This is a genomic window from Pseudoalteromonas sp. 20-MNA-CIBAN-0454, from assembly GCF_040308685.1.
Lineage (GTDB): Bacteria > Pseudomonadota > Gammaproteobacteria > Enterobacterales > Alteromonadaceae > Pseudoalteromonas > Pseudoalteromonas nigrifaciens.
Genome location: NZ_JBEOOB010000029.1, coordinates 1 through 54,397 on the forward strand (window position 1 = coordinate 1; position 54,397 = coordinate 54,397).

Here is a 54,397-nt window from a genome sequence, read left to right on the forward strand (position 1 = left end):
TTCGAGTCAACACTTAGTTTTAAACTTTCTTTTTGGAAGATTTAAAACCGAAGTTTTATTTAACTCTCTGAGTAGTTACTGCCTTGCTATGCTTTGGTGTTTCCCTTCTCAGTGGGGTCGCATTATAGGGATAAACGAGTGAGGGTCAACACTTTATTTCCGCTTTATGATAATTAAATGAATATTGTATAAAAGGCATACAAACAAAGGCTTGCAATGAAGTTTAAGCTTAAAAAAGCACCAAATAAATGGCAGTAATAGGGAAGTTATAGTTACGCTAGGTAGAAGGTAGGTTGTTTAGTTTAAATGTTATGTTTAAATAATTAAATGCGGCTTAGTTATAGTACTTTACTGAGTAGCTCTAAATAAATTAAGAGCCGGTACTTTGCACCTTTTAAGGTTTAGCAAAATACTCAGTTAAATATCTGATGTAGAGTAGGGGGCTCATATTGTTCAGACAATAAAAAAGCGAGTTAATAACTCGCTTCTATCTACTTATACTTTTTAACTAAATATAAGTCGTTATTTTTTAACTGGGCGTTTCCAGCCATCTAAATTACGCTGTTTGCCTCGAGCAATAGCTAGTTGCTCATCTGCTACTGTATTCGTAATAACAGAGCCTGCACCAATTGTTGCCATTGCACCAATATTTACGGGTGCAACAAGCGATGAGTTAGAACCAATAAAGGCATTGTTGCCAATAATGGTTTTTGCTTTATTAACGCCGTCATAGTTACAGGTAATAGTACCCGCGCCAATATTAACCTTTTCGCCAATTTCAGCATCACCTAGGTAACTTAAGTGATTAGCTTTAGAGCCTTTACCTAAACGGGTTTTTTTCATTTCGACGAAGTTGCCAACATGTGAGTCTTCTTCCATAATGGCACCAGGGCGAAGGCGGGCATAGGGACCAAGCGTACATTTAGCAGCAACTGTTGCATCTTCTATGAGTGTATTAGCTTTTATTATAACGTTATCGCCAATGCTGCAGTTTTTGAGCACACAGTTTGGTCCAATTTCAACGTTATGACCTATAGTCACTTTGCCTTCAAAAATCACGTTTATATCTATTAGTACATCTTCACCGGTGGTGACTGTTCCGCGAACATCTATACGGGCAGGATCGGCAAGTGTTGCCCCATTAAGCATTAATTCTTGTGCTTGCCATGCTTGGTACGCACGTTCAAGGCCAGCTAGTTGTATACGATTATTAGCGCCTTCTACTTCCATTGGGTGATCTGGCTGAGCTGATGTAATTTCGACACCTTCGCTATGCGCCATTGCCACTATGTCGGTTAGGTAATATTCGCCTTGTGCATTATTGTTAGATAAGTTGCCTAACCAGCTTTTTAGCAATCGACCATTAACGGCCATAATACCGGTATTTACTTCGCTAATAAGTAATTGCTCTGGGCTGGCATCTTTTTGCTCAACAATACCCACTAACTTGCCATCAACACGTAGCATACGTCCGTAACCATTTGGATTGGCTAAATTTACGGTTAATACCGCTAAACCATGTTTAGGTGTCGCAGCTAATAAACGTTCAAGCGTTGATTGCTTAGTTAAAGGCACGTCACCGTATAAAATCAGCACTGTATCATCGTCATTAACATGAGAGTTGGCTTGCGCTACTGCATGACCCGTACCTAACTGCTCAGCTTGGAGTACCCAATTTACGTTGTTGTTGGCCAGTTGTTGTTGTAATAGTTCGCCACCATGACCGTAAACTAAGTTAGTAGTAGTTGCACCTAGTGCTTTTGCGTTATCAATAACGTGCTGCACCATAGGTTTGCCAGCCACTTTATGAAGAACTTTAGGTAGCGCTGAGCGCATGCGAGTACCTTTACCCGCTGCAAGAATAACCGTTGTTAGAGACATTAAAACAATTTCCTTTTTTCGTTGTTTTAGCTAAATAAGCGCGTACTGGTGCACAGTAGATTATGTAAATCACATCATGTGCAAATACTCAGTAGCTTAATTACTGACTACTGAATCTTGGCTGAAACACTCAGACACTTCAATGGCGTTATTGTAACGGGGATTAGTGATGGATATAAGTAACAAGGGATAAATAGTGAGCACAAAAAGTAAATTTATAATTTTTATAACATTGCTGATTTATATTACAGGCACAAAAAAGCCCACGTTATGTGGGCTTTTAAAAACCAGATAGGCTTACTTTTTACGTAATTGCTGAATAATGCGTAGCTGAGCAATTGCTTCAGCTAGTTGCACTGCGGCTTGATTATAATCAAGTTCAGCAGATGCACCTTTCGCCATTTGAGCTTCAGCGTCACGTTTAGCAGCTTCTGCAGCTTGCTCGTCAAGGTCTTCACCACGAACAGCTGTATCAGCAAGAACAGTCACTAGATTAGGTTGTACTTCTAATGTACCGCCAGCAATGTAGATGAACTCTTCTTCACCAAATTGCTTAACTAAACGTACCATACCAGGTTTAAGGGCAGTAAGTAGTGGAGCGTGACCAGCATTAACGCCTAACTCACCTTCACTACCAGTAACTTGAATCGATTCAACACGGCCAGAGAACAAACTCTGCTCTGCGCTTACTACATCAAGATGTACAGTCATAGCTGCCATACTCCCCTCCTAAGTTACATGCTTTTGGCTTTTTCTTGAGCTTCTTCGATAGAGCCAACCATGTAGAACGCTTGCTCTGGCATGTCATCAAATTCACCGTTTAAGATGCCTTTAAAGCCAGAAATTGTATCTTTTAGTGATACGTATTTACCAGACGCGCCTGTAAACACCTCTGCCACGAAGAATGGCTGAGATAGGAAACGTTGGATTTTACGTGCACGAGATACAAGTTGCTTATCTTCGTCAGAAAGCTCGTCCATACCTAGGATTGCAATGATGTCTTTAAGTTCTTTATAACGCTGAAGAACTGTTTGAACGCCACGTGCTGTATCGTAGTGCTCTTGACCAATTACTTGTGGGTCAAGTTGACGTGAAGATGAATCAAGTGGGTCTACCGCTGGGTAGATACCAAGTGAAGCGATATCACGCGAAAGTACTACCGTTGCGTCTAAGTGAGCAAAGGTAGTTGCTGGAGATGGATCCGTTAAATCATCCGCAGGTACGTATACCGCTTGGATTGAAGTGATTGAACCCGTCTTAGTAGAAGCAATACGCTCTTGTAATACACCCATTTCTTCAGCAAGTGTAGGCTGGTAGCCTACCGCTGATGGCATACGACCAAGAAGTGCAGATACTTCTGTACCAGCAAGTGTGTAACGGTAGATGTTATCTACGAAGAAAAGTACATCGCGACCTTCGTCACGGAACTTTTCAGCCATAGTAAGACCTGTTAACGCTACGCGTAAACGGTTACCTGGAGGCTCGTTCATCTGACCGTATACAAGCGATACTTTATCAAGTACGTTTGAATCGTTCATCTCATGGTAGAAATCGTTACCTTCACGTGTACGCTCACCAACACCGGCGAATACTGAGTAGCCGCTGTGCTCGATTGCGATGTTACGGATAAGTTCCATCATGTTTACGGTTTTACCAACACCGGCACCACCGAATAAACCAACTTTACCACCTTTAGCGAATGGACATACAAGGTCGATAACCTTGATACCAGTTTCTAAAAGCTCAACTGAACTTGATTGCTCTTCGTAAGTAGGCGCTGCACGGTGAATAGACATACGGTCTTCTTCGCCGATTGGGCCAGCTTCATCGATTGGCTCACCAAGTACGTTCATGATACGACCAAGTGTTGCTTTACCAACTGGAACTTGAATCGACTCACCTGTATTCATTACCGAAGCACCACGACGCAAACCGTCTGTAGTACCCATAGCGATAGTACGTACCACACCGCCACCTAACTGTTGTTGAACTTCTAGAGTCAACCCAGTTAAATCGCCATCTGTTACTCTTAGCGCGTCATATACGGCTGGCACGTTGTTTTGTGGAAATTCAATATCCACAACGGCACCGATAATTTGGACGACCTTACCTAAACTCATGTCTATTCCTCTCGTTAATCTTTGCCTGAAGCATTAAACTGCTGCTGAACCAGAACAAATCTCACTAATTTCTTGTGTGATTGCTGCTTGGCGAGCTTTGTTATAAATAAGCTGTAACTCATCCATAAGGTCGCCGGCATTGTCTGTTGCAGCTTTCATTGCAACCATGCGGGCAGCCTGCTCAGATGCAGCATTTTCAACTACACCTTGGTATACTTGAGACTCAACAAACCGTACTAACAACGCTTCTAAAATAGCGTCTGGGTTTGGCTCATACAAGTAATCCCATGTGTGGGCAGATACTTCTTCTTCAGCTTTTGGCAAAGGGAGTAACTGATCTACTGTTGGCTCTTGCTTCATGGTATTTACAAACTTGTTGTATACCAAGAATAAACGGTCAATTTTACCTTCAGAGAATGCATCAAGCATTACTTTTACAGGACCAATTATATCCTGAATTGAAGGTTTATCTCCTAAGCCTGCTTTTTTAGCAAGGACTTGACCACCAAAGCGTTGGAAGAAACCAGCAGCTTTACTGCCTAAAGTTGCAAACTCTGCGCTTACACCTTTTTCTTTCCATGCTTTAATATCTAGTGCAACTTTTTTAAACTCATTTGAGTTTAAACCGCCACACAGACCACGGTCTGTAGAGATAACAATATAACCAACTCGTTTTACTTCACGCTCTTCTAAAAAAGGGTGGGTAAAATCAAGATTTGCCTGAGCAACACGACCAATCACTGTGCGTAATTTTGCAGCGTATGGACGGCTTGTAGCAACGCGTTCTTGCGCCCTTTTCATTTTAGACGCAGCAACCATTTCCATTGCGCTAGTGATCTTTTGAGTATTTTTAATACTACCGATCTTGCTTTTAATCTCTTTTCCGCTGGCCATGACTCTCTCTCCGAATCAAGGTGTGCTTTAGTTTCCTAAAGCGCACCATTAATAACTATATTACCAAGTTTGCGTAGACTTGAACTTCGTTAGAAGTTCTTTAAGTTGCGCTTCGATCTCGGCGTTGTAGTTACCAGTTTCATTGATTTGAGCCACAAGCTCTGCGTATGTGCTATTTGCATACGAAAGTAAAGCCGCTTCAAAATCCATGATCTTAGCGATCTCGATATCTTGAAGGAAACCTTTTTCAGCAGCAAATAACGACAAAGACATTTCAGCAACAGACATTGGCGCGTACTGTTTCTGCTTCATTAGCTCTGTTACACGCTCACCATGCTCAAGTTGAGCACGAGTTGCATCATCAAGGTCAGACGCGAACTGCGAGAACGCAGCTAATTCACGGTACTGAGCTAGGGCTAGACGAATACCGCCACCTAGTTTCTTAACGATTTTAGTTTGTGCAGCACCACCAACACGCGATACCGAAATACCAGCGTTTACTGCCGGACGGATACCTGAGTTGAATAGGTCAGTTTCTAAGAAGATTTGACCATCGGTGATAGAGATAACGTTAGTCGGTACGAACGCAGAAACGTCGCCGCCTTGAGTTTCAATGATTGGCAATGCCGTCAATGAACCAGTTGTACCTTTCACTTCACCATTAGTGAACTTTTCAACGTATTCAGCGTTTACACGCGAAGCACGTTCTAAAAGACGAGAGTGAAGATAGAATACGTCACCTGGGTATGCTTCACGACCTGGTGGGCGCTTAAGTAGTAATGAAATTTGACGATAAGCAACTGCTTGCTTAGACAAATCATCATATACGATTAAAGCGTTTTCACCGCGGTCACGGAAGTATTCACCCATAGTACAGCCCGCGAACGGTGCTAAGTACTGAAGTGCCGCTGATTCAGAAGCAGATGCAACAACTACGATAGTATTTGCTAATGCACCGTGCTCTTCTAATTTGCGAACTACGTTAGCAATAGTAGATGCTTTTTGACCAATCGCAACGTACACACACTTAACGCCTGTGCCTTTTTGATTGATGATTGCATCGATTGCTAGTGCAGTTTTACCTGTTTGGCGGTCACCAATGATAAGTTCACGTTGACCACGACCAACTGGAATCATCGCATCGATAGATTTATAACCAGTTTGTACTGGCTCATCTACAGATTTACGCTCGATTACACCTGGTGCAATTTTTTCTACAGGTTCAAACCCGTCATTATCTAGCGCGCCTTTACCATCGATCGGAGCACCTAGTGTGTTAACAACACGACCAAGTAGACCAGGACCAACAGGCACTTCTAAAATACGACCAGTTGTATATACTTTTACGCCTTCAGTAAGATCCGCGTACGGACCCATTACTACTGCACCAATTGAGTCGCGCTCAAGGTTTAGTGCGATAGCATAACGGTTGCCTGGAAGCTCAATCATCTCACCTTGCATACAGTCAGCTAGACCGTGGATGCGGATGATACCGTCTGTAACAGATACAATAGTACCTTCGTTACGAGCTTCACTTACAACTTCGAACTGCTCAATACGTTGTTTGATCAGATCTGAAATTTCAGTGGAATTAAGTTGCATGCTCTTTTTCCCAATTACGATTGTAGTGTTGTGGCTAAGCGGTTTAATTTACCGCGAATAGAGCCGTCGATTACAGTGTCACCCGCCTTAATAATAAGGCCTCCAACTACTGCTGCGTCTTCACTACAATTCAGCTTAACTTTGCGTGCGAAACGTTTTTCAAGTGCCGCTACCAATGACTCTTGTTGCGCTGCAACAAGAGGGGTTGCCGAAATCACATCAACGTCGATTTCTTTGTCGTATTCTGCTTTAAATTTAGCAAATAACTGTGCAACTGCTGGTAGTGCGATCAAACGTCCATTTTCAGCCATCACCTTAACTAGGTTCTGACCTTGTTCGTTGAGCTGCTCAGCACAAATTTGAATAAATAATTCAGCTTGTGTAGTAGCAGTAGGCATACCCGCTAGAAGCGCAGATGCTTTTTCATTGCTAGCAACGTGGCCAGCAAAAAATAACATCTCGTTCCAACTTTCAATAGTGCCTTTATCAACGGCAAGTTCAAAAGCCGCTTTAGCGTATGGGCGAGCGATAGTAGTCAATTCAGACATGCTCATACCCTCCTAGTTACAGCTCAGCGACAAGTTTTTCAACGATGTCACTATGTGCAGCTTGATTAATTTCACGCTCTAAAATTCTCTGTGCGCCAACCACTGCCAGAGTTGCTACTTGCTTACGTAGCTCTTCTGTCACACGGTTACGCTCTGATTCAATTTCAGAGTGCCCTTGAGCAATGATTTTTTCACGCTCTTGTTGACCACGAACTGTCTCTTCGTCAACAATTAGCACAGCACGCTTTTTAGCTTGGTCTATGATATCAGCCGCTTGAACTTTGGCATCTTTAAGCTGTTCTGCAGCTTTCTTTTGCGCTAGTTCTAAGTCTTTTTCGGCTCTATCAGAGGCAGCTAAACCATCTTCGATTTTTTTCTGGCGAGCTTCAATTGCACCGTTTAGTGGTGGCCATACGAACTTCATACAAAAAAGTACGAACACCGTAAACGCAATCAATTCACCGATAAGAGTGGCGTTTAAATTCACAACCGCTCCTCCTTAAATAGTAAGCTGTTCAAAAAATAAAATTAAAGTACGAACAACAATACCATAGCGATACCAACACCAATCATTGCTACAGCATCGATTAGACCAGCAAGGATAAACATTTTAACTTGTAGCGAAGGTGCAAGCTCAGGTTGACGCGCACATGCTTCAAGGAATTTACCGCCCATGTTACCAAAACCAACTGCTGTACCGATTGCACCGAAGCCAATTAGTAAAGCTACTGCGATGTACTTAAGACCTAATACTAGTTCCATTTTTTTCTCCAAAGTTTCAATTGTAATTAAAGTTAAATATTAAAGGTAAAGATTATAAATTAGTGATTATCTGAACTTGCCATGCTTAGGTAAACAATGGTCAGCATCATAAATAAGAATGCTTGCAGTGTAATAACTAAGATATGGAATACTGCCCATACAAAGTGCAGTGGTAACTGCATAAAACCAATTGCGCCAATCAAGATGAAAATCAATTCACCTGCATACAAGTTACCAAATAAACGTAGTGCTAACGAAAATGGCTTAGAAACCAATGCGATAAGCTCAAGTAACAAGTTGAAAGGAATCAATAAAATTTGCACAAACACGTTATTAGAGCTAAACGGGTGAAGCGTTAGTTCTTTAATAAAGCCGCCAATGCCTTTGATTTTTATTGCAAAACCAACCATTAAAATAAATACACCCAGCGCAAGTGCAGAGGTCATATTAATATCGGTAGTCGGTACAATTTTCATGTACACGTCGTGTGAGTCCATACCGAATGCTGTTTCACCAACGAAACCTGCAAATGATGGTAAAAAGTCAACCGGGATTAAGTCCATTAAGTTCATTAAGAACACCCAAACGAATATCGTTAGGGCTAATGGCGCAATAAGCTTACTTTTACCGTGGAAGGTATCGCGTACGTTGTCGCCAACGAACTCAACGATAATTTCAATAAAACACTGAAATTTTCCTGGTACACCAAGTGTTGATTTTTTTGCGGCACTACGGAAGATCCATAAAAATATTAGACCTAATCCGATAGACCATGCGAGGGTATCCACATGCCATGTCCAGAATCCACTATCCGCACATGCTTTATTGAAGGCTAAACCGGCATCGGTCGAACACATCTTCGCATTGGTCAAGTGGTGCTGAATATGGCTAGATAGAGTAACTTCTTCTGCAGCCATGTTATATCCCAAAGTTAATGTTTAAAAAAAACGGGTGCAAACAATCCAGTAAACAACACCAACACATAAGCACTAAAAAAAGGCAGTAACACTACCGGGTAAAGCTTTAGTATTAGCGCGAACAATATGATTGTTAGCATAAATTTTAGTCCGTTGCCGCGTTTTAACGAGGCATACGCTTGATTTGCTTTACTCGCACCCATATATCTGAATGCGTAGAGGGCAAATACTAAGTGGGGGAGTACTGCTACGGTGCCTCCAGCAAATGCTGATAGCCCGGCATTTATTCCCCAACCTAAAAAAATAATTACTGTAGTAACTAACGCTACTACTCCCTGCAGAAGAATTAATTTCAATGCGGCAAGCCTATATGGTCTTGCTAACTTATTCGTCACGTTTAGTTAACCTTAATGGCGTTCTAATTGTCAGGGTATGAAAACTGGCGAAATTATACTTAATCCTGCCAGTTTTGCAACTTGAGTAGCTGTATTGTGGTGTAAAATAACGACAATTGTCTCATTTTAGACATGTTATTTATTAATGCTGGGAATAGTCTTGGTTGATACGGTTTAAAATGCCATCTAATTCATCAAGGTTTGTGTAAGAAATAACCAACTTACCTTTGCCTTTTTTGTTATAGTTTATTTCTACTTTGGCACCTATGTTTTCAGCGAGTTGTTGCTCTAACTGTTTAACATCTGGATCTTTTTCTGTTGCTTCTTTAGCGGCTACAGGCTCTAAAATTGAACGTACAAGCTTTTCGGTTTCTCGCACTGTAAGTGCTTTAGCCACAGCTAAACGCGCCGCATCAGATTGCGTATCTCCCTCAAGCGCTAATAAACAACGAGCGTGGCCCATTTCAATATCGCCGTGTTCTAACAATGTTTTTACGTCATTATTTAAATTATTTAAACGCAATAAATTAGTCACTGTAGTACGAGATTTACCAACGGCATCGGCTACTTGTTGATGCGTTAATTCAAACTCATTTAGTAAACGGTTTAAAGCAACCGCTTCTTCCATGGCATTTAAATCTTCACGCTGAATATTTTCTATTAAAGCAATAGCAACCGCAGCTTCATCGGGTACATCTTTAATAATACAAGGTACAGTATCAAGCTTAGCAATTTGTGCTGCACGCCAACGACGTTCACCGGCAATAATTTCATAGCTATTTTGAGCAATAGGGCGCACTACAATTGGCTGAATAATGCCTTGCGCACGAATTGAACTAGCTAACTCTTCTAATGCTTCTTCCGACATATCTTTACGCGGTTGATATTTACCCGAGTGTAAAAATTCGATCGGTAATTTTTGTAATTCGCTTTGTTGAGATTGCGTTACATTGTGCATAATGTCAGTTGTATTTGACGAATTTTGCTCATTGCTACTTGTTGGTGCAGGTTTTGATGAACTTAACAGCGCATCGAGTCCTCGGCCTAAACCTCTTTTTTTAGCAGACATATTATTTTTTTACCTCAAAGTTAGGCGACAACTGGCGTTGTTTTTTCTTTTCTGCGTAACATTTCACCAGCCAGTGCTAAATATGCTTTAGCACCACTTGATGCCCGGTCATAATACATCGCTGGTGCACCAAAACTTGGTGCCTCGGCTAAGCGAACATTACGCGGGATCACTGTGCGGTAAACTTTATCGCCAAAATGTTGTTTTAATTGTTCTGATACATCATTAGCTAATCGATTACGCGGATCGTACATAGTACGAAGTATGCCTTCAATTTGTAGCTTAGGATTAACTAACTTGGCAAGTTGCGTAATGGTGTCCATTAATGCGGTTAAACCTTCTAACGCATAATATTCACATTGCATAGGGACTAAAATAGAGTCGGCTGCAGCCATGGCATTTACTGTTAACATATTTAAAGAAGGAGGGCAGTCGATAAAAATGAATTCATATTGGTCTTGAATTTTTTCCAGCGCATTACGCAAACGTACTTCGCGGGCAAATAATTCCATTAATTTTACTTCTGCAGCGGTTACATCACCGTTTGCAGCAATCATATGATATTCACCAGAGGTTTCTTTAATTATAACCTCTTCAATTGGCTTGTTTTCTATCAGCAAATCGTAAATAGTTGGCACGTCGCCATACTTATCTACGCCACTCCCCATAGTGGCATTACCTTGCGGATCGAGATCAATTAACAACACTTTTCGTTTTGTTGCAGCCATAGATGCAGCGAGGTTAACAGCGGTTGTAGTTTTACCTACACCACCTTTTTGATTTGCTAATGCGATGACTTTTGCCACAGTGTCTCTGATCCCTAGTCTTTAGAAAGAATAATTAAATGTCGTTGTGCATCTAAATTAGGTACTTCTAATGCAATTTTTTGCTCAAACTTAACGCCAGTCGGTAATGACTCTAGCTCTTCGCTAGGGAACACACCTTTAAGGGCAATAAATTTTCCTGAATGATCAATTAAGTGTCCACACCAGTCAACCATATCTTGCAATGAAGCAAATGCGCGACTGAGTACACCATCTAATTTAACACTTGGCTGATATTCTTCAACTCTTGACTGCACCGCAGTGACATTATCAAGTCCTAGCTCATGTTTAACATGCATTAAAAAACGTACACGTTTACCTAAACTATCAAGTAACACAAAATGAGTGTTAGGTAATGCAATCGCTAATACAATACCAGGTAAGCCAGGGCCAGTTCCTACATCAATATAATGATGACCGGGTAAATGAGGTGCAACAACTAAGCTGTCCATTATGTGCTTAACCATCATTTCTTCAGGTAAGCGTACTGAGGTTAAATTATAAGCTTTGTTCCACTTAGTTAATAACTCAACGTAACGAACCAGCTGTTGCTGTTGTTTTTCGGTTAGCGCAATATTAGTTTGCGCTAACAATGTAGTTAATTGTTGCTGTAACACTAGGTACCCTCGCCGTTATGCAGATTTGCGTAACAAGCCTTGCTTCTTCAGATACACCAATAATAACGAAATCGCCGCTGGGGTGATACCAGAAATACGCGAAGCTTGACCAATAGTGTCTGGACGAGCATCAATCAGCTTAGCAACAACCTCATTTGATAAACCCGATACGGTTTTATAATCAAACTCTTTTGGTAAAATTGTTTGCTCATGGCGTAACTGTTTATTGATCTCATCTTGCTGGCGCACAATATAACCAGCGTACTTTGTATGGATCTCAACTTGTTCAAGCGCGGCTTGATTAGTAAATTCAGATCCTAAGCCGTCAATAGCCATTAGATCGTTATAACGAATTTCAGGACGACGTAATAATTCCTCTAAACTAGCTTCACGCGTTAATGGCGTTTTTAGCAATGCATTAACTTGATCTATCATAGTATGATCTTTGTGGATCCAGGTATCTTTAATACGCTGTTTCTCTTTAGCGATCACTTCCATTTTTTCGTTATATGCCTGCCAACGCTCATCATTCACTAAGCCTAATTCGCGGCCTTTTTCAGTTAAACGAATATCGGCATTATCTTCACGTAATAATAAACGGTATTCAGCACGGCTAGTAAACATACGATAAGGTTCTTTCGTTCCCAAAGTAGTTAAGTCGTCAATAAGTACACCCACATAAGCTTCGTCACGACGTGGAGTCCAAGACTCTTTACCCTGAACTTTTAAAGCAGCATTCATACCTGCAATTAAACCTTGAGCACCCGCTTCTTCATAACCGGTAGTACCATTTATTTGGCCCGCAAAAAATAAGCCATCAATAAATTTAGTTTCTAATGAACGTTTTAAATCGCGCGGATCAAAAAAGTCATATTCAATAGCATAACCAGGACGACAAATATGAGCATTTTCAAAGCCAGTAATAGATTGCACAATTTCAATTTGCACATCAAACGGTAAACTGGTCGAAATACCATTTGGGTATAACTCATATGATGTTAAACCTTCTGGCTCAACAAAAATTTGATGTTTATCTTTATCAGCAAAACGAACAATTTTATCTTCAATAGAAGGGCAGTAGCGCGGGCCTATGCCTTCAATAACACCACCATACATTGGCGAGCGATGTAAGTTTTTACGAATAACATCATGGGTCTTTTCATTAGTAAAGGTGATGTAACACGGTATTTGTTGTGGGTGATCACTTGGTTTACCCATAAATGAAAATACTGGTATAGGCGTATCACCTGCTTGTTCTTGCATTTTACTAAAATCAACAGTACGGGCATCAATACGTGGTGGAGTACCGGTTTTTAAACGATCCACTCTAAAAGGTAATTCACGTAAACGATCAGCCAATGCAATTGAAGGAGGATCGCCTGCACGACCACCTTTAAAGTTTTCTAAACCTATATGTATTTGGCCACCTAAAAAAGTACCTACGGTTAGCACAACACTTGGAGCACTAAAACGTAAACCCATTTGGGTAACCACACCAGTAACACGATCGTTTTCAACAATAAGATCATCACACGATTGTTGAAAAATCTTTAAGTTATCTTGGTTTTGCAATGTTGTTTGAATTGCCGCTTTGTACAAAGCGCGATCAGCCTGTGCTCGGGTTGCACGAACGGCTGGGCCTTTTGAAGAATTAAGTGTGCGAAATTGGATCCCGCCTTTGTCAATGGCCTGTGCCATTGCACCACCTAGAGCGTCAATTTCTTTAACTAAGTGACCTTTGCCAATGCCACCAATTGCTGGGTTACATGACATTTGACCAAGGGTATCCATATTGTGAGTTAGCAGCAGGGTATTCATCCCCATACGTGCGGCTGCCAATGCGGCTTCAGTGCCAGCATGTCCACCACCTACTACGATAACGTCAAAATTTTCGTGAAAAATCATTAATGGGATCCTACTTAAATCAAACCAGTAAACTTCAAAAGGGAGCGTATTCTACCTAGAATTTAGCAGAAGATAAATGATTAACAGCGGTCAAGATCTAAGTGTGTGATCTCTAATAATATAAAGGATCTTTTAAAGAGATCTTTTATTACTATTACTACTACTGAAGCACTTTTCTGTTGATAAGGTTTAGATCTTTATTTAAAACATGCGATTAGATCAGATCTAAAGTTGTGAACATGATCGGATCATCCAGCGAATAAGCTCTGATCAAAAAGGCACTTTATGCACAGGGCAATATCAACCGGATCTTATCCAATGGATAAGCATAGCTATAAATGCAGTTTAATCAGTGTTTATCCACAAAAACTATTAAATTATTAGTAAATTGTGGGTAACTTTAATTTGGTTTTTTAGCTTGATCTATTAATTTAAGCCTGTTTTAGCTAGCCAAGAGTCAAGCCAGGCCAGTGCAGTATCCTCTGGTAGCGCTTCATCAAGAATATTAAGATCTAAGCGTTCGGCTACTCTAAGTGCACCTTTTTGTGCTAATAACTCATCTATATTGCGCCCAGCAAGGTTATAAGTATCGTAACTGGTATCGCCTAAACCAATGACTGAGTATTTTATATTAGATAAATCATCAGCTTGTATTAAATCGTCAATAAAGCTAATCAGATTTTCAGGGTAATCCCCTGCACCATAAGTGGATGTACATATTAACCAAATAGTATTTTGCTGATCTATATCGTTAAATGCTGGCTGTTCATGTAGTTGCGTACTAATACCTTGAGCATTAAGTTGATCAGCTAATTGTTCTGCAACATATTCAGCGGATCCCATTTGGCTGCCAATAATAATATTTACTGCACTCATTAATTTTTGTGATCACATGGCTTTTAATTGCCGCTTATAATAACTGAGTTTGTATAACAGTAAAGTTAAGATGTATAACTATTTTAGCTGTAAATTTAGCCTTACTTACTTGTGATGTTTTAAGTTGTTGATTAAATAGGGTTTAACAAATAATCTTTAAATGTAATCTTCTGATCAAGTTGTTGATAACAGTGGGGAAAGCTCTGTTTAAAGCCGCTTTATTATTTATGATTGATCGCTAAGTTATTGATTTAAAAAATATGAAAATGCTTAAATAGACATTATTAAGCAATAATATATAGCCTGATCATAATGTGGATAGAATGCCTGTTGATAAGTGCTATTTAGATCATAAAATAAATTTAAATGAGATCAAATAAAGCTGATCTTTTTATTAAATGAGTCAATTAACAGTAAATAGTTAGTTTTAATGGCGGATCTAGGATATTTACTTAGTTAAATACGGAAATTTAAGTCTCTATAAAAGGTAATAAAGGCTAATTGTGGATAACTGATCTGAGATTATTTATTTTTTCAGCGCAGATCATCATTAATTTTAGCTAACTTGGCCGACCAAAAATATAATTCACGCTTACTTGGTGTTGTGTTGCTCTACTCAATTTTATAAATATGCGTAATTTAGAGTCAATAAAAGCCTAAAATAGGCTCCTATATTGAATAAATTATAAACATATATTGCAGCTCTTAAGCTTAATTAAGGCTATTTTAATAGGAAGTATTACCATAATAGCCACCGTAAAATTGATCCACTGCAGTTAAAATAGCAGTCTGTTTTGTAAAAAACAGACTGCGTTAATGCTATAAATTAGCCGTTTTATAGCTATTAAAGTGGCATTATTTTTAGTTAAAACGACATTACTCTAACAAATAAAGACTGGCCAGCTCTTATCAGGCATTAATATTAGCGCAATAAAGCTGTTTTTAGGGAGGAAATAGGTAGTGAAAGCAGGGGATTTTGACAATAAAAAAGAGCCTCTAGGGCTCTTTAAAATATATTTGGCAACTTATTTACCAATACAAAACGAGCTAAATATTTTTCCAAGTAGGTCATCTGAGGTGAATTCACCGGTAATTTCGTTTAGATATTGCTGGGTTAAACGCAATTCTTCGGCGAGTATTTCGCCCGCTATATGCATTTCTAACTGAGCTTTACCTGTATCTAAGTGGTACGCTGCATGCTCAAGCGCATCAAGGTGGCGACGACGTGCCATAAAGCCGCCTTCTGTTGCACCATCAAAACCAATACAGGCTTTTAAATGCTCGCGAACCAGCTCAATACCGTCGGCATTTTTAGCACTTAAACTGATGACCGGGTATTGCTGATTTTGCTCCATACCAACAACATCGCCCGATAAATCGGCTTTATTTCTAATCACTGTAACCCCTAATCCAACGGGTAATTTAGCCATAAATTCTGGCCAAATTTTATGGGGATCAGTATCAATAGTGTCGGTTCCATCAAGCATAAACAGCACTCGGTCGGCTTGGTTTATTTCATCCCATGCGCGCTCAATACCTATTTGTTCTACTAAATCAGGGCTTTCACGCAGACCTGCTGTGTCTATAATATGCAGTGGCATGCCATCTATATGTATATGTTCACGTAGTACGTCACGTGTAGTGCCGGCAATTTCGGTTACAATAGCGGCTTCGCGCCCAGCAAGGGCATTTAATAAGCTTGATTTACCCGCATTAGGGCGACCGGCAATAACAACCCGCATACCTTCGCGCATTATGCTGCCTTGCTTAGCTTGATCGGTTACCGTATTGAGCTGGGCAATAATGGCATCTAAATCGCCAGAAACTTTACCGTCAGATAAAAAATCGATTTCTTCATCGGGAAAATCAATTGCGGCTTCTACGTACATACGCAAGTGAATTACTTTTTCTACAAGTGTTTCTATGTGCTTAGAAAATTCACCTTGGAGAGACTGTAGGGCGCTTTTAGCGGCTTGCTCGCTTGTGGCATTAATTAAATCGGCGATGGCTTCTGCTTGTGTTAAATCAAGCTTGTCATTCATAAATGCACGTTCAGAAAACTCCCCAGGCTTTGCTAAACGAACGCCCTCTATTTTACTAATTTCTTTAAGTAACATATCCAGTACTACAGGACCGCCGTGGCCTTGTAGTTCAAGTACATCTTCACCAGTGAATGAGTTAGGGCCGGCAAAGTAAATGGCAATACCTTGATCAAGTTGCTCGCCAGCAAGGCTTTTAAATGGCACATAATCGGCGTAGCGAACTTTAGGTATTTTACCTACTACTTTTTCGGCAACACTTTTAGCAAGGCTGCCTGAAACGCGAATAATACCAACACCACCACGTCCGGGGGCTGTTGCTTGTGCTGCAATTGTGTCTTGATTGATCATGCTATTAATTTGCCAACAATGAGTAACTTTATGGCGGTATTGTAACCTATGGATTTATTTGTAGCGAATAGCTGTGGTGAAAAACAGGTAATAAAAAAGGCGACCGAAGTCGCCTTTATATAAGTAGGAGCTTAATTAGCCTCTTACTTTAATACCTTTCTTTTCCATGCCGCGGTAGATGATGAGCATCTGGACAATAGAAATAAGGTTAGACACTAACCAGTAAAGAACTAAACCAGATGGGAACCATAAGAAGAACACAGAGAAGATAACCGGCATAAAGGTCATCATTTTTTGCTGCATTGGATCGGTAACCGTCATAGGCTGTAATTTTTGCGTAATAAACATACTGGCGCCAAATAAGATTGGTAACACGTAGTATGGGTCTTTCGCAGAAAGGTCAGTTAGCCAAAAAATAAATTCAGCGTGGCGAAGTTCTGTTGATTCTAAGAACACGTAGAACAAGGCTAAGAAAATAGGCATTTGTAGCAAAATAGGGAAACAGCCACCCATAGGGTTCACTTTTTCTTTTTTGTACATTTCCATTGTGGCTTGGCCGAATTTTTGACGGTCGTCACCAAATTTTTCTTTAAGCGCTGCCATTTTAGGCTGAAGGGCACGCATTTTAGCCATTGAAGTATATTGCGCTTTAGTCAGTGGGTACATTAACGACTTAACGATAATAGTAATGGCAATAATAGCCACACCCCAGTTACCTAAAATACTGTGTAACCACTTTAACAATACAAATAAAGGTTGTGAGATAAACCATAACCAACCGTAATCTACGGTTAAATCTAAATCTGGGTGAATAGCTTCAAGTACATCAGACTCTTTAGGGCCCATATAATAAGTCGCAGTAAGTGTTTGCTCACTACCAGCTTGAATATTAACCGCTTCGTCTTTAACACCAATGATGGCAGCATTACTCTTAGTAATTAAACTATAAAGTGTATTTGACTGATCCTGCATTGGAACCCAAGCACTTACAAAGTAATGTTGAATAAACGCAACATAGCCACCAAGTGTAATTTTATTTAGGTTTTTGTCAGCCATATCTGAAAAACTGTACTTTTCGTACGGGTCATCATCAGTACCGTATGCTGCACCTAAATAGTTTTGATCAACCATGCTGCCTTTGTCTTGTACAGTGCGCTTAACTTGTGTGTAAAGCTGTACTTGAAGTGGCGTGCTAGTGGTGTTGTTAATTGTGTATTCTAAAGCAACATCATATTGACCTTTTTTGAATACATAGGTTTTTGTAAAGTTAACACCATTACTATCAGTAAACTGTAGCGGCACTCTAAGCTCATCACCCGTTAAAGTGTATGACTTTTGCTCTACGTGGTAAGTTGGGCGACCTTGTGCAGAAGCATCAGGACCATTTAAGCCAATTAAACCACTTTGTGAAAAGTATTGTTTACCATCAAACTCACCAAGCAGCATATAAGGTGTTTCACTGCCTTTAGTTTCTTCATATTGAAGTAAGTAAGTTTCAACAATATCACCGCCTCGGGTATCAATTTTAACTTTGAAAACATCTGTTGTAATTTCAATTACAGAGCGTTTTGCTAAAGTTGCTGAGGCAGGTAACGCAGAGTCAGATGAAGTTGGTACATAATCTTCTGATTCTGATGATGTTGGGTTTAATGTTTGTGTGGTGGCACTCGGATCGGCTTTTGGCGTGTTGTAATCAGTATTCCATTCTTGAAATAATAAAAACGACACCAGCATCAGGCCAATGAATAAAAACGTGCGTTGCGATTCCATAACAGCTCTTATTTCTCGTGTTGGTGGTTAATATGGGTTAATTTTTCAGGAACGGGGTCGTTCCCACCTGAATGTAAAGGATGGCATTTTAATATGCGTTTAACTGCTAACCAACTGCCTTTTACTGATCCATGCAAATTAATTGCTTGAATAGCGTAACTAGAGCACGTTGGATTAAAACGACAATGCGGACCTAATAGCGGGCTAATCCACTTTTGATAACCGCGGATAAATAAAACTAAACAATACGTTGGCAAAGCAACAAGTGGTTTAAGTAACCTCATGATATATATGCTCCTACGTAAGTTTAGTAAATAGATACCATGTATTTAAAGACTCAATATGAGATTTCAAATGCATGATTAAAAGGTGAGCTAAAGATACCTTAATTAACCCTGTAATTCTATTGCTATTAGGTCTGTTTATTTGATTTAACTGATTTATTAGGGCGCTTTTTAAAAGGTGGTGGTTTGGGCGCACCCGGTTTGCAGCGCTCATTAATTTTACGCCACAACTTGGTCAGTTGTTTGGTTAATTCTTCATTAGACTGCTCATCAATACCACTTTTAACCATAAGCACAATATCTATATTGTCGATGTTGTGTTTATTTAAACGAAAGCATTCGCGAGCTAAACGTTTAATACGGTTACGTTGACATGCCTTTTTAACTCGTTTTTTAGCAACAGTAAGTCCTAACCGAGGTTGATCTTGGTCATTAGGTTTAGCTAAAAGAGTAAAGAAAGGAGTTGCAGCCCGGGCGGGTTCATTAAATATGCGAGAGTAATGCGAGGGAGTTAACAGACGTAACTCCCTGCCAAAGTTAAAGTCTTCCACTTATAAATTAAGCAGAAAGAACTTTACGGCCTTTAGCGCGGCGACGAGCTAATACTTTACGGCCATTTACAGTTGCCATGCGAGCACGGAAACCGTGAGCACGTTTGCGTTTTAAAACGCTTGGTTGAAAAGTTCTTTTCATAACAATCTCTTCCGATCGGTTAAAGTTAAAACATCCTATGCAGGTCGCGATCCTGGCACAGGTGCCATTGCGAGCGCGAGATATTATAGATGAAGTGTATTAAAGTCAATCATAATTACGCACTACCCTTAGAGTATACCAGCTATTTAATGTAGATCATAAAGAGTGATCTATTAGGATCATCATTAATAAGAAGTTTTCCACAGCCCCTGTATAAAAAGTGAATAAAAGCAGGGGAAAACTAAATTAGATCGCAGATTTGTTTCGCGATCCAGAGCTAATTTTGTTATGATCTATGCTCAGGCTTTAAAATTAAACTTGTATTAAATCATTGTGTTAAGTGTTTTATACCGTGATATCAACAATTTTATAAAAATCAGTCTTTTACTTGTGGATAAAGTGTCTTCATAATAGCCGGTCTTGGGTCGCTTATTGGGCCATTTAAACGCATTACAGAGGTGATTTTTAATCATTAATGATGTGCGGGAATAAAAATTATATCTCTGGGAGTTTGACTGTGTATCTGTCGGTTTGGCAAAGTTGTTTATATGTATTGCAAGATGAATTGCCTTCGCAGCAGTTCAGTATGTGGGTGCGGCCACTACAAGCAGAAAGTACCGAAGATACCTTGACGATTTATGCACCTAATCGCTTTGTACTAGATTGGGTAAGAGAAAAATACCTAAATAGAATTAATGAATTATTAGTAGAGATTTGTGGTGTTGAAGCTCCAGAGCTACGTTTTGATGTAGGCAGTAAGCCTTTATTAAATGCACAGCCTGTATCTGTTGCTGGAACGCAATCGGCGCCAACTACACAAGCCAAACAACAATCACGACAACCAAAACCTGTTGTAGAGCCAGCGCCAAAATCTGAATATAAATCGAATATAAAAGAAAATTATACCTTTGACAGTTTTGTTGAAGGTAAATCAAACCAGTTAGCAAAAGCAGCAGCAACACAAGTTGCAGATAATCCAGGTGCCGCTTTTAACCCTGTATTTATATACGGTGGTACAGGTTTAGGTAAAACGCATTTATTGCATGCTGTAGGTAATGGTATTTTGGCTAATAAGCCAGATGCAAAAATAGTTTATATGCATTCAGAGCGCTTTGTACAAGATATGGTAAAAGCACTGCAAAATAACGCGATTGAAGAATTTAAGCGTTACTATCGTAGTGTTGATGCGCTAATGATTGATGACATTCAATTTTTTGCTAACAAAGAGCGCTCACAAGAAGAGTTTTTTCATACCTTTAATGCGTTATTAGAAGGCAATCAGCAAATAATTTTAACCTCTGACCGTTATCCAAAAGAGATAGAAGGCGTTGAAGACAGACTTAAATCGCGTTTTGGTTGGGGTTTAACTATTGCAATTGAGCCTCCTGAGCTTGAAACACGCGTTGCTATATTGATGAAAAAAGCGCAGCAGAGTAAAATTAATTTACCGCACGAAGTCGCCTTTTTTATTGCTAAAAAATTACGATCTAATGTACGCGAACTAGAAGGTGCGCTTAATCGTGTTATTGCCAATGCTAACTTTACCGGTCGTCCTATATCTATCGACTTTGTAAAAGAAGCGCTACGCGATTTACTTGCCTTACAAGATAAGCTAGTTACCATAGATAACATACAGCGCACTGTGGCAGAGTATTACAGAATTCGTATTTCTGATCTGCTGTCTAAACGCCGTAGTCGCTCTATAGCAAGGCCTCGACAAGTTGCTATGGCATTATCTAAAGAGTTAACCAATCACAGTTTACCTGAGATTGGAGACGCCTTTGGTGGCCGCGATCATACAACTGTATTGCATGCGTGTCGTAAGGTTAAATCACTACGTGATGAAAGCCACGAAATTAAAGAAGATTACCAAAATTTAATAAGAACATTGTCATCTTAAGGCTGACTTTATTATGCAAATAACAATATCAAGACAACAGTTTTTAAAGCCATTAGTGCAAGTATCGGGCGCTATTGAGCGTAAGCATACATTGCCAATTTTATCTAACGTATTGTTAGCAGTAGAAAACGGGCAACTTTCAATGACAGGTACCGACCTTGAAATTGAACTCGTTGCAAGCGTGTTTGTAGGTGATGATATTGCCGATACTAAGTTAACATTACCGGCTAAAAAATTACTCGATATTTGTAAAAGCCTACCAGATGGTTCAGACCTAACGTTAAGCTTACAAGAGCATCAGTTATTACTAACCAGCGGTAAAAGTCGTTTTTCGTTAACGACCTTAGCCGCCGAAGACTTTCCTAATTTAGAACAGTGGGATGGCGAAGTTGAGTTTCAACTAACGCGTTTAGAGCTGCGAAAATTACTAGAAAGCACGCATTTTTCGATGGCGAATCAAGACGTACGTTACTATTTAAATGGTATGTCGTTTGAAGTAGACAATACTGACATTAAAACAGTGGCCACTGATGGACATCGCTTAGCTATTGCACAAAAGCAATTAAAGCAATCGCTTAATACGCAGCGTCAGCTAATTATACCTCGTAAAGGGGTGCAAGAAATTATGCGCCTTATGGTAGCCGACGAAGAACTAGTCACTATTCAGTTTGGTGCTAATCATATTCGTATTATCGATATAGAGTTTACCTTTACTAGTAAGTTAGTTGATGGACGCTTTCCTGATTACCGTCGTGTGTTACCTCGTGGTGGCGATAAAGTCATTACTGCTAATCGCGAATGGTTACGTAGTGCGTTTCAGCGAGTCTCTATTTTATCTAACGAAAAGTTTAGAGGTGTGCGTTTAAACTTATCCAATGGTTTGTTAAAAATCACTGCTAATAACCCTGAGCAAGAACAAGCTGAGGAAGTAGTAGAGGTTGGTTACGAAGGCGCCGACCTAGAAATAGGCTTTAACGTTTCTTATGTACTTGATGTATTAAACACATTAAAAACAGAAGATGTACTGTTTACATTGGCCGATTCAAACAGCAGCGCACTAATTGAAGGTGCAGGCGATGAAGAAGCAATGTACGTAGTTATGCCTATGCGTTTATAAGACTATAAGTACCCAATGAGCTTAAGTCATTTGAGCCTCAAATATTTTCGTAATATTGAGGCGCTGACGCTAGAACCAGTTAACGGCGTTAATATAATTTATGGTGAAAACGGCAGCGGAAAAACCAGCCTTTTAGAAGCTATTTATTACCTTTCACACGGCAAATCTTTTAGAACATCAAAGCATAAAAGTATTATTGCGCATCAGCAAGAGCAGTTTGTAATTCATGGCCGTAAAGCTATACACGACTTATCTATTCCTATTGGTATTAGTAAAACCCAAGCGGGCGAAACGAATTTAAAAATTCAAGGTAAGGCGAGCCGAAAAATATCAGAACTTGCACAGCTTATGCCGGTACAAATAATTACTCCAGAGAGTTACTCGTTATTTTTTGGTGGGCCTAAAGAGCGCAGAAAGTTTTTAGATTTAGGTTTGTTCCACGTGGAACATGAGTTTTTCTTTTTATGGCAATCGTTCAATAAAGTGTTAAAACAACGAAATGCGCTACTAAAAAGTAAGCCAAAGAATTATTTTGACCAAATTAAGTTTTGGGACAAAGAATTTGTTAGACTGGCTGAGCAAATAAATAAATTAAGAATGGCGTATATAAGTAGGTTTAAGCAGCAGTTTTTTGATAAAATGTGTGCAGAATTAACGCTAATACGCGATTTAGAAATAAGCTTTAATGCCGGCTGGAAAGAGAGCGAATCTCTTAGCGATGCATTAGAGTTAAACTTTGAGCGAGATGCTCGCCAAGGTTTTACTAGTAAAGGGCCTCATAAGGCTGATTTTAGTTTTAGTGTCGCTGGCAGTAGCGTTGAGAATATTTTCTCTCGTGGACAATTAAAGCTATTACTTTATGCGTTAAAAGTAACGCAAAATAGTTTAATTGAGTCAGAGACAGATAAGCAATCTATATTGCTAATAGATGATTTACCTTCAGAGTTAAGCGAAGATACAAAAGAGAAAGTGGGGCAACTATTAGCTCACTGCAGTTCTCAAATTTTTATATCTTCAATTTTGTCTGAAAGTATTTCTGCTGTGGTGGAACCCATGCAACGAGAACTGCAAATGTTCCACGTGAAACATGGCAACCTAATAACAAGATAAGTGGGATTAACCATGTCTGAGAATTATGACTCGTCGAGTATAAAAGTACTTAAAGGATTAGACGCAGTAAGAAAGCGTCCTGGAATGTATATAGGGGACACCGATGATGGCACGGGCTTACACCATATGGTGTTTGAGGTCGTCGATAACTCTATAGATGAAGCCTTAGCAGGTCATTGTGATGATATTTTTGTAACGATTCACTTAGATGGTTCGGTATCTGTACGAGATAACGGCCGTGGTATCCCAACTTCAATTCATGAAGAAGAAGGTGTATCTGCAGCCGAAGTAATCATGACGGTACTGCATGCCGGTGGTAAGTTTGATGATAACTCTTATAAAGTTTCAGGTGGCTTACACGGTGTTGGTGTATCGGTTGTTAACGCATTATCAGAAAAGCTTAAATTAACAATTCGCCGTGAAGGTAAACTTCATGAGCAAACATACTCTCATGGTGTACCAGATGCGCCATTAGCCGTAATTGGCGACGCAGACACAACTGGTACAGAGTTACGTTTTTGGCCAAGTGATCAAACATTTACTAACTTAGATTTTCATTACGACATTTTAGCTAAGCGCTTGCGCGAGCTTTCATTTTTAAACTCTGGCGTAAGCATTATTTTAAATGATGAGCGTGAAGAGAATAAAAGTGATCACTTTAAATACGAAGGCGGCATCAGAGCGTTTGTAGAGTATTTAAACCGTAATAAAACACCTATACATAAAGGTGTATTCCACTTTACACATACGCGTGAAGAAGATGGTATTGTTGTTGAAGTGTCAATGCAGTGGAATGATGCTTATCAAGAAAACATATACTGTTTTACAAATAACATCCCACAACGTGATGGTGGTACTCACTTAGCCGGTTTTAGATCTGCGCTAACACGTACACTTAACAATTATATGGAAAAAGAAGGCTTTAACAAAAAAGCTAAAACAACCAGTAATGCAACGGGTGATGACGCTCGTGAAGGCTTAACTGCTGTTGTAAGTGTTAAAGTACCAGATCCTAAGTTTTCATCACAAACTAAAGACAAGCTAGTTTCGAGCGAAGTTAAGTCTGCGGTTGAACAAGCAATGGCTGAAAAATTCACTGAGTTTTTATTAGAACACCCAACAGATGCCAAAATTGTTGTAGGTAAGATAATAGATGCGTCACGTGCGCGTGAAGCTGCACGTAAAGCACGTGAAATGACACGTCGTAAAGGTGCAATGGACTTAGCCGGTTTACCTGGTAAGTTAGCCGATTGCCAAGAAAAAGATCCAGCACAATCAGAACTATACATAGTGGAAGGAGACTCTGCTGGCGGATCAGCCAAGCAGGGACGTAACCGTAAAAACCAAGCTATTCTTCCGCTTAAAGGTAAAATATTAAACGTAGAAAAAGCACGTTTTGATAAAATGCTTTCATCACAAGAAGTAGCAACACTCATTACGGCATTAGGTTGTGGTATTGGTCGTGATGAATATAATCCTGAAAAACTGCGCTATCACCGTATCATTATCATGACAGATGCTGACGTGGATGGTTCGCACATTCGTACCTTATTACTTACGTTCTTTTATCGCCAAATGCCTGAAATTGTTGAGCGCGGATATATTTATATTGCACAACCACCACTTTATAAAGTGAAAAAAGGTAAGCAAGAGCGTTATATTAAAGATGATCCAGCACTAGTTGAATACCTAACAACACTTGCTTTAAATAATGCAACTTTGTACACCAGTACAGATGTAAGCGGTATTGAAGGCGAAGCACTAGAAAAAATCGTTCACGATTATCAAAATACCGTTAAGGTAATTGAGCGTCTAAAACGTAAGTTTCCTAATACTGTAATGAACCGTCTTATTTACCAAAGTGAACTGAAAAAAGAAGATCTTTCAGATGAAGCTAAAGTAATAGCATGGACTAAAGAATTAGTTGATGACTTAATTGATCGTGATGAAGATGCTACTATTTTCCAAGCTGCAACAGAGCACGATACTGAGCGCAATTTATACTACCCAGTAGTGAAAATTCGTCAGCACGGTGTAGATAAAGCGCACGTACTTCATTATGATTTTATAGCTTCACACGATTATCAGCGCATTGCTGTTACTGGTGTAAACATTGCAAATATCATTACTGAAGGCGCTTATATTCAACGCGGTGAGAAAACACAACCTGTTGATAACTTTGTGGATGCTTTAGAATGGCTAATTGCTGAATCTAAGCGTGGCCTCTATATACAGCGCTATAAAGGGTTGGGCGAAATGAACCCAAGTCAGCTGTGGGAAACTACAATGGATCCCGATGCACGTCGTATGCTACAAGTAACCGTTGAAGATGCAGTAGCTGCCGATCAGTTATTTGCAACGCTAATGGGTGACCAAGTAGAACCTCGTCGCGAGTTTATAGAACAGAACGCGCTACGCGTAGTTAACCTAGACGTATAATTAGTAATACTACTCACAAAAAAAGGAGCCAATGGCTCCTTTTTTATTTTTTCAATTGCACAAACTGCTTAAAACCTGCGTGTGCACAAGGTATACTGAGGGTAATTTTCACGCTACTTCTCAGATAGTAAAAAGCCAAATATGCAAAAATATGACGTTAAAACCTTTCAAGGTTTGATCCTGGCTTTACAGGATTATTGGGCGCAGCAAGGCTGCGTTATTATTCAACCACTTGATATGGAAGTGGGCGCTGGGACATTCCACCCGCAAACATTTTTAAAATCGATTGGCCCAGAGCCAATGTCGAGTGCATACGTACAACCGTGTCGACGACCTACCGATGGCCGTTACGGCGAAAACCCAAACCGCTTACAGCATTATTACCAGTTTCAGGTTGTGCTAAAGCCTTCGCCAGATAATATTCAAGAGCTTTATTTAGGCTCTTTAGCGGCCGTAGGCATAGATACCTTAACAGACGAAGTGCGCTTTGTTGAAGACAACTGGGAATCACCTACCTTAGGTGCGTGGGGCCTAGGTTGGGAAATTTGGTTAAACGGCATGGAAGTAACCCAGTTTACCTACTTTCAACAAGTGGGCGGCATTGAGTGCTCACCGGTAACTGGCGAAATCACTTACGGCCTAGAGCGTTTAGCCATGTATATTCAGGGCGTAGACAGTATTTACGACCTAGTTTGGGCTGATGGCCCGCTTGGGCGAGTAACTTACGGCGATGTGTTTCATCAAAATGAAGTAGAACAATCTACTTATAACTTTGAGCACGCCAACGTAGAAGATCTATTTGCTCAGTTTGATAAATGTGAAGCAGAGAGCCAAAAGTTAATTGAAGCAAACTTACCGTTACCGGCTTATGAGCAAGTAATGAAGGCATCGCATGCATTTAACTTATTAGACGCGCGCCACGCAATTTCGGTAACCGAACGCCAACGTTACATACTACGCGTTCGTGCTTTATCAAAAGCGTGTGCACAAAGTTATTATGATAAACGTGAAGCGCTTGGTTTCCCGCTGTGTAAGGATAAGTAGGCATGTCAGCACAAAACTTATTAGTAGAAATTGGCACCGAAGAGTTGCCACCAAAAGCGCTGCGTAAATTAGCAGAAGCATTTGCTGCAAACATAACTGCAGAACTAGAGACATTAGAATTAGCGCATCAAGGCGTAAGCTGGTATGCATCACCACGTCGTTTAGGCCTTCGCGTAATAGCGCTTGATGCAAAACAACAAGATAAAGAAGTAGAAAAACGCGGCCCAGCAATTAAGGCAGCGTTTGATGCAGATGGCAATCCTACTAAAGCTGCAATGGGTTGGGCACGTGGTTGTGGTATTGAAGTAAAAGATGCGCAAACACTTGAAACCGACAAAGGCGCGTGGTTGCTGCACCTTGCTAAAGTAGCAGGGCAAGAAACTAAAACGCTGATGGTTGACGTTATTAATAAAGCGCTGGCTAAATTACCAATTCCTAAGCCAATGCGTTGGGGCGCGAATAAAACACAATTTATTCGTCCAGTGCATACGGTAACTATTTTATTGGGTGATGGGTTAGTAACAGGTGAAGTGCTGGGTAAGCAGGTAAGTAACCAGCTTCAAGGACATCGCTTTCATCATCCTGAAAAAATTACCATTAACCATGCAGATGACGTTTTTGATGTTTTAAAATCAGCCTACGTTATTGCCGATTACGAGCAGCGTAAAGCGCAAATTCGAGCGCAAATAGAAGCTGCAGCAAAAGCAATAAATGCGGTTGTAGCCATGGATGAAGATTTACTTGAAGAAGTAACATCACTGGTAGAATGGCCAGTAACATTAACGGCTACATTTGAAGAAGAGTTTTTGGCAGTACCGGCCGAAGCGCTTATTTACACGATGAAAGACGATCAAAAATACTTTCCGCTTTTAGATCAAAACGGCAAACTTTTAAATAAGTTTTTGTTTGTGTCTAACATAGAAAGTAAAGATCCTAGCGTAGTGATTTCGGGTAACGAAAAAGTAGTGCGTCCTCGATTAGCCGATGCGCAATTCTTTTTTGAAAGCGATAAAAAGAAAACACTAGAAAGCCGTTTAGAATCTCTCGATAGCGTATTGTTTCAAAAACAGTTAGGTACACTTAAAGACAAGTCTGCGCGTATTAGCGAGCTTGCCGGTTATATTGCCCAGCAACTTGGTGCAGATAAAGAGCTAGCACAACGTGCTGGTTTATTGAGTAAAACTGACTTAATGACCGAAATGGTGATGGAATTTACCGACATCCAAGGTGTTATGGGAATGCATTACGCACGTTTTGACGGCGAAGCTGAAGATGTAGCACTAGCGCAGAATGAGCAATATATGCCACGCTTTGCAGGCGACAGCTTACCTACCAACTTAATTAGTTGCGCAGTAGCGATTGCCGATAAGTTTGATACCTTAGTGGGTATTTTTGGCATAGGCCAAGCGCCAAAAGGCGACAAAGACCCGTTTGCTTTACGTCGTGCTGCTATTGGCGCATTGCGCATCATGGTAGAAAAAGAGCTACCGCTTGATATTTTAGACCTAGTTGCTAAATCGCAAACCTTGTTTGGCGATAAGCTAACTAATCTGAATGTATCAACCGATGTGTTTGAGTTTATGCTAGGGCGTTTCCGTGCTTGGTATCAAGACGAAGGTATAGAAGTAGATGTAATTCAAGCAGTGCTTGCACGTCGTCCAACTAAACCAGTTGATTTTGATCGCCGTGTTAAAGCCGTAAGCCACTTTCGCACATTAGACGCAGCAGAAGCGCTTGCAGCCGCTAATAAGCGCGTAAGTAATATACTTGCTAAAAACGACATTACCAGCGAAGGTAATGTAGATGAAAGTTTACTAACCGACGACGCTGAAAAAGTACTTGCGGCACAAGTAGCAAAATTTGCTACTGAACTTGCACCACTTTACGCCAGTGGTAATTACCAAGAAGCATTAAGCCAATTGGCTGGTATTCGTCAAAGTGTTGATAGCTTTTTTGATAACGTGATGGTTATGGCCGACGACGAAGCAGTAAAGCAAAATCGTCTGGCGCTTTTAAGTCAGTTAAGCGGATTGTTTTTAGGTATTGCAGACATTTCTGTACTACAAAAATAACATTATTCGATAATGTAAAAAGCCAGCGTTTTGCTGGCTTTTTAGTTTTAATTTTGGTGTATTATTAACCTGAATATATAAAGTAAGGATCTCGAATGAAAAGCCCAATAAAACGTATTTTAACCTTAGCACTTGTTAGTTTTTTAACTGCTTGTTCTACGCAAATAACGCTTGATGATGTATTACCACAACAAAAATTAGATCGTACCGTGTATTTAAGGGGCGACTTTACCTTATGGGATGCAGAGCCACAGTACCAATTTACCCAAGTAGCGCGATCGCTGTATCAAGCAGAAGTTAAATTTTCAACGCCTGGTAAAGTATACGAATTTAAAATTGCCGATGCCGACTTTAGTGAAGGTTACAACTGTGGCTACAGCGATACTCAGCCAGCAGGGCAAAAACTAACACTAGGCCAACCTGCAGTTGCCGACTGTAATACTATTTATAATTACTTTAGCTATACGCCCGCAATAAAAGGCACCTACATAGTAAGTATTGATTACAGTAATTACGACAAGCCACAAGTGACGATAACTAAAAAATAAAGGTTTTAGGTAATAGGTTTTAGGCTCTAGGATTGAGCCTAGGATCAAGAAGGTAGTTTATTATGCAACTTGAGTATGCAACACGAAGTGAGTTTCAAAGAGTTCTTAACGAGGCTGTTTTCTTATTCCAAGAGACATTCAACTCATATTACCAAGACTCGGAGGAGGGGAAGCTACAATACCTTTCTATAAAAAAGTTACTTAATCATTGTCAGAGTATTTCAGTAATTCTAAATGGAACATCATTTGAAGCTATAGAGAATAGCACTCAAATTGACCATGCCTCAGCAAAGGTGCTGCTGAGAAGTGTAATTGAAATATACACAACTCTAACGTCATTATTTTGGTTTGAAGGGAAAGAAGATTTAAGAGAGCTAAAGTTTAGGTTTTTGGTTTATAAATACTCTGGTTTGAAAAGCAGGCAAAAACTAAATCATGATAAAATTACTAGTGACAGATTAAGAAAAAAAATTAGCAAAGAAGAAGTGGATGAAATTGAAAGTCTAAAGAGAATGATAGAATGTAAAGGGTTAGAGTTAGGTAAGGATAAAGTTTATATAAAGAATGTCATAGCAAAAGGCTGGCAGGCTAAACCCATAAATAGAAGACTAGAAGAAACGACATTGCCTAAATGTATTAAAATACAATATTCATATTTATGTGGCTATTCACATTCTGGCTTTGATTCATACATGCAGTTAGCCGAAGATGAAAGTAGTGACATAAGAAAGAAAGCTAGTAAAGAAATGCTCTACTTCTTCACCTCACTTCTGCTAGCTAAGTTAAACCAAACCTTGTTGTTTAATTTAGCTGAAAATGTAGAAGTCAAAACAGATTTAAATGAAACTTATAGGTTATTAAATAAATATGGTACAAATAATTTTGATTAGACCTAGTACTTATTCTTAAAGCCCTTTCTTAACTACATATCTATACGGTGCTGCTTCTGCATCTTTAGCCACCAGCGTGTGATCCATAAACGTACAAAAGCTCGGAATGTCGCGAGTTGTTGATGGGTCATCAGCGGTTATTAATAACGTTTCACCATCATTCATTTTACGAATAGCAGCGCGTACCATCATTACTGGCTCTGGGCAGCGAAGGCCTATGGCATCTAATTGGTGATCGGGGTTATTAAAGCTCATAATAAATTTGCCTGTTTAGTTAAAGCGATTGCTGCACATTAGGGTTTTACATTTTATAAGTTGTAGAGTTTAGCGCAATTTAAAGCGTTATTTAACTATTTTACTCATATCTAAGTTACACATCTTATTTAATTAAAGGACTTAATCAATAGAGCGTGGCAATAACAGATAATACACCCGATCACAGTATTCCAGTTTTTCAATATAACCATATAAAACAACTAAAAATAAACCAATAAAAAAGGCGAACTGCATAAAATCAGTTCGCCTTTTTAATCACCAAGATGGTTTTACATGTTTAAACTAATTAGTCTTGAACACGTTCAAATACAGTGGCAATGCCTTGGCCTAAACCAATACACATAGTTGCTAAACCGTATCGTACATTTTTGTCTTCCATTAAGTGAATAAGCGATGTGCTAATACGCGAACCCGAACAGCCTAGTGGGTGTCCAAGTGCGATTGCTCCGCCGTTTAAATTCACTTTTTCGTCAACTACATCCATTAACCCTAAATCTTTCATTACAGGTAATGATTGTGCTGCAAAGGCTTCGTTAAGCTCAACTACGCCTAAGTCATCAATTGTAATACCTGCTTGTGCAAGTGCTTTTTTGCTTGCTGGTACTGGGCCGTAACCCATGATTGATGGATCGCAACCCGCTACTGCCATTGCTTTAATGCGTGCGCGAATTGGTAAGCCAAGTTCTTTTGCTTTTGCTTCGCTCATTACTAACATTGCAGATGCGCCGTCAGAAAGTGCAGAAGAAGTTCCGGCTGTTACCGTACCCGATGCAGGATTAAACACTGGGCGCAGCTTTGATAGGCCTTCTACCGTTGTTTCTGGACGAATTACTTCGTCGTCTTCAACTAAGATAAGAGAACCATCTGCTGCGTGACCTTCCATTGCTAAAATTTCGCGGCGAAAACGTCCCTCAACAGTTGCAGCTTGAGCACGTTGATGTGAGCGGTACGCAAATTCATCTTGCTGCTCACGGCTAATACCATGCAGTGTTGCTAGGTATTCAGCTGTTAAGCCCATAGAGCCAGCAGCTTGCGCAATGCTTGTTGCTAAACCTGGGTGAAAGTCGTTACCGTGAGTCATAGGTACGTGGCCCATGTGCTCAACACCACCAATTAGGTAAGTGTCGCCAGCGCCAGTCATTATTGCGCGTGCTGCGTCATGCAATGCTTGCATTGACGAGCCACATAAACGGTTAACTGTTACTGCTGGTACGCTATGTGGAATACCGGCAAGTAATGCAGCGTTACGAGCAACGTTAAAGCCTTGCTCCAATGTTTGCTGTACACAACCCCAATAAATATCGTCAATTGATGCTGGATCAACTGCTGGGTTGCGATCGAGTAAGCCTTTCATTAAATGTGCGCTTAAGTCTTCGGCACGTTTATTTTTGAATACGCCACCTTTAGAACGACCCATAGGTGTGCGGATACAATCTACAATTACTGGATTATTCATGATATTAACCTTCCACCTTATAGAAAACACGACCTTCTTCGGCCCATTGACGAGTTTGCTCTGATACTTGATAAATCGCACCTAAGTGAGCATATTTGTCGGCAGTTGCCACAAAGTTAGCTAAACCGGTTTGATCTAAGTAACGGAACGCGCCGCCTCTAAATGGAGGGAAACCAACACCGTAAACAAGTGCCATATCAGCTTCTTGTGGTGATGCAACAATGCCTTCTTGTAAACAAAGTAGTACTTCGTTAAGCATTGGGATCATACAACGGTCAATGATTTCTTGTTTATCGAATGCTTTTTCTGCTTCAGTAATTGGCTTAAGCAGCTCAATTGCAGTTTCGTCATGCGATTTTTTAAGACGACCGCGACGATCTGTTTCGTACTTATAAAAACCAGCTTTGTTCTTTTGGCCAAAACGCTTTTCGTTAGCAAAAATAGTCACTGGGTCTTTATCTGCACGCGCCATGCGCTCAGGGAAGCCATCGGCCATTACGCCAGTACAATGAAAAGCGGTATCAATACCTACAACATCAAGTAAGTAAGCCGGACCCATAGGCCAGCCAAATACGTTTTCCATTACTTTATCTACTTTTGCAAAGTTAGCACCTTCAACTACTAATTTGCTAAAACCTGCAAAGTAAGGGAATAAAACACGGTTTACAAAAAAGCCAGGGCAATCGTTAACAACAATAGGAGACTTGCCTAATTTAAGCGCGTAATCAACTACGGCGTTAATGGTTTTATCAGAGGTTTTTGCACCACGGATAATTTCTACTAACGGCATTTTTGGTACTGGGTTAAAAAAGTGCATACCACAGAAGTTTTCTGGTTTATCTAACGCTTCTGCAAGTAAATCAATACAAATAGTTGAAGTGTTTGAGGTAAGTACCGTGCCCTCTGGCATGGTTTTCTCAAGCTCTGCAAGTACTGCTTGCTTAACTTTAGGGTTCTCTACTACGGCTTCAACAATAATATCGGCACTTTGTAGATCAGAATCATTAAGGGTCGGTTTAATTTTGCTTAGCGTACCAAGCATTTTTTCCATCGACATATGGCCACGTTTAACTTTTTGGCCAAGTAACTTAGAGGCTTCGCCCATACCTAAGTCAAGTGCATCCTGTTGGATGTCTTTCATTATAATAGGTGTACCTTTATAAGCAGACTGGTATGCAATACCGCCGCCCATAATGCCAGCACCTAATACTGCAGCTTGTTTAATTTCTACATCGCTTTGTTTAGCAAGTTTACGTGATTTACCTTTAATGTACTGGTCGGCTAGAAATATACCAATTTGCGCGGCAACTTCTGGCGTGCCTGCTAATTTAGCAAAGTTGGCATTTTCGATTGCCATTGCTTCATCACGAGTACAGTTAGCAGCTGCTTTAATGGTTTTTACAGCCATTACAGGTGCAGGATAGTGGCCTTTAGTTTTAGCCATTACCATGCCTTCAGCCATTGCAAAGCTCATGCCTTGCTCAACACGGTTTAATTTAAGTGGTTGTAGCTTTACATTGCGTTTTGCTTGCCAATCGAGCTTGCCAGCAATTGCTAATTCAAGTGTTGATACACTTGACTCTATAAGTTTGTCAGCACTAACTACTGCGTCAAAAGCACCTACTTTAAGGGCATCTGCTGCGCGGTTAGTAGAACCTGAGGTAATCCACATCATGGCGTTATCGGCACCAATAATACGCGGTAAGCGAACTGTGCCACCAAAACCAGGCATTATGCCAAGGGTTACTTCTGGAAGACCCATTTGTGCAGTTTCGCTTGCTACACGATAATCGGTAGCAAGTACCCACTCACAGCCACCGCCAAGTGCTAAGCCATTTACAGCGCTTAGAGTTGGGAATGGTAAGTCTTCGATAGCGTCAAAAACGTCAGTGGCTTCTTTTATCCAAGTTACTAGTTCTGCTTCAGATCTAGTAAATATAGGTAAAAATTCGAATACGTCGGCACCAATAATAAAGTGTTCTTTATCACTGGTAAAAATCATGCCTTTTATATCAGTATTTGCAGCTAATTGTTTTAATGCTGTTGCGCAATCTGAAAGGGTTTGCTGAGATAGTGTGTTTACAGAAGCTGTAGCACAAAACTTAAACTCGGCGATGTTTTCCTTTATGAAGCTAACTTCAAAGGAATCGCTTTTATATAACATTATTATTCTCCCTAGTTGACGAACTAAGACTGGTACGATGAGTTGCGATTTAATCAGTGTGCTTGCTTTGAATTAAAAATGCAACGAAAAATTTAACTTGGTTACAAAACAGTTGGTTAAAATATAGCTTGTTTGGTGCTATGGTGGAACAAAAGTTTTTGCTTATTATTTTAATTTTATTATGAAGGCATTATGAAAAAATATTTATTAAATGCTATGGCAGCGGTTTTTATTTTCCCTCTTCACTGCGTTGAGGCAAACATCGATAACGATGCATTTTTAGACGCTGAAAAAAAAGTTCGCTATGGTGATTACCAAGACTTTAAAATGGCTATAAGTAATCTTGATCATCCATTAAAGCCTTATGTTGAAAAAGTATATTGGCAACGACATCCCGATATAAAACACCAAGCAGAAATAGAGGATTACCTCACTATTTATCAGCATACGCCGCTAGAGTGGCCAGTGCGTAAAGCATGGTTAAGCTATTTAGAAAAGCATAATAAAAAAGCAGCGTATATTCGCAATTACCGTAAAACCTCTGATACTGAACTGACTTGTACATATTTAGATTATCAACTTGATTTAGGTGCGCCAGAAAAAGCGATATTTAACCAAGTAACTGATTTATGGACGGTAGGCAAGTCGCAACCTAAAGCGTGCGATGGGCTTTTTTCGTTATGGCGTAAAAAAGGCTATATGAGTAAAGAAGCTGTTTGGCAGCGGGTGACTATGGCGGCAGAAGGCGGTACTCAAAGCCTATTACCTTATTTAAAAACATTACTACCCAGTAATGAAGGTTACTTAGCTGATTTATACTTAAAAGTACGCCGCGATCCAAGTGCTGCAGCCGGATTATACAGATACAAAAATAAGTCGGTTAAAGAAGGGCAAATAGCTCTTTATGGTGTAAAGCGTTTAATTTGGCGCGATAAAGAGCTTGCTTTAAAAGCATGGGAAAAGCTAGAGCAAATATTTACTTACAGCGATGCAGCTAAAGCAGATGTGTATTATACCTTTGCACTGTCGCTTGCTTCCAGCGGACATAAACAAGCAAGCTTTTGGCTAAACAAAGTGCCAAAAGATCGCCAAGACAGCAAACTAATTCAGTGGCAACTCGGTAATATGCTTAAAACCCAAGACTGGGAGGGTATTGCAGCCTTTTTTACTGGTAAAGATAACTTAAGTCTTGGCCAGCAATACTGGTTAGCGTACAGCTACGCAAAACGTGGTGAGCAACAAAAAGCAGACGCTATTTGGAAAACAGTAGCAGCTAATCGCGATTATTATGGTTTTTTAGCCGCGGCACGATTAGGGTTACCGGTTGATTTAAATAACCAACCTTTAGTTGTTGATCAGGCGCTTGTTAATAAAGTAAAAAATGCCCCGGGCTACAAGCGTGCGAAAGCTTTTTATGAGCTTGAGCGCTTTACCTCGGCACGTCGCGAATGGAATTACCTAACAAACACCTCGAGTGACGAAGAAAAGTTAGCTGCTTCAATACTCTCCACAGAGCTGGGTTGGCATGACAGCACTATTTTTACACTGGCAAAAATAAAAGCGTGGGATAACGTAGAGCAGCGTTTTCCGTTTGCGTTTCAAGATGTATTTGAGCGCTACAGTAAGCGCAGTAAAATAGACGTGGCGTGGAGTATTGCCATTGCGCGCCGTGAAAGCTCATTTGCCCCCGATGCACGTTCATCAGCAAATGCGCGAGGGTTAATGCAGTTATTGCCCAGTACTGCCGATTACGTAAATAAAGGCAGTGTGTCGAGCCGCCGCTTATATCAACCACAAACAAATATAAGATTAGGTACGCGCTATTTGCAGTATTTAAAAAAGAAAAACCACGGCAATGAAATATTGGCAACGGCTTCATATAACGCAGGGTATCATCGTATTAAACGCTGGTTACCAGATGAAGCTATTCCAGCAGAGCTATGGATTGAATTGATCCCGTATAGAGAAACTCGCGATTATGTTAAAAACGTATTTGCCTACAGGCAGGTTTATCATACGCGTTTACACCGCGAGGGAAATATACTGGCGCCGCTACTCGAAATGAAAATGGGCGGATAATTAATAAAGGTAAGGGGATGCTAATAAGGTTAGATGTTCCCCTTATTTTGAGCGCTTTGGGTATGGATTATGTGTGTGGTAGACTCAAAGCAAGTTAAATACAACAGATGGGTTTATTATGGATAAATTAGCCGTTTTATACGCCGAACATATTGCAACACTGCAACAACGTACTCGTACAATTTGTGAACGTGAAGGGTTAGAGGGATTAGTTATTCACTCGGGCCAAACTAAGCGTCAGTTTTTAGATGATATGTATTATCCGTTTAAAGTTAATCCACACTTTAAAGCTTGGTTACCAGTACTAGACAATCCACATTGCTGGATTGTGGTAAATGGTAGCGACAAGCCTAAACTTATTTTTTATCGTCCGGTTGATTTTTGGCATAAAGTGCCAGATGAGCCGCGCGATTTTTGGGCTGAGTATTTTGACATTGAATTGTTATTACAGCCCGATCAGGTTGAAAAGCTATTGCCCTACGACAAAGCTAACTACGCTTATGTGGGCGAATACTTAGAAGTAGCACAAGCACTAGGCTTTAGTGTTATGAATCCTGAGCCGGTACTAAATTACTTTCATTACCACCGCGCTTATAAAACTCAATATGAGCTTGAATGTTTACGCAACGCCAACCGTATTGCTGTAGATGGCCACAAAGCTGCCCGCGATACCTTTTTTAATGGTGGCAGTGAGTTTGATATTCAGCAAGCTTACTTAATGGCAACTCGCCAAAGTGAAAACGAAATGCCTTATGGCAACATTGTGGCGCTAAACGAAAACTGCGCCATTTTGCACTACACGCACTTTGAGGCAAAAGCACCGCAGCAACACAACTCATTTTTAATAGATGCAGGCGCTAATTTTAATGGCTATGCGGCAGATATTACCCGTACGTATGACTTTAAAAAACAAGGCGAATTTGCAGAGCTAGTGCAAGCAATGACTGCAGCGCAAATAGAGTTAGGTACGGGGTTAAAACCCGGCATGCTTTATGGTGATTTACATGTTGAGTGTCACAATAGCGTTGCACAAATACTTAGCGACTTTGATATTGTTAAGCTACCGGCTGAGGAAATAGTTGAACGTAAAATTACCTCTACCTTCTTCCCACATGGTTTAGGGCATCACCTAGGTTTACAAGTGCACGACATGGGTGGTTTTATGGCTGATGAAATGGGCGCACAACAAGCAGCTCCAGAGGGACATCCATTTTTGCGTTGTACTCGCATAATTGAAAAAAACCAAGTGTTTACTATTGAGCCTGGGCTATACTTTATCGACTCTTTGCTAGGCGATTTAGCACAAACCGATAATAAACAGTTTATTAATTGGCAAAAGGTAGAGTCGTTTAAGCCTTATGGTGGTATTCGTATTGAAGATAACATCATAGTACACGAAGATAGCCTTGAGAATATGACACGAAATTTAGCGCTAGATTAATCACGCGTTAGACTAGCTGTATTATAAAGAGGGGCCTGTTGGCCCCATTTTTTGGTTTATAACTTGGTTCATCAACGAATGTCAGAATATAAATACCCAGCAGCAGATGTTTTTCATCAAGAAGAGATTAAAAAAAGCACCTTTATTGTGCATATTGCACATACCCCAGATTTAAGTTCAGCTAAAGCGTTTATAAAAAGTATTGAAACTAAGTATGCCGATGCACGGCATAATTGCTGGGCTCACGTAGCGGGTAAACCAGGAGGAAGCCATGTGTATGGGTTTTCGGATGATGGTGAGCCAAATGGCACCGCCGGTAAACCTATGTTAAATGTGCTTATGGGCTCAGGGCTTGGTGAAGTTACCGCTGTGGTTACGCGTTATTTTGGTGGTATAAAGCTAGGTACGGGCGGTTTAGTACGTGCTTATGGAGGCACATTAAATAATGCATTAGCTAACTTATCAACGATAAATAAAGTGCCAAGTATTGAGCTAATTGGTAGTAGTGAATACAGTATGCAAGGCGTTATTGAGCAACTATTAAAAACGAAGTATCAAGTGCTTAACATCGATAAGCAATTTACTGCTAATATTGAATGGGTTATTACTATTGATAGCCGCCAAGCGACGCAAGCAATTCAAGATATTTTTGATTTAAGCCACGGCGCGGTTGAGTTAACCATTAAAGAGTAAGACAATATCTTACTCGTTAAACTTACTAATAATAAAAGCGATACGCTAAATGCAATTTCGTACCATTATAAAAATCCTTGGGCAACTTGTTGCACTGTTTAGTATTACCATGGTGCCTCCGGCAATCGTGTCTTTAATTTATAAAGACGGTGGTGGTGTTCCTTTTGTTTTGGCTTTTATTTTTAGTGTCACTATTGGCTTAATGGCTTATTACCCTAACCGCCACGAAGATGGCGATTTAAAAGCGCGGGAAGGGTTTTTAATTGTTGTGTTATTTTGGTTGGTACTTGGCGCGTTTGCATCCTTACCGCTGATATTTTTACAAGAGCCAAACCTATCACTGGCTGATGCGGTATTTGAAGCGTTTTCGGGGTTAACCACCACCGGAGCAACGGTACTAACCGGTATAGAGTACTTGCCTAAATCGGTATTATTTTATCGCCAACAACTACAGTGGTTTGGCGGTATGGGGATCATTGTATTGGCGGTTGCTATTTTACCTATGCTAGGGGTTGGTGGTATGCAGCTATATCGCGCCGAAATACCAGGGCCAGTAAAAGACTCTAAAATGACCCCGCGAATTGCCGACACCGCAAAGCACCTTTGGTATATATATGTGTCAATTACACTTGCGTGTACCTTGGCATATTGGATTGCAGGCATGGATTGGTTTGACGCAATAAGCCATGCGTTCTCAACGGTCGCCATTGGTGGGTTTTCTACTTATGATGCCTCTATGGGGCATTTTGATAGCCCAGTAATTAACTTTATTTGTGTGTTCTTTTTAATTATTGCAGCCATTAACTTTTCACTGCATTACGCTGCGGTAGCAAGTAGAAATATCAGTGTTTATATTCGCGACCCTGAGTTTAAAGTGTTTTTATGTATTCAGTTAGCGCTGGTGGTGATTTGCTTTACCGTGCTTTCGTCTCATGAAGTGTATGCCAATGGCGATGAAACACTCGACCAAGCGCTATTTCATGCTGTTTCAATTAGCAGTACGGCAGGATTTGCCACCGATAACTTTTCGGCTTGGCCATTATTTTTACCAATACTGCTTATATTTTCGAGCTTTATAGGTGGCTGTGCGGGCTCTACCGGTGGCGGTATGAAAGTGGTGCGCGTATTCTTACTATACTTACAAGGCGTGCGAGAGCTTAATAGGCTAGTGCATCCTCGGGCTATATATTCTATCAAGTTAGGCAGCAAAGCGTTGCCAGACAAAGTAGTAGAAGCTGTATGGGGGTTTTTCTCAGCGTACGCATTGGTGTTTATAATTATTATGCTAGCGCTGATGGGAACCGGTATGGATAACATTACAGCATTTTCTGCTACTGCAGCGTGTTTAAATAACCTTGGCCCGGGCTTAGGAGATGTTGCATCGCACTATGGGTCTATTAGTGATGGTGCTAAATGGTTGCTTACCATTGCTATGGTATTTGGCCGTTTAGAAATATTTACTTTATTAGTGCTGTTTACGCCTACATTTTGGCGCGGATAATTTAATTGTTAGTTTATAAATAGTATTAGGGAAAAGGATATGCCAACAACTAACCTAGAAAAGTTACACCAAATAATGTCTGGTGCCATGGTTGATCTTGAAATTTTAACACCAACAGCCAGCAAGCGTGTAAAAACAGAGTTTATAGGTTTGCTCGAAAATCGATTTATTATTTTAAACTATCCGAGCTCAAAGCGCCTGCCTACAGCAAGCGACTACCTGCACGATGGGGTAATGGTGGTAGTAAGAGCACTAATAGAGGGAAGTGGTGGGCAGGTTATCGCTTTTCGTCAGCAAATAATGTCAGTTGCATCTCATCCCGCACGCTTACTTTTTATTAATTACCCAAAGCAAGTGCAGTTATTCGATTTACGCTCGCAAACTCGTATACCTACCTTATTATCGGCCAAGCTAAAACTTAGTGATGACAGGATACTCGACGGGGTAATTAAAGATATTTCGCTAACGGGCGTAAAGTTTGATCTTAAAGACAAAGCCCAGGCCGAAAACATTAAAGGGATGCAATGCTCAATCATCCTCGATAGCAGTAATAAGCAAGTTAAAGACTTTCAGGGAGAAATTTGTAGCGTGAAAGAACACGTTCAAGGTGCTTACTGTGGAATAAAGCTATTAGCCAGCGAAGAAGAAATGAAAAGCTTTATGGGGGATCACTTTATTGACCCTTCAATACTCCAATCAGAAACCGAGTAACTGTACATTTCGCTATTTTGCAACAAAATAGCGATTTATTAAATTTAATTTTAAATAACGCATACCTGCATTGATAAAAATAAAATAATCGATAAAAAACAATTATTTATAAAAATAAAAGCTATTGGTTATTTTCATTTCAAAAATTATTCAGCTGTAACCGAGTTGAATATCCCAGCTAAACAGTCTCCTTACAGTGTGTATTTATAATCTGTGGCGTTTTTTGCTTTTTGTAAGGTATTGAATTTGTTCGAACTTATTTTTTGGGCTTAAAGTGTGTTGCAAAAAGGCAACAAAAATAGACAGTTAATTATCACCTTTAAGTACATGTCACCTTTAACTAATTGAAGTTATTGATGTTTTAAATGTTGGCATCGAAGTTGTAATAGTTAAACTGTATTGCATTAAACGTGATTTAAAGTGAAGCACTTAATCGCAGTTAACATAAACTTTGAAGGAAGATTGATTATGAAAACATTAAATAAAACGTTAGCACTTATCGCTCTAGCATCGTCATCAGCCGCTTTTGCAGTAAGTGATTTTGATACCCTTGATGTAGATGGTAATGGCGCAATTAGTCAAAGCGAAGCTGCTGTTGATGCAGAGTTAATGAGTATTTTCTCAGAGCTTGATACTGACCAAAACGGTGAGTTATCAAAAGAAGAATTTTCTAAAGCATAAGCAAAATGCAAGGTTGATAAAATTCTGTGTTGCCAAAGACAACCTAAGTAAGCAAGGGAGCTTATGAAAAAGAATAACAAGGAAAGTATAAACCTTAGTATATCTAATTTTTTGATAAAGCATTGAATAACATAGTAAAGGATTAAATTATGAAACAGTTAAATAAAGCACTCGCACTTATCGCTCTAGCATCGTCATCAGCCGCTTTTGCAGCAAGTGATTTTGATACCCTTGATGTAGATGGTAATGGCGCAATTAGCCAAAGTGAAGCGTCGGTAGATTCCGATTTAATCGCACAATTTGCAGAGTTAGATACAGATGGTAACGGTGAGCTTTCTAAAGCAGAGTTTGCTAACTACTAATTACTTTTTCGGTTATTTTTCACAGCCAGGGATTTCTGAGAAGGACCTCTCATTTTTAGGAGATTATTATGAAAGTATTAAATACATCACTTGCGATTTTAGTTTTAGCGTCTTCAGCAGCAGCCTATGCAGCAGTGGATTTTGCCTCTTTTGATACCAACGGCGATGGTGTTATTTCTCAGCAAGAAGCTGCGGCAAATACACAGTTAGTAAAAATATTTGATCAGCTAGATACTGACGGTAATGGCGAACTTTCTAAAGAAGAGTTTGCCAAAGTACAATAAAGCTTTAGTACCCTATATTAAAAAAGCAGCTTAACTAAGCTGCTTTTTTGTGTTTAAAGTACCAACAATGTACTGCTATAAAAATATAGCGCTCACCTGAAATAGTTTTTCTACAATATTAATGTGCTTTTTATCAATTAAGAACATGATGACATGGTCGCCCGACATAATAATGGTATCGTCGTGGGCAATAAGCACGTCGTCGTTACGTACTACAGCACCAATAGTAGTACCTGCTGGGAGTTTTATATCCCTTACAGTTCGGCCAACTACTTTAGATGTATTTTCATCACCATGGGCAACAGCTTCAATAGCTTCAGCTGCACCTTTGCGTAGTGAATATACGTTAATAATATCGCCGCGGCGAACATGAGTAAGTAATGCCGAAATAGTGGCTTCTTGTGGTGAAATTGCAATATCAATATCGCCGCCTTGTACTAAGTCAACGTATGCACTGCGTTGAATAAGTACCATGGTTTTTTGTGCGCCCATACGTTTTGCTAGCATGGCCGACATTATATTTACTTCATCATCGTTGGTTACCGCAATAAACACATCAACCTGATCTATATGCTCTTCTGACAATAGCTCTTGGTCTGACGCATCTCCGCAAAAAACAATCGTGTTGTCGAGCATTTCAGAGAGTTGCTCGGCGCGCTCTTTGCTGCGCTCAATTAATTTTACACTGTGATTTTTTTCCAGTGAGCGCGCTAGGCCTGCGCCTATATTACCGCCACCAGCAATCATAATGTTTTTATATGAACGCTCTAACCTTTGGAGTTCGTTCATAACGGCGCGGATGTGTTTAGTGGCTGCTATAAAAAACACTTCATCATCGGCTTCAATAATTGTTGTGCCTAGAGGTTTTATCGCTTTTCCTTGGCGATAAATAGCGGCTACACGAGTTTCCACATTGGGAATATGCTGTTTAAGCGTAGATAGCGCATAACCTACTAATAAACCGCCATAGTAAGCTTTTACAGCAACCAAAGAGAGCATGCCATCGGCAAACTGCAGCACTTGCAATGCGCCTGGGTAGTCTATTAAGCGGCGAATGTACTTAGTTACTAATGCCTCAGGAGCAATATAGTGATCGACCGGCAAGTCATCGTTATGAAACAGCTTTTCACGATACTTTAAATATTGCTCAGAACGAATTCGGGCTATTTTAGTCGGGGTATTAAAAATACTATACGCAACTTGGCAGGCAACCATGTTTACTTCATCTGAACTGGTTACCGCGATAATCATATCGGCGTCTTCCGCACCGGCTCTGCGAAGTACATCTGGGTGAGCGCCGTGACCAGCAACGCCTTGTAGGTCATACTTATCTTGAAGCTCGCGTAAGCGGTTGCCGTCAATATCAACGACCGTTATTTCGTTTTGTTCACCAACTAAATTTTCAGCTAGTGTGCCGCCTACTTGGCCAGCTCCGAGTATGATTATTTTCATTATTTACCAGTGTTATAAGTACCTATTGCTATGAAGTATTAGCTATCTAAAATAAGATAGATAGCTAATTGTTGTGTGCTGTATAGGTTATATTCTTTTAACTAGTTTAGCGTAATAAAAGCCATCGCTTTCACCAGGAAGTAACTGTAAACCAGGTGTGTTGGGCGTGTCTTTATCATGTAGAGGAATATGCTCAACATCATTGTTATTAGCTAAAAACTTAGCAACTTGTTGTTGGTTTTCTTGAGGGAGTACTGAACAAGTAGCGTATACCAAGGTGCCACCTGGCTTTAGAAGCGGCCAAATACTATCGAGTATATCGCCTTGTAATGCTGCTAAATCGGCAATGTCTGATGCACGACGCAACCACTTTATATCGGGGTGACGGCGAATAACACCGGTAGCCGAGCAAGGTACGTCGAGTAAAATACGATCAAACTGTTTTTCATCCCACCAAGTGTGTGGTTGTGATGCATCACCACATTGTAGGTCGGCACCTAAGCCTATACGAGTTAAGTTTTGCTTAACACGCTCTAGGCGAGTTGCATCGCTATCAAGGGCAAGTACCTCAGCATCGGCCAACTCTAAAATATGACAGGTTTTGCCACCCGGCGCGGCGCAGGCATCTAAAATAGTGTCGTCATCTTTAGGCTCTAAAAAGCGCGCAGCTAACTGTGCAGCAGCATCTTGTACAGAACAAGCACCGGTATCAAACTCAGGTAATGAAAATACATCTCGTGGTTTAGCTAACTTTATCCCATCTATAAAATCAGGGTTAAGTGTATGCTCAATATCGTTAGCTGTTAGCATATCGCTGTATTCTTGCGTGCTGTATTGCGCTTGATTTACACGCAGCCACATAGGCGCTTGCTGTTGGTTTTCTGCAAGCAGATCTTCCCAACTATCAGGATAAGCTTCTTTAACTTGTTTGATAAACCAGTTTGGATGATTGTATAAACACACCGGAATAAGTTTGGCTTTTTCTTCAAGCTCAAGTTGTTGGCGCTGAAAACTACGTAGAATAGCGTTAATAAGTCCTTTTAAACCCAAAGCACGCAATTGTTGTAGTGCATTTACAGTTTCTGAAATTGCCGCATGTGGCGGAACACGCATGTGTTGTAGTTGGTAAATGCCCACATACAATAAAAACTGAAATATTCTACGCTTACCTTTTAACGGCTCCTCAACTAAATGTTGGCAGTAGTTTTCAAGGCTTGGTAAATAGCGTAAAACGCCATAGCAAATTTGCTGTAGCAGGGCTTTATCTTTAGGTGGCAAGCCTTGGCTGGCAAATGGTAGTTCTTGATTAAGCGAAGCGCCTTTATCAACTACGTTATATAAAGTTTCAGCGGCAAGCGCTCGTACGTTTGGAACATTACTCATTATTTTCGCCTAATATTGTGCCAGGAGTAACCCAGTCACTACGACCATTTAAAAAGTCGTTAATTGCCATTGGTTTTTTACCTTGCGGTTGTAATTGCGTAATACATAAAGCATGTTCGCCACAACCTACAATAACGCCATGTTTGTCGCTCGACAAAACGCGCCCGTTATTATCAGGCTGGTTGCTTGATTGCTCTACAACATGTGCTTGATAAATTTTTACTGGCTGCCCTCCCATTTGGGTGAAGCATACCGGCCACGGATTAAACGCGCGAATGTTACGCTCAATTTGCGCCGCGCTCATAGACCAGTCAATATTGGCTTCGTCTTTTGAGAGCTTTTTAGCGTAATTAGCCGCGGCATCATTTTGTGGCTCAGGGGTTATTTTACCATTCGCTAAGTTGTTAATAGTGTCAATAAGTGCACCAGGGCCAAGATCAGCTAATTTAGTATATAAACTGGCACTGGTTTCGGTGGCACTAATAGGGCAGCGGCTTATATGTAACATGTCGCCAGTATCTAGCCCTTCATCCATTTGCATTATGGTGACGCCGGTTTGTTCATCACCTGCCCAAATAGCACGTTGAATCGGGGCAGCACCACGCCAGCGTGGTAAAATAGAACCATGCACATTTAAACAGCCTAATCGCGGCGCATCTAAAATGGCTTTAGGTAAAATTAAGCCATAAGCCACTACAATCATGATGTCGGCATTAAGGCTAGTAAGCTCATTTAAGGCGTCTTCTGTTTTTAGTGATTGTGGCTGAAAAACCGGTAAGTTGTGCTCAAGTGCGAGCTCTTTGACTTCACTGGCTTTTAATTTTTTACCACGACCTGCCGGGCGGTCTGGCTGGCTATACACACCTACTATTTGGTGTTCGCTTTGTATCAGCGCTTGTAAATGACGTGCGGCAAAGTCCGGCGTACCGGCAAATATAATGCGTAATGGTTGAGTCACTGAGTTTTCCTAAGGTGCTTATTACTATTCTGCAAATTTGGCTTCTTTTTCAAGCTTTTTACGAATACGTTGGCGCTTTAATGGCGATAAGTAATCAATGAAAAGCTTACCTTGAAGGTGATCTAGTTCGTGTTGAATACAAATAGCTAGTAGTTCATCTGCATCTAGTACAAATTCTTCGCCTTGCTCGTTAAGCGCGGCAACAGTAACCGTTTCTGCGCGATCAACTTTTGCGTAAGAGTTAGGCACAGAAAGGCAGCCTTCTTCGCTTACGGTTGTACCGTCTTTTTTAATGATTTGTGGATTAATTAATACCAGTGGTTCGTTGCGCTCTTCTGATACGTCAATCACTACAATGCGTTGATGAATATTAACTTGTGTGGCAGCAAGACCAATGCCATTTTCATCATACATAGTTTCTAGCATGTCTTTTATAATCACACGGACTTGGTCGTCAACATGTGCAACTTCTTGTGCTATTGTACGTAAACGTTCATCTGGGAATCTTAAAACTTCTAACGTAGCCATAGTTACCTTTTACACTTATGCTTAATTTAGGGTATTGTATGCTCTTATTTTAGCCATTCGCGTTCCCCTTTAACAGGTTTTGGTCAATAATAATGAAAAAACAATACAAGGAAGCCCAATGAAATCTCCATTAATTGCAATTATCGTTGCATTAGGTGCTGCATTTTCTACTTATGCTGATGTGCTAAAAATAAAAAAAGATGCACCTAAACAGTATGTTGTGAAAAAAGGCGATACACTTTGGGATATTTCTGGGGTTTATTTAAACGAACCTTGGCTATGGCCTGAGTTGTGGCAATTGAACCCGCAAATTAATAACCCTCACCTTATTTATCCCGGCGATGCCTTAGCATTAATCTACGATGCGCAGGGAAATCCACGTTTAGTGATAAATAAAGCGTACCGAAAGCTGTCTCCTCAGGGGCGAATTACCCCTAAAGGCAAAAATGCAATTACCACCTTGCCACTAGAAATGATCAGACCTTATATAACTTATGAGCAAGCTATAAATAGCGACGATATAAAAGCTAAACCTTATATTTTAGGGGCAAACGAGAACACGAAAACACAAACGTTAGGGCATATTTTATACGTTAAAGGCGATTTAAAGTTACACCAAGCTTATGCAATTTATCATAAAGGTAAGCCATATTTAGACCCAGAAACTGGAAGGGTACTTGCTAATCGTGCTGCTTATGTTGGTATGGCTCGCGCCTTTAGAAAAGGCGATGCCGCTAATGGCGAGCCTGCATCGGTCAGAGTTGAGTCGGTGAAGCGCGAAATAAAACAAGGCGACTTTTTACTTCCAGCAATGGAAGGGCAAATGCTACCAGCGTATTTTAATATGCATCGTCCTACCCAGGCTGTATTGGGTTATGTTATTGCTTCGCCAAGCGATTCTAGAGAATTTAGCACTATGGATGTAGTGGTGCTAAACTTAGGGTCAGAGCAGCAAGTAGAAGTGGGTCATGTACTTGATATTGAACGCCAATCACCAAGCGTTATAGATGGTCCTCGTGGTCCTCGCTACACCGAGGACTCAAGTCGCTTTGAGAAGTTAATTTCAAATGCTAACGAGTTTTTTGGTGCTGAACCCGATGATGGAAGTACGGTTTGGAAAATGCCGAAAGAAAAAGTAGGTGAGTTAATTGTATTTAAGGTGTATGACAACGTAAGTTATGCGCTAATAACTAAAAATCAGCACCCAATTCGCGTTGGAGATATTGCAGTTATTCATTAAGTAGCGAGTCGGTGCTCTAGGAGAGAGCATGGATCAGTCATCTGGCAAGCTAGCCCACTGGCTTGCCTTTTATATATGTAAAGGGTTGGGTATTAAAACCCTTTTAGCACTATCTAAAAACCATTCCCTTGAGTCATTGTTTGGCTTATCTCATCAGCAATTACTGCAATTAGGACTAAGTGCTAATCAAGCTACTAATTTGTTGCACACTAATTGGCAGCAAATTACGCATTATGAACAGTTAATCCTACACAATAATATAACGGTTATTAGTATTTTTGATGCCGCTTACCCCGAAGATTTAAAACAAATAGCCAGTGCGCCTTTATTGCTTTTTTGCAAAGGCGATGTGTCGTTATTAACTAGCCCACAAATAGCCATAGTTGGGAGCCGTAACGCCACTCCCACCGGGCTGGAAATAGCTGCTGAGTTTGCATATCAACTTACCTTAGCTGGAATCACTATTACTTCAGGCATGGCCCGCGGTATAGACGGAGCTGCGCATAAAGGGGCCTTAGCTGGCAGCGGAAAAACCATTGCCGTGCTGGGTACCGGTGTTGATATTTACTACCCTAAGCGGCATAAGCTACTTACAAATCAAGTATTAGAGCAGGGCTTGCTTGTAAGTGAGTTTTTACCTGGCACTGCCGCGAATGCACATAATTTTCCGCGTCGTAATCGTATTATATCGGGGTTGTCGCTGGGGGTACTTATTGTTGAAGCTGAAATTAAAAGCGGTTCGCTTATTACTGTACGCTATGCGCTGGAGCAAAATAAAGAAGTATTTGCTGTTCCCGGATCGATTAAAAACCCACTTGCCCAAGCGAGTCATTTTTTAATTAAGCAAGGTGCTAAGCTCGTGGAGAATGTAAGTGATATTCTTGATGAGGTGAGCTTTGCTTATCAAAGTGGTTTTTTAACTCCAGAGCAGTCAACCCAAACCAATAAAGACTCCCAGTGTGAGGTGTTAAATAGTATTGGCTTTGAGGTAACCAGTGTTGATGACATTGTTCGCCGTGCTCAGTGGCCAATTGATAAAGTGCAAGCCAGATTGCTGGACTTGGAGCTAGATGATCAAATAGAGCGAGTTTTAGATGGTTACATCAGGTTAAATACTTAAGCTAAATGCGAGGTGGTGATATGTTTGAAGTGCTTATGTATCTTTTTGAAAACTATATTCACAGCGACGCTGGGCTCTTCATTGAACCTAACGAATTGACCGATGAATTATTACGAGCTGGTTTTAATCAAGCCGAAATATTTAAAGCACTAGATTGGCTAGAGCAGCTAGCCGAATTACAGCATAGTGACACATCACCATATTTAATCACTGACTCGCCACAAACAATGAGAATATTTACCGACCACGAATGCAAAATGCTGGATGTGCAGTGCCGTAATTTTTTAATGTTTGTTGAACGCATTGGCGTTACTAATGGTATTACCCGTGAAATGGTAATGGACCGCTTAGCAGCGCTAGATAAATCTTTTATAGGGTTAGACGATTTAAAGTGGGTGGTGTTAATGGTGCTATTTAATGTACCCGGAGCAGAAGTGGCTTGTGAGAAAATGGAAGATTTTATATTTGACCAGCCCGGCGACTTACTTCACTAATACCTAAATTCAAGATACCTATTAATACCTATTAATACCTATTAATACCTATTAATACAAAATATGAGCATACGAGTAAATTAAATTGCTTAAGTACTTTCGAAAAAGTAATTTATATAGCAAGTATATGCCATAATCTTTGCCTTATTATTGCACCGTACTTTTTACGCTATAATTGGCCGCTAATTTAATGTAATGGGTATAGCTATTGTATCTTTAAGTGTTTTGGGTATATTAGGCGAAAATTCACCAACCTTTAGGATCACCATGAGTAAAATCGACCATTCGCTTTTCTCGGCGAATAAGCACGCCCTAGAAAAAGAATATGAGATATGCCCACAATGTGGTTCAGAGTTAGTGATCCGCAATAGTAAATCAGGCCCATTTTTAGGTTGTGCCAGCTACCCCAAGTGCGATTTTATTCGCCCGTTGGCGCATCACGATAGCAGTGAAATAAAAGTGCTAGAAGATTCCGCATGTCCACAATGTAGTAAGCAGCTGGTGGTAAAAAATGGCCGCTACGGTATGTTTATTGGTTGTACAGGGTATCCAGAGTGTCATTACATTGCCAATGAAAACGAGGCAAAGCAAAATGAAGAGCCATTACCTAGTTGCCCTAAATGTAAGAAAGGCCGTTTAGTTTCACGTAGTAATAAATTTGGTAAAATATTTTATTCATGCGATTGCTACCCAAGCTGTAAATATACGCTGAATAATAAACCGGTTGAGCAATCGTGCCCAGAATGTAACTGGCCACTGCTGATTGAGAGAAAAATGGCTAATAGCACTGTGTTACAATGCCCACAAAAAAGTTGTATGCATAAACTTGCAGCCACTGAATAACGTTTAAAACTCCTGGAGACGATTTTGTCAGATCAATCTACTATAGCTGCTGCTATAACATGTTTAGCGCAAGGCGAAGTGATTTTATACCCTACAGAAGCTGTATATGGCTTAGGTTGCGATCCAGATAATCAACAAGCAGTTGAGCGACTACTGGCTATTAAACAGCGCCCGGTCGAAAAAGGCCTTATTTTAATTGCCGATAACTACGGGCAGTTATTAAAATATGTAGATGATGCCAAAATCCCAATGGATAAACGTGCCGACATTTTTTCAAGTTGGCCAAATGCGATTACTTGGGTTATGCCCGCAGCTAAAAACACCCCAAAGTGGTTAACTGGGCAGTATGACACTATTGCAGTTAGGGTGACTAACCATCCAACCGTAAAGCGCTTATGCCAAGAGTTTGGTAAGCCACTGGTATCAACTAGCGCTAATTTAAGCGGTCAAAATACAGTATTAAGCATTGCCGAGGCTAAAAGCCAGTTTACTGAGCAGGTAGGTTATTATGTTGATGAGCCACTCGGTGGTAATACGCAACCAAGTACAATTAAAGATGCCATGAATGGCAAAGTATTTAGAGGTTAATATGCAAAGTGAATTATTAGAGCAAGTAAAAGCCTACTTTATGGCTTTGCAAGACACTATTAGCCAAGGCCTTGAAGCAGCCGATGGTAAAGCTAAGTTTATAGAAGATAACTGGCAGCGTAGCGAAGGCGGCGGCGGACGTACACGCGTTATCACTAATGGTAATATTATTGAGCAAGGCGGTGTTAACTACTCGCATGTATTTGGTGCCTCTATGCCCGCATCTGCAACCGCACACAGACCCGAACTTGCAGGGCGAAGCTTTCATGCTTGCGGTGTGTCATTGGTTATTCATCCAAAAAATCCACATATACCAACCAGTCATGCCAATGTGCGTTTTTTTATTGCCGAAAAAGAAGGCGAACAACCAATATGGTGGTTTGGTGGTGGTTTTGACTTAACCCCTTTTTATCCTGTACTTGATGATGTAGTACATTGGCATCAAGTAGCACATGACTTATGTGCACCATTTGGCGATGAGTTGTATCCAAAGTACAAAACCTGGTGCGATGAATATTTTTATTTAAAGCATCGCGATGAAACACGCGGTGTAGGTGGGTTATTTTTTGACGACCTAAATGAACTGGGTTTTGAGCAAAGCTTTGCCTTTACGCAAGCAGTAGGTAATGGCTTTTTAGAGGCTTACTTACCTATTATAGAGCGTCGTAAAAAAGATGAATACACAGCGCAGCAACGCGACTTCCAGCTTTATCGTCGTGGCCGCTACGTAGAGTTTAATTTAGTCTGGGATAGAGGCACTCTGTTTGGTTTGCAAACGGGTGGTCGCACCGAATCTATATTAATGTCTATGCCACCGTTAGCGCGTTGGGAGTATAACTACACTCCAGACGCAGAGAGTGCTGAGGCTAAGTTATACCAGTATTACTTACGCCCTCAGCAATGGTTGAGTACACAACCAAATGATTTAATTGCTAGAGAGTGTCAGCTTTAAGGCTTCTCGTGTAAATATAAAAGGCGCTACATAGCGCCTTTTTTGTATTTAGCGTTATGCGTTAATGCTGGTTAATCATATGGCTCGCTAGCTGTCCAAACGATTGCTTAAGGCCTTCTCGTAGTAATGGATTATCTACTTCAAGGTCTAATGTTTTATTCATGCAGTACATCCATTGGTCGCGCAAGTCTTGATCAATGGTAAAAGGCATATGGCGTTTACGCAGCATAGGATGGCCATGTTTTGCTACAAATAGGTCTGGGCCGCCTAACCAGCCAGATAAAAATTCAAAAAACACTTGGCGAATTCTATCTAATGGCAGAGGATGCATATCATATAATGGTTTAGCGTATTCATCTGTAGCCATAATATCGTAGAATCTATTTGCAATAGCAAGTGCGCCTGCTTCTCCACCTAGTATTTCATAAGGTGTTTTTTCAGGTGTGGGTGTTTGCTCTATTGTGGTGGGCTTAGATTTTGAAAAAAGTCGTTTAATCATATTATTTATCATCGTTAATAGGCAGTATTACTACTGCAAAGAGGTTGCTTTAAAATGGACAAATATGCGGTTTTTGGAAATCCAATAAAACATTCAAAATCCCCCGCGATACATAAACAATTTGCTATCTCTTTAGGTGAGCAAATCGACTATCGCGCAATCTTAGCACCTATCGATAACTTTGAAAAAACAGTATCGAATTTTTTTGCTCAAGGCGGTAAGGGAGCTAATGTAACTATGCCCTTTAAAGAACAGGCTTTTGCAATGGCAGATGAGCTCACACCTTTAGCTAAAATTGTCGGTGCAGTAAATACCTTAAAAAAGCAAGCAGACGGCACGTTACTAGGCGATAACACCGACGGCATCGGCTTTGTAAGCGATCTGCTGGCTAATAATGTCAGTATTACCGGTAAACGTATTTTAATAATAGGCGCAGGCGGGGCTGCAAGGGGGGTTGTTTTACCCTTGCTGGATCATCAGCCACAGGAAGTTGTTATTGTTAATCGTACCGCCGAAAAAGCACAAAATTTAGCAAAGTTGTTTGCTCAACATGGGAATGTATCGGGTTATGGTTTTAACAATCTACCAGAAAACGATTATGCGCTTATCATAAACTCTACCTCTAGCAGTATGAATGACGAGCTTCCAGCACTTGATCAAAAACATATTACTAACTGTGAAGTAGCCTATGACATGTTTTATTCACTGCAAAATACCATTTTTATGAATTGGGTAGCGCAGTATAATAGTAAGACTAAATTGTTGGATGGCAGCGGCATGCTAGTTGGTCAGGCTGCCCAGGCATATTATGTATGGCGTAATAAAATGCCTGCAATACTACCTGTCGTTAATGCACTAAAACAGGGAGCACTTACATGAACCAAGCAATACAATTTATAGATAGGTTAGAATTTAGAGAGCCAGCGCACCAATTAGTCTTTTTTGCACAAGTAAATGGCATGCTGGTGGAATGTGTTATTGCGGTAAGTAGTTTAGGTTTGACCGATGAAAGTCATGCAACAAGTTATTTTGAAAAAAATCGTTTTGATTACGAAGAGCGCGCCGAGCAACTTATCGAAGATGAAAGTTACAACTCGGCAGGCCAAATAGAAGTCAGCTTAATTAGCTAAGTGCTTATATAACGTCGTCACTTAAGTACTCATTTTTAAGCAGTACATAGTTATCCGCAGATACTTTTAAAAATGTAAGCTCTTGCTCGGTAAGCGCTCGAGCTTGCTTAACTGGACTGCCTACATATAAGTAACCAGACTCCAAACGCTTATTTGGTGGCACCAATGAACCCCCGCCAATAATCACATTATCTTCAACAATGGCATTGTCCATAATAATTGCGCCCATTCCCACCAATATACGATTACCTAACTGACAACCATGTAACATAACTTTGTGCCCAACCGTTACATCATCACCAATTATAAGCGGATAACCTTCGGGGTTACTTTTGGTTGCTCGCGATAAATGCAGCACGCTACCATCTTGTATATTAGTACGCTCACCAATGCGTATATAGTTTACATCACCACGGGCAGCAACTAACGGCCACACGCTGCTATCATCACCCAAAGTAATATCGCCAACCAATACCGATGATTCATCTATATAAACAGACGCATTAAATGAAGGGATAACACCTTTATAAGAACGGATTGTCATATCTGCACCTTTAACTAACAGTTATATTAAATTATGAGTGTAACAGCAGAGCTTATTTAAGTGCCACAAAAGCAGTAATTGTTTATAAAACTATCAGTTTTAGGCGCTTTAGCTCAGTTACTGAGCGAACGTCGTTTTTTTTTAGTTTTTCAGTAAAAAATGCTTGATCTGTTTTCGGATCTCCCTATAATGCGACCCCACTGAGACGGGAAAAGTCAACGCCTAGCGAGACACGAACTACTCAGAGAGTTAAATAAAACTTCGGTTTTAAATATTCCAAAAAGAAAGTTTAAAACTAAGTGTTGACTCGAAAAATAAAGGATGTATTATACGCATCCCTTGAGGCGCTAA

General features: G+C 40.2%; 53 protein-coding genes. 24 read left to right on the forward strand and 29 right to left on the reverse strand.

The features are described 5' to 3' along the window. Positions 1-522: 522 nt before the first annotated feature. The 20 genes from glmU to rpmH all read right to left on the reverse strand — a co-directional run bounded on the left by glmU (position 523) and on the right by rpmH (position 19,547). A complete protein-coding gene (gene glmU / locus AAEZ22_RS13640; protein WP_086996480.1) occupies positions 523-1,881 on the reverse strand; it encodes a bifunctional UDP-N-acetylglucosamine diphosphorylase/glucosamine-1-phosphate N-acetyltransferase GlmU in 1,359 nt (452 codons plus the stop codon). Between the two features lie 297 nt (positions 1,882-2,178). Continuing rightward, entirely contained in the window at positions 2,179-2,601 is a 423-nt protein-coding gene (locus tag AAEZ22_RS13645) for a F0F1 ATP synthase subunit epsilon (protein WP_011329625.1), read from the reverse strand. Positions 2,602-2,615: 14 nt separating this feature from the next. Then, entirely contained in the window at positions 2,616-4,001 is a 1,386-nt protein-coding gene (gene atpD / locus AAEZ22_RS13650) for a F0F1 ATP synthase subunit beta (RefSeq protein WP_011329626.1), read from the reverse strand. Between the two features lie 33 nt (positions 4,002-4,034). Next, positions 4,035-4,895, reverse strand: coding sequence for a F0F1 ATP synthase subunit gamma (gene atpG / locus AAEZ22_RS13655; protein ID WP_011329627.1), 861 nt, complete (start codon positions 4,893-4,895; stop codon positions 4,035-4,037). Positions 4,896-4,955: 60 nt separating this feature from the next. Then, positions 4,956-6,497: a F0F1 ATP synthase subunit alpha gene (gene atpA / locus AAEZ22_RS13660; RefSeq protein WP_011329628.1), complete on the reverse strand. Its 1,542-nt coding sequence runs from the start codon at positions 6,495-6,497 to the stop codon at positions 4,956-4,958. A gap of 14 nt (positions 6,498-6,511) precedes the next feature. After that, positions 6,512-7,045 (reverse strand): F0F1 ATP synthase subunit delta, encoded by a 534-nt coding sequence (atpH, locus tag AAEZ22_RS13665; protein WP_352297637.1) that lies wholly within the window; start codon positions 7,043-7,045, stop codon positions 6,512-6,514. A 16-nt stretch (positions 7,046-7,061) separates the two neighbouring features. Continuing rightward, positions 7,062-7,532: a F0F1 ATP synthase subunit B gene (gene atpF / locus AAEZ22_RS13670; RefSeq protein ID WP_011329630.1), complete on the reverse strand. Its 471-nt coding sequence runs from the start codon at positions 7,530-7,532 to the stop codon at positions 7,062-7,064. 41 nt (positions 7,533-7,573) lie between these two features. Beyond that, positions 7,574-7,807: a F0F1 ATP synthase subunit C gene (gene atpE, locus AAEZ22_RS13675; protein WP_011329631.1), complete on the reverse strand. Its 234-nt coding sequence runs from the start codon at positions 7,805-7,807 to the stop codon at positions 7,574-7,576. A 59-nt stretch (positions 7,808-7,866) separates the two neighbouring features. Beyond that, a complete protein-coding gene (atpB, locus tag AAEZ22_RS13680; protein WP_011329632.1) occupies positions 7,867-8,724 on the reverse strand; it encodes a F0F1 ATP synthase subunit A in 858 nt (285 codons plus the stop codon). Between the two features lie 14 nt (positions 8,725-8,738). Next, positions 8,739-9,119 carry an ATP synthase subunit I gene (locus AAEZ22_RS13685; protein WP_011329633.1) on the reverse strand — a complete coding sequence of 127 codons (381 nt, stop codon included), beginning with the start codon at positions 9,117-9,119 and terminating at the stop codon, positions 8,739-8,741. Positions 9,120-9,261: 142 nt separating this feature from the next. After that, on the reverse strand, positions 9,262-10,188 hold the full coding sequence (locus AAEZ22_RS13690; RefSeq protein WP_086996472.1) for a ParB/RepB/Spo0J family partition protein: 927 nt from the start codon (positions 10,186-10,188) through the stop codon (positions 9,262-9,264). 20 nt (positions 10,189-10,208) lie between these two features. Then, positions 10,209-10,994, reverse strand: a complete 786-nt coding sequence (locus AAEZ22_RS13695) for a ParA family protein (RefSeq protein WP_011329635.1) — start codon at positions 10,992-10,994, stop codon at positions 10,209-10,211. A gap of 14 nt (positions 10,995-11,008) precedes the next feature. Then, complete coding sequence (gene rsmG / locus AAEZ22_RS13700) at positions 11,009-11,629, reverse strand: 16S rRNA (guanine(527)-N(7))-methyltransferase RsmG (protein ID WP_352297640.1); 621 nt, start codon at positions 11,627-11,629, stop codon at positions 11,009-11,011. A 15-nt stretch (positions 11,630-11,644) separates the two neighbouring features. Then, positions 11,645-13,534 (reverse strand): tRNA uridine-5-carboxymethylaminomethyl(34) synthesis enzyme MnmG, encoded by a 1,890-nt coding sequence (mnmG, locus tag AAEZ22_RS13705; RefSeq protein ID WP_011329637.1) that lies wholly within the window; start codon positions 13,532-13,534, stop codon positions 11,645-11,647. Positions 13,535-13,960: 426 nt separating this feature from the next. After that, complete coding sequence (gene mioC, locus AAEZ22_RS13710) at positions 13,961-14,410, reverse strand: FMN-binding protein MioC (protein ID WP_179807568.1); 450 nt, start codon at positions 14,408-14,410, stop codon at positions 13,961-13,963. A gap of 1,025 nt (positions 14,411-15,435) precedes the next feature. Next, positions 15,436-16,800, reverse strand: a complete 1,365-nt coding sequence (gene mnmE, locus AAEZ22_RS13715) for a tRNA uridine-5-carboxymethylaminomethyl(34) synthesis GTPase MnmE (protein WP_086996465.1) — start codon at positions 16,798-16,800, stop codon at positions 15,436-15,438. A gap of 135 nt (positions 16,801-16,935) precedes the next feature. Then, positions 16,936-18,570 (reverse strand): membrane protein insertase YidC, encoded by a 1,635-nt coding sequence (gene yidC / locus AAEZ22_RS13720; protein ID WP_011329640.1) that lies wholly within the window; start codon positions 18,568-18,570, stop codon positions 16,936-16,938. 8 nt (positions 18,571-18,578) lie between these two features. Beyond that, on the reverse strand, positions 18,579-18,854 hold the full coding sequence (gene yidD / locus AAEZ22_RS13725; RefSeq protein WP_011329641.1) for a membrane protein insertion efficiency factor YidD: 276 nt from the start codon (positions 18,852-18,854) through the stop codon (positions 18,579-18,581). Positions 18,855-18,982: 128 nt separating this feature from the next. Next, complete coding sequence (rnpA, locus tag AAEZ22_RS13730; protein WP_011329643.1) at positions 18,983-19,405, reverse strand: ribonuclease P protein component; 423 nt, start codon at positions 19,403-19,405, stop codon at positions 18,983-18,985. Between the two features lie 7 nt (positions 19,406-19,412). After that, positions 19,413-19,547 carry a 50S ribosomal protein L34 gene (gene rpmH / locus AAEZ22_RS13735; RefSeq protein ID WP_004335215.1) on the reverse strand — a complete coding sequence of 45 codons (135 nt, stop codon included), beginning with the start codon at positions 19,545-19,547 and terminating at the stop codon, positions 19,413-19,415. Positions 19,548-20,064: 517 nt separating this feature from the next. Between rpmH and dnaA the strand changes: the two genes are divergently transcribed. The 8 genes from dnaA to AAEZ22_RS13775 all read left to right on the forward strand — a co-directional run bounded on the left by dnaA (position 20,065) and on the right by AAEZ22_RS13775 (position 30,667). After that, the gene (gene dnaA, locus AAEZ22_RS13740) at positions 20,065-21,447 is read left to right on the forward strand and encodes a chromosomal replication initiator protein DnaA (protein WP_041454303.1); all 1,383 of its coding nucleotides are present in this window, start codon (positions 20,065-20,067) and stop codon (positions 21,445-21,447) included. A 13-nt stretch (positions 21,448-21,460) separates the two neighbouring features. Beyond that, positions 21,461-22,564, forward strand: a complete 1,104-nt coding sequence (dnaN, locus tag AAEZ22_RS13745) for a DNA polymerase III subunit beta (protein WP_011326734.1) — start codon at positions 21,461-21,463, stop codon at positions 22,562-22,564. A 15-nt stretch (positions 22,565-22,579) separates the two neighbouring features. Beyond that, on the forward strand, positions 22,580-23,674 hold the full coding sequence (recF, locus tag AAEZ22_RS13750; protein ID WP_011326735.1) for a DNA replication/repair protein RecF: 1,095 nt from the start codon (positions 22,580-22,582) through the stop codon (positions 23,672-23,674). 12 nt (positions 23,675-23,686) lie between these two features. Further along, the gene (gyrB, locus tag AAEZ22_RS13755; RefSeq protein ID WP_352297644.1) at positions 23,687-26,113 is read left to right on the forward strand and encodes a DNA topoisomerase (ATP-hydrolyzing) subunit B; all 2,427 of its coding nucleotides are present in this window, start codon (positions 23,687-23,689) and stop codon (positions 26,111-26,113) included. Between the two features lie 141 nt (positions 26,114-26,254). After that, positions 26,255-27,157, forward strand: a complete 903-nt coding sequence (glyQ, locus tag AAEZ22_RS13760; RefSeq protein WP_011326737.1) for a glycine--tRNA ligase subunit alpha — start codon at positions 26,255-26,257, stop codon at positions 27,155-27,157. Between the two features lie 2 nt (positions 27,158-27,159). Further along, positions 27,160-29,229 carry a glycine--tRNA ligase subunit beta gene (gene glyS, locus AAEZ22_RS13765; RefSeq protein WP_352297647.1) on the forward strand — a complete coding sequence of 690 codons (2,070 nt, stop codon included), beginning with the start codon at positions 27,160-27,162 and terminating at the stop codon, positions 29,227-29,229. Positions 29,230-29,324: 95 nt separating this feature from the next. Continuing rightward, positions 29,325-29,777 (forward strand): early set domain-containing protein, encoded by a 453-nt coding sequence (locus AAEZ22_RS13770; RefSeq protein ID WP_011326739.1) that lies wholly within the window; start codon positions 29,325-29,327, stop codon positions 29,775-29,777. Between the two features lie 62 nt (positions 29,778-29,839). Continuing rightward, entirely contained in the window at positions 29,840-30,667 is an 828-nt protein-coding gene (locus AAEZ22_RS13775; protein WP_350595006.1) for a DUF5677 domain-containing protein, read from the forward strand. A 15-nt stretch (positions 30,668-30,682) separates the two neighbouring features. Here AAEZ22_RS13775 and tusA read toward each other — a convergent pair whose 3' ends face one another. The 3 genes from tusA to fadB all read right to left on the reverse strand — a co-directional run bounded on the left by tusA (position 30,683) and on the right by fadB (position 34,563). Next, positions 30,683-30,922, reverse strand: a complete 240-nt coding sequence (gene tusA, locus AAEZ22_RS13780; protein ID WP_086996459.1) for a sulfurtransferase TusA — start codon at positions 30,920-30,922, stop codon at positions 30,683-30,685. A 307-nt stretch (positions 30,923-31,229) separates the two neighbouring features. After that, positions 31,230-32,399, reverse strand: coding sequence for an acetyl-CoA C-acyltransferase FadA (gene fadA / locus AAEZ22_RS13785; RefSeq protein ID WP_011326742.1), 1,170 nt, complete (start codon positions 32,397-32,399; stop codon positions 31,230-31,232). A gap of 4 nt (positions 32,400-32,403) precedes the next feature. After that, the gene (gene fadB / locus AAEZ22_RS13790) at positions 32,404-34,563 is read right to left on the reverse strand and encodes a fatty acid oxidation complex subunit alpha FadB (protein ID WP_011326743.1); all 2,160 of its coding nucleotides are present in this window, start codon (positions 34,561-34,563) and stop codon (positions 32,404-32,406) included. A gap of 192 nt (positions 34,564-34,755) precedes the next feature. Between fadB and AAEZ22_RS13795 the strand changes: the two genes are divergently transcribed. The 8 genes from AAEZ22_RS13795 (at position 34,756) to AAEZ22_RS13830 (ending at position 42,315) form a co-directional block, all read left to right on the forward strand. Beyond that, the gene (locus AAEZ22_RS13795) at positions 34,756-36,642 is read left to right on the forward strand and encodes a transglycosylase SLT domain-containing protein (RefSeq protein WP_011326744.1); all 1,887 of its coding nucleotides are present in this window, start codon (positions 34,756-34,758) and stop codon (positions 36,640-36,642) included. Positions 36,643-36,760: 118 nt separating this feature from the next. Continuing rightward, positions 36,761-38,083 (forward strand): Xaa-Pro dipeptidase, encoded by a 1,323-nt coding sequence (gene pepQ / locus AAEZ22_RS13800; RefSeq protein ID WP_352297651.1) that lies wholly within the window; start codon positions 36,761-36,763, stop codon positions 38,081-38,083. A 78-nt stretch (positions 38,084-38,161) separates the two neighbouring features. Further along, on the forward strand, positions 38,162-38,776 hold the full coding sequence (locus AAEZ22_RS13805) for a YigZ family protein (RefSeq protein ID WP_179807564.1): 615 nt from the start codon (positions 38,162-38,164) through the stop codon (positions 38,774-38,776). Between the two features lie 49 nt (positions 38,777-38,825). Next, complete coding sequence (locus AAEZ22_RS13810) at positions 38,826-40,277, forward strand: TrkH family potassium uptake protein (protein WP_011326747.1); 1,452 nt, start codon at positions 38,826-38,828, stop codon at positions 40,275-40,277. 39 nt (positions 40,278-40,316) lie between these two features. Continuing rightward, complete coding sequence (locus AAEZ22_RS13815; RefSeq protein ID WP_089367525.1) at positions 40,317-40,988, forward strand: flagellar brake domain-containing protein; 672 nt, start codon at positions 40,317-40,319, stop codon at positions 40,986-40,988. Positions 40,989-41,456: 468 nt separating this feature from the next. Continuing rightward, on the forward strand, positions 41,457-41,669 hold the full coding sequence (locus AAEZ22_RS13820; RefSeq protein ID WP_352297654.1) for an EF-hand domain-containing protein: 213 nt from the start codon (positions 41,457-41,459) through the stop codon (positions 41,667-41,669). 149 nt (positions 41,670-41,818) lie between these two features. Further along, positions 41,819-42,031, forward strand: a complete 213-nt coding sequence (locus tag AAEZ22_RS13825; RefSeq protein ID WP_011326750.1) for an EF-hand domain-containing protein — start codon at positions 41,819-41,821, stop codon at positions 42,029-42,031. A gap of 68 nt (positions 42,032-42,099) precedes the next feature. Continuing rightward, entirely contained in the window at positions 42,100-42,315 is a 216-nt protein-coding gene (locus tag AAEZ22_RS13830; protein ID WP_086996434.1) for an EF-hand domain-containing protein, read from the forward strand. A 75-nt stretch (positions 42,316-42,390) separates the two neighbouring features. On the opposite strand, the gene trkA is transcribed toward AAEZ22_RS13830, so the two are convergent. From trkA to def, 4 genes are all read right to left on the reverse strand, one after another. Further along, complete coding sequence (trkA, locus tag AAEZ22_RS13835; RefSeq protein ID WP_352297657.1) at positions 42,391-43,767, reverse strand: Trk system potassium transporter TrkA; 1,377 nt, start codon at positions 43,765-43,767, stop codon at positions 42,391-42,393. A gap of 87 nt (positions 43,768-43,854) precedes the next feature. Then, the gene (gene rsmB / locus AAEZ22_RS13840; protein ID WP_352297660.1) at positions 43,855-45,150 is read right to left on the reverse strand and encodes a 16S rRNA (cytosine(967)-C(5))-methyltransferase RsmB; all 1,296 of its coding nucleotides are present in this window, start codon (positions 45,148-45,150) and stop codon (positions 43,855-43,857) included. Further along, a complete protein-coding gene (gene fmt, locus AAEZ22_RS13845; protein ID WP_086996430.1) occupies positions 45,143-46,108 on the reverse strand; it encodes a methionyl-tRNA formyltransferase in 966 nt (321 codons plus the stop codon). The genes rsmB and fmt overlap by 8 nt, the downstream gene beginning before the upstream one ends. Positions 46,109-46,132: 24 nt before the next feature. Then, entirely contained in the window at positions 46,133-46,636 is a 504-nt protein-coding gene (gene def / locus AAEZ22_RS13850) for a peptide deformylase (protein ID WP_011326755.1), read from the reverse strand. Between the two features lie 118 nt (positions 46,637-46,754). On the opposite strand from def, the gene AAEZ22_RS13855 reads away from it, so the two are divergent. From AAEZ22_RS13855 to hemF, 6 genes are all read left to right on the forward strand, one after another. Further along, positions 46,755-47,876 (forward strand): LysM peptidoglycan-binding domain-containing protein, encoded by a 1,122-nt coding sequence (locus AAEZ22_RS13855; protein ID WP_011326756.1) that lies wholly within the window; start codon positions 46,755-46,757, stop codon positions 47,874-47,876. Positions 47,877-47,904: 28 nt separating this feature from the next. Next, positions 47,905-48,996, forward strand: a complete 1,092-nt coding sequence (gene dprA, locus AAEZ22_RS13860) for a DNA-processing protein DprA (protein ID WP_352297663.1) — start codon at positions 47,905-47,907, stop codon at positions 48,994-48,996. Between the two features lie 20 nt (positions 48,997-49,016). Then, positions 49,017-49,490, forward strand: coding sequence for a DUF494 family protein (locus AAEZ22_RS13865; RefSeq protein ID WP_352297666.1), 474 nt, complete (start codon positions 49,017-49,019; stop codon positions 49,488-49,490). 267 nt (positions 49,491-49,757) lie between these two features. Next, complete coding sequence (locus AAEZ22_RS13870) at positions 49,758-50,333, forward strand: DNA topoisomerase family protein (protein WP_011326759.1); 576 nt, start codon at positions 49,758-49,760, stop codon at positions 50,331-50,333. 24 nt (positions 50,334-50,357) lie between these two features. Continuing rightward, positions 50,358-50,921, forward strand: coding sequence for an L-threonylcarbamoyladenylate synthase type 1 TsaC (tsaC, locus tag AAEZ22_RS13875; protein WP_179807559.1), 564 nt, complete (start codon positions 50,358-50,360; stop codon positions 50,919-50,921). Between the two features lies 1 nt (position 50,922). Further along, positions 50,923-51,873 (forward strand): oxygen-dependent coproporphyrinogen oxidase, encoded by a 951-nt coding sequence (gene hemF, locus AAEZ22_RS13880; protein ID WP_089368917.1) that lies wholly within the window; start codon positions 50,923-50,925, stop codon positions 51,871-51,873. Between the two features lie 61 nt (positions 51,874-51,934). Here hemF and AAEZ22_RS13885 read toward each other — a convergent pair whose 3' ends face one another. Further along, positions 51,935-52,372, reverse strand: a complete 438-nt coding sequence (locus AAEZ22_RS13885; protein ID WP_179807558.1) for a group II truncated hemoglobin — start codon at positions 52,370-52,372, stop codon at positions 51,935-51,937. A gap of 54 nt (positions 52,373-52,426) precedes the next feature. Between AAEZ22_RS13885 and aroE the strand changes: the two genes are divergently transcribed. Then, entirely contained in the window at positions 52,427-53,251 is an 825-nt protein-coding gene (gene aroE, locus AAEZ22_RS13890) for a shikimate dehydrogenase (RefSeq protein WP_011326763.1), read from the forward strand. Beyond that, positions 53,248-53,502, forward strand: a complete 255-nt coding sequence (locus AAEZ22_RS13895) for a DUF1488 family protein (RefSeq protein ID WP_011326764.1) — start codon at positions 53,248-53,250, stop codon at positions 53,500-53,502. Before aroE ends, AAEZ22_RS13895 begins: the two co-directional genes overlap by 4 nt. 4 nt (positions 53,503-53,506) lie before the next feature. Here the strand turns inward: AAEZ22_RS13895 and AAEZ22_RS13900 are convergent, their stop codons facing one another. Next, positions 53,507-54,046 (reverse strand): gamma carbonic anhydrase family protein, encoded by a 540-nt coding sequence (locus AAEZ22_RS13900; RefSeq protein ID WP_011326765.1) that lies wholly within the window; start codon positions 54,044-54,046, stop codon positions 53,507-53,509. Positions 54,047-54,397: the final 351 nt, after the last annotated feature.

Bases quoted from the DNA above. Each gene is read 5' to 3' on its own strand.
- AAEZ22_RS13810 (WP_011326747.1), top strand. From the start codon at position 38,826: ATGCAATTTCGTACCATTATAAAAATCCTTGGGCAACTTGTTGCACTG.
- mnmE (WP_086996465.1), bottom strand. From the start codon at position 16,800: ATGATCAATCAAGACACAATTGCAGCACAAGCAACAGCCCCCGGACGT.
- atpH (WP_352297637.1), bottom strand. From the start codon at position 7,045: ATGTCTGAATTGACTACTATCGCTCGCCCATACGCTAAAGCGGCTTTT.
- yidC (WP_011329640.1), bottom strand. From the start codon at position 18,570: ATGGAATCGCAACGCACGTTTTTATTCATTGGCCTGATGCTGGTGTCG.
- atpG (WP_011329627.1), bottom strand. From the start codon at position 4,895: ATGGCCAGCGGAAAAGAGATTAAAAGCAAGATCGGTAGTATTAAAAAT.
- AAEZ22_RS13690 (WP_086996472.1), bottom strand. From the start codon at position 10,188: ATGTCTGCTAAAAAAAGAGGTTTAGGCCGAGGACTCGATGCGCTGTTA.
- AAEZ22_RS13645 (WP_011329625.1), bottom strand. From the start codon at position 2,601: ATGGCAGCTATGACTGTACATCTTGATGTAGTAAGCGCAGAGCAGAGT.
- atpB (WP_011329632.1), bottom strand. From the start codon at position 8,724: ATGGCTGCAGAAGAAGTTACTCTATCTAGCCATATTCAGCACCACTTG.
- mioC (WP_179807568.1), bottom strand. From the start codon at position 14,410: ATGAGTGCAGTAAATATTATTATTGGCAGCCAAATGGGATCCGCTGAA.
- fadB (WP_011326743.1), bottom strand. From the start codon at position 34,563: ATGTTATATAAAAGCGATTCCTTTGAAGTTAGCTTCATAAAGGAAAAC.
- atpE (WP_011329631.1), bottom strand. From the start codon at position 7,807: ATGGAACTAGTATTAGGTCTTAAGTACATCGCAGTAGCTTTACTAATT.
- yidD (WP_011329641.1), bottom strand. From the start codon at position 18,854: ATGAGGTTACTTAAACCACTTGTTGCTTTGCCAACGTATTGTTTAGTT.
- atpD (WP_011329626.1), bottom strand. From the start codon at position 4,001: ATGAGTTTAGGTAAGGTCGTCCAAATTATCGGTGCCGTTGTGGATATT.
- trkA (WP_352297657.1), bottom strand. From the start codon at position 43,767: ATGAAAATAATCATACTCGGAGCTGGCCAAGTAGGCGGCACACTAGCT.
- recF (WP_011326735.1), top strand. From the start codon at position 22,580: ATGAGCTTAAGTCATTTGAGCCTCAAATATTTTCGTAATATTGAGGCG.
- glyS (WP_352297647.1), top strand. From the start codon at position 27,160: ATGTCAGCACAAAACTTATTAGTAGAAATTGGCACCGAAGAGTTGCCA.
- AAEZ22_RS13865 (WP_352297666.1), top strand. From the start codon at position 49,017: ATGTTTGAAGTGCTTATGTATCTTTTTGAAAACTATATTCACAGCGAC.
- mnmG (WP_011329637.1), bottom strand. From the start codon at position 13,534: ATGATTTTTCACGAAAATTTTGACGTTATCGTAGTAGGTGGTGGACAT.
- hemF (WP_089368917.1), top strand. From the start codon at position 50,923: ATGCAAAGTGAATTATTAGAGCAAGTAAAAGCCTACTTTATGGCTTTG.
- AAEZ22_RS13885 (WP_179807558.1), bottom strand. From the start codon at position 52,372: ATGATTAAACGACTTTTTTCAAAATCTAAGCCCACCACAATAGAGCAA.
- AAEZ22_RS13815 (WP_089367525.1), top strand. From the start codon at position 40,317: ATGCCAACAACTAACCTAGAAAAGTTACACCAAATAATGTCTGGTGCC.
- AAEZ22_RS13805 (WP_179807564.1), top strand. From the start codon at position 38,162: ATGTCAGAATATAAATACCCAGCAGCAGATGTTTTTCATCAAGAAGAG.
- aroE (WP_011326763.1), top strand. From the start codon at position 52,427: ATGGACAAATATGCGGTTTTTGGAAATCCAATAAAACATTCAAAATCC.
- AAEZ22_RS13795 (WP_011326744.1), top strand. From the start codon at position 34,756: ATGAAAAAATATTTATTAAATGCTATGGCAGCGGTTTTTATTTTCCCT.
- atpA (WP_011329628.1), bottom strand. From the start codon at position 6,497: ATGCAACTTAATTCCACTGAAATTTCAGATCTGATCAAACAACGTATT.
- tusA (WP_086996459.1), bottom strand. From the start codon at position 30,922: ATGAGCTTTAATAACCCCGATCACCAATTAGATGCCATAGGCCTTCGC.
- dprA (WP_352297663.1), top strand. From the start codon at position 47,905: ATGGATCAGTCATCTGGCAAGCTAGCCCACTGGCTTGCCTTTTATATA.
- glmU (WP_086996480.1), bottom strand. From the start codon at position 1,881: ATGTCTCTAACAACGGTTATTCTTGCAGCGGGTAAAGGTACTCGCATG.
- AAEZ22_RS13830 (WP_086996434.1), top strand. From the start codon at position 42,100: ATGAAAGTATTAAATACATCACTTGCGATTTTAGTTTTAGCGTCTTCA.
- AAEZ22_RS13895 (WP_011326764.1), top strand. From the start codon at position 53,248: ATGAACCAAGCAATACAATTTATAGATAGGTTAGAATTTAGAGAGCCA.
- AAEZ22_RS13900 (WP_011326765.1), bottom strand. From the start codon at position 54,046: ATGACAATCCGTTCTTATAAAGGTGTTATCCCTTCATTTAATGCGTCT.
- AAEZ22_RS13775 (WP_350595006.1), top strand. From the start codon at position 29,840: ATGCAACTTGAGTATGCAACACGAAGTGAGTTTCAAAGAGTTCTTAAC.
- dnaN (WP_011326734.1), top strand. From the start codon at position 21,461: ATGCAAATAACAATATCAAGACAACAGTTTTTAAAGCCATTAGTGCAA.
- pepQ (WP_352297651.1), top strand. From the start codon at position 36,761: ATGGATAAATTAGCCGTTTTATACGCCGAACATATTGCAACACTGCAA.
- def (WP_011326755.1), bottom strand. From the start codon at position 46,636: ATGGCTACGTTAGAAGTTTTAAGATTCCCAGATGAACGTTTACGTACA.
- glyQ (WP_011326737.1), top strand. From the start codon at position 26,255: ATGCAAAAATATGACGTTAAAACCTTTCAAGGTTTGATCCTGGCTTTA.
- rsmB (WP_352297660.1), bottom strand. From the start codon at position 45,150: ATGAGTAATGTTCCAAACGTACGAGCGCTTGCCGCTGAAACTTTATAT.
- AAEZ22_RS13820 (WP_352297654.1), top strand. From the start codon at position 41,457: ATGAAAACATTAAATAAAACGTTAGCACTTATCGCTCTAGCATCGTCA.
- AAEZ22_RS13870 (WP_011326759.1), top strand. From the start codon at position 49,758: ATGAGTAAAATCGACCATTCGCTTTTCTCGGCGAATAAGCACGCCCTA.
- rpmH (WP_004335215.1), bottom strand. From the start codon at position 19,547: ATGAAAAGAACTTTTCAACCAAGCGTTTTAAAACGCAAACGTGCTCAC.
- AAEZ22_RS13855 (WP_011326756.1), top strand. From the start codon at position 46,755: ATGAAATCTCCATTAATTGCAATTATCGTTGCATTAGGTGCTGCATTT.
- AAEZ22_RS13770 (WP_011326739.1), top strand. From the start codon at position 29,325: ATGAAAAGCCCAATAAAACGTATTTTAACCTTAGCACTTGTTAGTTTT.
- gyrB (WP_352297644.1), top strand. From the start codon at position 23,687: ATGTCTGAGAATTATGACTCGTCGAGTATAAAAGTACTTAAAGGATTA.
- AAEZ22_RS13825 (WP_011326750.1), top strand. From the start codon at position 41,819: ATGAAACAGTTAAATAAAGCACTCGCACTTATCGCTCTAGCATCGTCA.
- fadA (WP_011326742.1), bottom strand. From the start codon at position 32,399: ATGAATAATCCAGTAATTGTAGATTGTATCCGCACACCTATGGGTCGT.